54 protein-coding genes (1 of these 54 only partly in view) are annotated in these 56,899 nt (G+C 61.9%); 22 read left to right on the forward strand and 32 right to left on the reverse strand.

Annotation, left to right across the window (positions count from 1 at the left end; all coding sequences use genetic code 11):
* Positions 1 to 131: 131 nt before the first annotated feature.
* The 8 genes from HX792_RS04230 to HX792_RS04265 all read right to left on the reverse strand — a co-directional run bounded on the left by HX792_RS04230 (position 132) and on the right by HX792_RS04265 (position 8,083).
* The gene (locus HX792_RS04230) at positions 132 to 1,307 is read right to left on the reverse strand and encodes a PotD/PotF family extracellular solute-binding protein (protein ID WP_176994913.1); all 1,176 of its coding nucleotides are present in this window, start codon (positions 1,305 to 1,307) and stop codon (positions 132 to 134) included.
* A complete protein-coding gene (locus tag HX792_RS04235) occupies positions 1,304 to 2,278 on the reverse strand; it encodes a GTP-binding protein (protein ID WP_176994914.1) in 975 nt (324 codons plus the stop codon). Before HX792_RS04235 ends, HX792_RS04230 begins: the two co-directional genes overlap by 4 nt.
* A 110-nt stretch (positions 2,279 to 2,388) precedes the next feature.
* A complete protein-coding gene (locus HX792_RS04240) occupies positions 2,389 to 2,697 on the reverse strand; it encodes a hypothetical protein (RefSeq protein WP_176994915.1) in 309 nt (102 codons plus the stop codon).
* 13 nt (positions 2,698 to 2,710) lie between these two features.
* Entirely contained in the window at positions 2,711 to 3,460 is a 750-nt protein-coding gene (locus tag HX792_RS04245) for an SDR family NAD(P)-dependent oxidoreductase (protein ID WP_176994916.1), read from the reverse strand.
* A 142-nt stretch (positions 3,461 to 3,602) separates the two neighbouring features.
* Positions 3,603 to 4,364, reverse strand: coding sequence for an SDR family NAD(P)-dependent oxidoreductase (locus HX792_RS04250; protein ID WP_176994917.1), 762 nt, complete (start codon positions 4,362 to 4,364; stop codon positions 3,603 to 3,605).
* A 10-nt stretch (positions 4,365 to 4,374) separates the two neighbouring features.
* Positions 4,375 to 5,715, reverse strand: coding sequence for an MFS transporter (locus HX792_RS04255; RefSeq protein WP_176994918.1), 1,341 nt, complete (start codon positions 5,713 to 5,715; stop codon positions 4,375 to 4,377).
* Positions 5,716 to 5,861: 146 nt separating this feature from the next.
* Positions 5,862 to 6,740, reverse strand: coding sequence for a polysaccharide deacetylase (locus tag HX792_RS04260; RefSeq protein ID WP_010212857.1), 879 nt, complete (start codon positions 6,738 to 6,740; stop codon positions 5,862 to 5,864).
* 11 nt (positions 6,741 to 6,751) lie between these two features.
* Positions 6,752 to 8,083: an amidase gene (locus HX792_RS04265; protein ID WP_176994919.1), complete on the reverse strand. Its 1,332-nt coding sequence runs from the start codon at positions 8,081 to 8,083 to the stop codon at positions 6,752 to 6,754.
* A gap of 337 nt (positions 8,084 to 8,420) precedes the next feature.
* On the opposite strand from HX792_RS04265, the gene HX792_RS04270 reads away from it, so the two are divergent.
* From HX792_RS04270 to cmoB, 6 genes are all read left to right on the forward strand, one after another.
* Complete coding sequence (locus tag HX792_RS04270) at positions 8,421 to 9,410, forward strand: GntR family transcriptional regulator (protein ID WP_176994920.1); 990 nt, start codon at positions 8,421 to 8,423, stop codon at positions 9,408 to 9,410.
* A 220-nt stretch (positions 9,411 to 9,630) separates the two neighbouring features.
* Complete coding sequence (gene lon / locus HX792_RS04275; RefSeq protein WP_176994921.1) at positions 9,631 to 12,051, forward strand: endopeptidase La; 2,421 nt, start codon at positions 9,631 to 9,633, stop codon at positions 12,049 to 12,051.
* Positions 12,052 to 12,251: 200 nt separating this feature from the next.
* On the forward strand, positions 12,252 to 12,641 hold the full coding sequence (locus HX792_RS04280; RefSeq protein WP_176994922.1) for a protease inhibitor I42 family protein: 390 nt from the start codon (positions 12,252 to 12,254) through the stop codon (positions 12,639 to 12,641).
* Between the two features lies 1 nt (position 12,642).
* Positions 12,643 to 13,299 carry a lysoplasmalogenase gene (locus HX792_RS04285; protein WP_176994923.1) on the forward strand — a complete coding sequence of 219 codons (657 nt, stop codon included), beginning with the start codon at positions 12,643 to 12,645 and terminating at the stop codon, positions 13,297 to 13,299.
* 35 nt (positions 13,300 to 13,334) lie between these two features.
* Positions 13,335 to 14,078, forward strand: coding sequence for a carboxy-S-adenosyl-L-methionine synthase CmoA (gene cmoA, locus HX792_RS04290; protein ID WP_176994924.1), 744 nt, complete (start codon positions 13,335 to 13,337; stop codon positions 14,076 to 14,078).
* Positions 14,075 to 15,031, forward strand: coding sequence for a tRNA 5-methoxyuridine(34)/uridine 5-oxyacetic acid(34) synthase CmoB (gene cmoB / locus HX792_RS04295; protein WP_176994925.1), 957 nt, complete (start codon positions 14,075 to 14,077; stop codon positions 15,029 to 15,031). Before cmoA ends, cmoB begins: the two co-directional genes overlap by 4 nt.
* A gap of 128 nt (positions 15,032 to 15,159) precedes the next feature.
* Here the strand turns inward: cmoB and tadA are convergent, their stop codons facing one another.
* The 10 genes from tadA to lptF all read right to left on the reverse strand — a co-directional run bounded on the left by tadA (position 15,160) and on the right by lptF (position 25,641).
* On the reverse strand, positions 15,160 to 15,651 hold the full coding sequence (gene tadA, locus HX792_RS04300; protein WP_176994926.1) for a tRNA adenosine(34) deaminase TadA: 492 nt from the start codon (positions 15,649 to 15,651) through the stop codon (positions 15,160 to 15,162).
* Entirely contained in the window at positions 15,651 to 17,033 is a 1,383-nt protein-coding gene (locus HX792_RS04305) for a multicopper oxidase family protein (protein ID WP_176994927.1), read from the reverse strand. Before HX792_RS04305 ends, tadA begins: the two co-directional genes overlap by 1 nt.
* 223 nt (positions 17,034 to 17,256) lie before the next feature.
* Positions 17,257 to 18,003: a pyridoxine 5'-phosphate synthase gene (gene pdxJ, locus HX792_RS04310; protein WP_176994928.1), complete on the reverse strand. Its 747-nt coding sequence runs from the start codon at positions 18,001 to 18,003 to the stop codon at positions 17,257 to 17,259.
* A gap of 51 nt (positions 18,004 to 18,054) precedes the next feature.
* Complete coding sequence (recO, locus tag HX792_RS04315) at positions 18,055 to 18,744, reverse strand: DNA repair protein RecO (protein ID WP_176994929.1); 690 nt, start codon at positions 18,742 to 18,744, stop codon at positions 18,055 to 18,057.
* A gap of 158 nt (positions 18,745 to 18,902) precedes the next feature.
* Positions 18,903 to 19,805 carry a GTPase Era gene (gene era, locus HX792_RS04320; RefSeq protein WP_016978271.1) on the reverse strand — a complete coding sequence of 301 codons (903 nt, stop codon included), beginning with the start codon at positions 19,803 to 19,805 and terminating at the stop codon, positions 18,903 to 18,905.
* Complete coding sequence (gene rnc / locus HX792_RS04325; protein ID WP_033902449.1) at positions 19,798 to 20,487, reverse strand: ribonuclease III; 690 nt, start codon at positions 20,485 to 20,487, stop codon at positions 19,798 to 19,800. The genes era and rnc overlap by 8 nt, the downstream gene beginning before the upstream one ends.
* Before the next feature lie 152 nt (positions 20,488 to 20,639).
* Positions 20,640 to 21,494: a signal peptidase I gene (lepB, locus tag HX792_RS04330; RefSeq protein ID WP_176994930.1), complete on the reverse strand. Its 855-nt coding sequence runs from the start codon at positions 21,492 to 21,494 to the stop codon at positions 20,640 to 20,642.
* Between the two features lie 5 nt (positions 21,495 to 21,499).
* Complete coding sequence (lepA, locus tag HX792_RS04335; RefSeq protein WP_176994931.1) at positions 21,500 to 23,299, reverse strand: translation elongation factor 4; 1,800 nt, start codon at positions 23,297 to 23,299, stop codon at positions 21,500 to 21,502.
* A gap of 151 nt (positions 23,300 to 23,450) precedes the next feature.
* Entirely contained in the window at positions 23,451 to 24,530 is a 1,080-nt protein-coding gene (lptG, locus tag HX792_RS04340; protein ID WP_176994932.1) for an LPS export ABC transporter permease LptG, read from the reverse strand.
* On the reverse strand, positions 24,523 to 25,641 hold the full coding sequence (lptF, locus tag HX792_RS04345; protein ID WP_176994933.1) for an LPS export ABC transporter permease LptF: 1,119 nt from the start codon (positions 25,639 to 25,641) through the stop codon (positions 24,523 to 24,525). The genes lptG and lptF overlap by 8 nt, the downstream gene beginning before the upstream one ends.
* Positions 25,642 to 25,923: 282 nt before the next feature.
* Between lptF and HX792_RS04350 the strand changes: the two genes are divergently transcribed.
* The 5 genes from HX792_RS04350 to rlmF all read left to right on the forward strand — a co-directional run bounded on the left by HX792_RS04350 (position 25,924) and on the right by rlmF (position 32,677).
* Positions 25,924 to 27,414, forward strand: coding sequence for a leucyl aminopeptidase (locus HX792_RS04350; RefSeq protein WP_176994934.1), 1,491 nt, complete (start codon positions 25,924 to 25,926; stop codon positions 27,412 to 27,414).
* Between the two features lie 124 nt (positions 27,415 to 27,538).
* A complete protein-coding gene (locus tag HX792_RS04355; protein ID WP_176994935.1) occupies positions 27,539 to 27,967 on the forward strand; it encodes a DNA polymerase III subunit chi in 429 nt (142 codons plus the stop codon).
* Positions 27,968 to 27,974: 7 nt separating this feature from the next.
* A complete protein-coding gene (locus HX792_RS04360; RefSeq protein WP_176994936.1) occupies positions 27,975 to 28,364 on the forward strand; it encodes a DNA polymerase III subunit chi in 390 nt (129 codons plus the stop codon).
* Positions 28,365 to 28,575: 211 nt separating this feature from the next.
* Positions 28,576 to 31,422: a valine--tRNA ligase gene (locus HX792_RS04365; protein ID WP_176994937.1), complete on the forward strand. Its 2,847-nt coding sequence runs from the start codon at positions 28,576 to 28,578 to the stop codon at positions 31,420 to 31,422.
* A gap of 238 nt (positions 31,423 to 31,660) precedes the next feature.
* Positions 31,661 to 32,677 (forward strand): 23S rRNA (adenine(1618)-N(6))-methyltransferase RlmF, encoded by a 1,017-nt coding sequence (gene rlmF, locus HX792_RS04370; RefSeq protein WP_176994938.1) that lies wholly within the window; start codon positions 31,661 to 31,663, stop codon positions 32,675 to 32,677.
* A 66-nt stretch (positions 32,678 to 32,743) separates the two neighbouring features.
* On the opposite strand, the gene HX792_RS04375 is transcribed toward rlmF, so the two are convergent.
* Positions 32,744 to 33,025, reverse strand: a complete 282-nt coding sequence (locus tag HX792_RS04375) for an HU family DNA-binding protein (protein ID WP_003188840.1) — start codon at positions 33,023 to 33,025, stop codon at positions 32,744 to 32,746.
* Between the two features lie 396 nt (positions 33,026 to 33,421).
* On the opposite strand from HX792_RS04375, the gene yejK reads away from it, so the two are divergent.
* A complete protein-coding gene (gene yejK, locus HX792_RS04380; RefSeq protein ID WP_176994939.1) occupies positions 33,422 to 34,426 on the forward strand; it encodes a nucleoid-associated protein YejK in 1,005 nt (334 codons plus the stop codon).
* On the forward strand, positions 34,426 to 34,776 hold the full coding sequence (locus HX792_RS04385) for a glutaredoxin family protein (RefSeq protein ID WP_176994940.1): 351 nt from the start codon (positions 34,426 to 34,428) through the stop codon (positions 34,774 to 34,776). The genes yejK and HX792_RS04385 overlap by 1 nt, the downstream gene beginning before the upstream one ends.
* A gap of 164 nt (positions 34,777 to 34,940) precedes the next feature.
* Here HX792_RS04385 and HX792_RS04390 read toward each other — a convergent pair whose 3' ends face one another.
* From HX792_RS04390 to HX792_RS04410, 5 genes are read right to left on the reverse strand one after another with little or no spacing between them, the layout of a single operon-like run.
* Positions 34,941 to 35,918, reverse strand: coding sequence for a FecR family protein (locus HX792_RS04390; RefSeq protein ID WP_176994941.1), 978 nt, complete (start codon positions 35,916 to 35,918; stop codon positions 34,941 to 34,943).
* Positions 35,915 to 36,493, reverse strand: coding sequence for an RNA polymerase sigma factor (locus tag HX792_RS04395; protein ID WP_176994942.1), 579 nt, complete (start codon positions 36,491 to 36,493; stop codon positions 35,915 to 35,917). The genes HX792_RS04390 and HX792_RS04395 overlap by 4 nt, the downstream gene beginning before the upstream one ends.
* 7 nt (positions 36,494 to 36,500) lie before the next feature.
* On the reverse strand, positions 36,501 to 36,827 hold the full coding sequence (locus tag HX792_RS04400; protein ID WP_176994943.1) for a DUF3325 domain-containing protein: 327 nt from the start codon (positions 36,825 to 36,827) through the stop codon (positions 36,501 to 36,503).
* A complete protein-coding gene (locus HX792_RS04405; RefSeq protein WP_176994944.1) occupies positions 36,828 to 38,402 on the reverse strand; it encodes a PepSY domain-containing protein in 1,575 nt (524 codons plus the stop codon). It lies immediately after the preceding gene.
* Positions 38,399 to 38,701 (reverse strand): DUF3649 domain-containing protein, encoded by a 303-nt coding sequence (locus tag HX792_RS04410; RefSeq protein WP_176994945.1) that lies wholly within the window; start codon positions 38,699 to 38,701, stop codon positions 38,399 to 38,401. Before HX792_RS04410 ends, HX792_RS04405 begins: the two co-directional genes overlap by 4 nt.
* A gap of 170 nt (positions 38,702 to 38,871) precedes the next feature.
* On the opposite strand from HX792_RS04410, the gene HX792_RS04415 reads away from it, so the two are divergent.
* The 3 genes from HX792_RS04415 to fecA all read left to right on the forward strand — a co-directional run bounded on the left by HX792_RS04415 (position 38,872) and on the right by fecA (position 42,726).
* On the forward strand, positions 38,872 to 39,360 hold the full coding sequence (locus HX792_RS04415) for a sigma-70 family RNA polymerase sigma factor (RefSeq protein ID WP_176994946.1): 489 nt from the start codon (positions 38,872 to 38,874) through the stop codon (positions 39,358 to 39,360).
* A complete protein-coding gene (locus HX792_RS04420) occupies positions 39,357 to 40,298 on the forward strand; it encodes a FecR domain-containing protein (protein WP_176994947.1) in 942 nt (313 codons plus the stop codon). The genes HX792_RS04415 and HX792_RS04420 overlap by 4 nt, the downstream gene beginning before the upstream one ends.
* Before the next feature lie 91 nt (positions 40,299 to 40,389).
* Positions 40,390 to 42,726 carry a TonB-dependent Fe(3+) dicitrate receptor FecA gene (gene fecA / locus HX792_RS04425; RefSeq protein WP_176994948.1) on the forward strand — a complete coding sequence of 779 codons (2,337 nt, stop codon included), beginning with the start codon at positions 40,390 to 40,392 and terminating at the stop codon, positions 42,724 to 42,726.
* A gap of 250 nt (positions 42,727 to 42,976) precedes the next feature.
* Here fecA and HX792_RS04430 read toward each other — a convergent pair whose 3' ends face one another.
* Positions 42,977 to 43,849: a LysR family transcriptional regulator gene (locus tag HX792_RS04430; RefSeq protein WP_176994949.1), complete on the reverse strand. Its 873-nt coding sequence runs from the start codon at positions 43,847 to 43,849 to the stop codon at positions 42,977 to 42,979.
* A 105-nt stretch (positions 43,850 to 43,954) separates the two neighbouring features.
* Between HX792_RS04430 and HX792_RS04435 the strand changes: the two genes are divergently transcribed.
* A complete protein-coding gene (locus tag HX792_RS04435; protein ID WP_176994950.1) occupies positions 43,955 to 45,475 on the forward strand; it encodes an MFS transporter in 1,521 nt (506 codons plus the stop codon).
* Between the two features lie 234 nt (positions 45,476 to 45,709).
* On the opposite strand, the gene HX792_RS04440 is transcribed toward HX792_RS04435, so the two are convergent.
* Together HX792_RS04440 and HX792_RS04445 are read right to left on the reverse strand one after the other, a co-directional pair.
* Positions 45,710 to 46,120, reverse strand: a complete 411-nt coding sequence (locus tag HX792_RS04440) for an HPF/RaiA family ribosome-associated protein (protein ID WP_176994951.1) — start codon at positions 46,118 to 46,120, stop codon at positions 45,710 to 45,712.
* Between the two features lie 212 nt (positions 46,121 to 46,332).
* On the reverse strand, positions 46,333 to 47,280 hold the full coding sequence (locus HX792_RS04445) for a LysR substrate-binding domain-containing protein (protein WP_176994952.1): 948 nt from the start codon (positions 47,278 to 47,280) through the stop codon (positions 46,333 to 46,335).
* Positions 47,281 to 47,417: 137 nt separating this feature from the next.
* On the opposite strand from HX792_RS04445, the gene HX792_RS04450 reads away from it, so the two are divergent.
* From HX792_RS04450 to HX792_RS04460, 3 genes are all read left to right on the forward strand, one after another.
* On the forward strand, positions 47,418 to 48,794 hold the full coding sequence (locus HX792_RS04450) for an L-serine ammonia-lyase (protein ID WP_176994953.1): 1,377 nt from the start codon (positions 47,418 to 47,420) through the stop codon (positions 48,792 to 48,794).
* Between the two features lie 60 nt (positions 48,795 to 48,854).
* Positions 48,855 to 50,156, forward strand: a complete 1,302-nt coding sequence (locus HX792_RS04455; RefSeq protein WP_176994954.1) for a serine/threonine transporter — start codon at positions 48,855 to 48,857, stop codon at positions 50,154 to 50,156.
* A 287-nt stretch (positions 50,157 to 50,443) separates the two neighbouring features.
* A complete protein-coding gene (locus tag HX792_RS04460; protein ID WP_176994955.1) occupies positions 50,444 to 50,758 on the forward strand; it encodes a DUF3509 domain-containing protein in 315 nt (104 codons plus the stop codon).
* Here the strand turns inward: HX792_RS04460 and HX792_RS04465 are convergent.
* Positions 50,755 to 51,243, reverse strand: a complete 489-nt coding sequence (locus tag HX792_RS04465) for a phosphate-starvation-inducible protein PsiE (protein WP_176994956.1) — start codon at positions 51,241 to 51,243, stop codon at positions 50,755 to 50,757. The two genes, HX792_RS04460 and HX792_RS04465, sit on opposite strands and share 4 nt — an antisense overlap.
* Before the next feature lie 248 nt (positions 51,244 to 51,491).
* Between HX792_RS04465 and HX792_RS04470 the strand changes: the two genes are divergently transcribed.
* Complete coding sequence (locus HX792_RS04470) at positions 51,492 to 51,752, forward strand: YebG family protein (protein ID WP_012722374.1); 261 nt, start codon at positions 51,492 to 51,494, stop codon at positions 51,750 to 51,752.
* A gap of 55 nt (positions 51,753 to 51,807) precedes the next feature.
* Here HX792_RS04470 and HX792_RS04475 read toward each other — a convergent pair whose 3' ends face one another.
* Entirely contained in the window at positions 51,808 to 52,827 is a 1,020-nt protein-coding gene (locus tag HX792_RS04475; RefSeq protein ID WP_176994957.1) for a Glu/Leu/Phe/Val dehydrogenase, read from the reverse strand.
* Positions 52,828 to 53,015: 188 nt separating this feature from the next.
* On the opposite strand from HX792_RS04475, the gene HX792_RS04480 reads away from it, so the two are divergent.
* Positions 53,016 to 53,819, forward strand: a complete 804-nt coding sequence (locus HX792_RS04480; RefSeq protein WP_176994958.1) for a SirB1 family protein — start codon at positions 53,016 to 53,018, stop codon at positions 53,817 to 53,819.
* Positions 53,820 to 53,934: 115 nt separating this feature from the next.
* Here HX792_RS04480 and HX792_RS04485 read toward each other — a convergent pair whose 3' ends face one another.
* From HX792_RS04485 to fahA, 3 genes are all read right to left on the reverse strand, one after another.
* On the reverse strand, positions 53,935 to 55,305 hold the full coding sequence (locus HX792_RS04485; RefSeq protein WP_176994959.1) for an aromatic acid/H+ symport family MFS transporter: 1,371 nt from the start codon (positions 55,303 to 55,305) through the stop codon (positions 53,935 to 53,937).
* A 117-nt stretch (positions 55,306 to 55,422) separates the two neighbouring features.
* The gene (gene maiA, locus HX792_RS04490; protein WP_176994960.1) at positions 55,423 to 56,058 is read right to left on the reverse strand and encodes a maleylacetoacetate isomerase; all 636 of its coding nucleotides are present in this window, start codon (positions 56,056 to 56,058) and stop codon (positions 55,423 to 55,425) included.
* A gap of 12 nt (positions 56,059 to 56,070) precedes the next feature.
* On the reverse strand, positions 56,071 to 56,899 hold the 3' portion of the coding sequence (gene fahA / locus HX792_RS04495) for a fumarylacetoacetase (RefSeq protein WP_176994961.1). The gene runs 458 nt beyond the window's last position; the window shows 829 of its 1,287 coding nt (coding positions 459-1,287); its start codon lies off the right edge, out of view; it ends in the stop codon at positions 56,071 to 56,073.

A 56,899-nucleotide genomic window follows, 5' to 3' on the forward strand; every position in this document is an offset into this window, starting at 1 on the left:
CCGAGTGTTGGGGCAAGAGCCCTTTTGGTTACTTTTGGCTGGGCCGGCATTCCGGGCTCTTTTCCAAAAGTGACCCGCCGTAAGGGCGGAACCATAAGCCGCCGTTACCCAAAAAACGGATATGTACTCAATCAAAAACAGCGTGCCCGCATAAAATCCCCCCACCGTCGCACCAGGTAGTTGTGCTCATCCATCACCGAATTCCACACCGCAATATGCCCCATGCGCTGCTCATAAGAACCCCCATCACGCACGTCGCCAATGTCGATCAACGGCAATCCATCGCTACCCAACAACTCCTCCCGCGCAGGCAATCCGGCATACCAGTAATCCCATTCGGCACTGCTGAGGTGGTCACGGCTGCGCGCCGGGTTACCGATGTAATACCCCTGGCGCGCCATCACCGCACCCGGCCAACCCGACAGCCACCAATTGAGGTAGGCATACGCCGCATCCAACACCGCCCCCTGCGCATGGCGTGACAACGACAACCCGCCGAACCACGCGCGATAACCTTCACGCGGCACCGCCAAGCGATACTTCACCCCCGCGCGATGCAGGCGCATCAAGGTCGGCGACCACAGGCTCTGAATATCGATGGTCGGGCTGAGCATCAATTGCGCCGCCTCTTCGTCATCCGACCAGAACGCCGCAAAGTGCCCTTCCCTCTGCTTGCGCACCAGTATGTCGGCGAGCACGTCGATCTCTTCGATGCTCATGTTGCCGATGTCCTTGAACTGCGCCAGCCCCGCGCCCTGTACCGCCAGCGCCGCGTCCAGGGCACCGATGGCCGCGTCGCTTTGCAATGCGGTACGCGCGCTCCAGGCCGGGTCCAGCAACCACCCCCAACTTTCGTTGCCATGGCAAAAACCCTCGGGCAAGCGCTCGGGGCGGTAGGCGAAACTGTCGGCGTTGTGAGTCAGGGGCAACATGCTGATGCGCTCGGTCACCGTGCTGCCAAGGCTGCCGTCGTGCTGCACGAACAGGCGCTCGCTCGGGACGCTGCCACTGCCCAGGCGATCATCGGCCGACAGCCGCCCGCGCTTGGGCAGGTCGTTGATCTCATGCCACAGCGCGATACGCCGCGTGTCGATCGGCTGGATCGCCCGCGCCGGCCACACGAAGTCGACGTTGTGAAACCACTGATCGTAAAGGTCGTAGCTGTCGGGTTGCATCACCGCGATGCGCTGGGCCTGTTCCACATCGTGCACCTGATACACCAGGCGAATGCCCAGGTCTTGTTCGGCCCGCACGCGCAGGCATTCGAGCAGGGTCACCGAGGTGCCGAGGACGCGTAAGGTGATCATGCTGCAAACCGCCGCGAGAACACCTCGAAGGAGCGGCGCAACAGCGCCGGGTCCAGGCCGCGCAGGATAAACACCAGGCGCGACTGGCGGTCGCTGCCCGGCCACGCGGGCAGGTGGACCGGGGCATGCAGGCAGTGCTGCACGCCATGAATGACGATGGGGGCCGAGCTTGCGTTCACGTTGAGCAGTCCTTTGACGCGAAGGATTCGTTCGCCATGGCATCTTAACAGCATCGACAGCCACACCCCGAAGCCGACCCAGTCCAGTGGCTGATCGAAGGTCAGACAGCACACTTGTGCTGCGCCGTGGGTGGCAGTGGTGGGTTGATGCAGTTGCCAGCGGCCAACCTCGACGGCCGGCTCGGCGCTTCGCAAGCCTTCGCCGAGCAGCAGTTGATCGCCGCTGTGGATAGCGTGGGTATCGAGGATCGGCGTACCCGCGTTGAGTGCCTGCAGATGCGCACGCAACGGGGCGCAGTCGCCGGCCACATCAGTCTTGCTCAGCAACAGGCGATCGGCGGCGGCGACCTGGGCCAGCCACTCCGGGTGCAGGCGCTCTTGCAAGGTGGCGTGGCTGGCGTCGACCAGTGTGATCACCAGGCCGATGTGGAAACGCCCGCGCAACTGCACATCGTTGTTCAGGGTGGCAAGGATCGGCGCCGGGTCGGCCAGGCCGGTGGTCTCCAGGATCACCCGCTTGAACGCCGGGATTTCACCGCGCTCACGCCGTTGCAACAGGCCGAGCAGTGCGTCTTTCAACTCGCCACGGATTGAACAGCATACGCAGCCGCTGGGCAGCAGCACGGTGTCCGGCGCCACCTCTTCCACCAGCAGGTGATCGATGCCGACGTCGCCGAATTCGTTGATCAGCAGCGCGGTGTCGCCCAGGCTCTCGCCTTGCAGCAGGCGCTTGAGCAAGGTGGTCTTGCCGCTGCCGAGGAAACCGGTGATTACATTCAGAGCAATGCTCATATTCCAACCTCATGACGCGTCCCCTTGTAGGAGCCCGGCTTGTCGAATCGTCGCACCGCGGCGATGGCGTATTCAGAATCGCCATCGCCGGCAAGCCGGGCTCCTACAGGTCAGGGTGTTTCAGCAAGCACGTTTAGGTGATCGAGCAGTTTGGGATCAAGGGGATCCAGCGGCCGCCCAAGCATGACCTCGGCCGCCTGCCAGAGTTGATCCAAACCGCTGGCCAATGCCTGTTTGCCGGTGGCACCCAACAACAGGTAGGAGGCGCCCTGGAAGTCCTCGACCTTGAGCCGGAACACCGCCAGCACTTGGTTGATCGCCGCGATCCGGCGCAGGCGCTCGCGGCGCCTTGGCAGTTCATCGCCCAGGGGGTCGCTCCAGTGCAGGTCTTCGCCGAGCAATCCGCAGAGTCCGCACATGGCTAAACCTCGCTCATGGCATGACGTCGCCGGAGTTCGGGCCCAGGGTCTGGCCGACGAACAGATTGCCGCCGGGCTCGCTGGCGAGCAGCACGGCGGTGGGCGCCACTTCATCAGCCAGACCGAAGCGGCCCAGGGGCAGTTCCTTGGCCTTGGCGCGCTTCCAATCGTCGCTGATCCCGCCCACCAGCGGCGTTTCAATCGGGCCAGGGGCGATGGCATTGACCAGCACGTTGTCCTTGGCCACTTCCAGGGCCAGGGATTTGGTGAAGCCAATCACGCCCGCCTTGGCCGCCGCGTAATGGGTAAGTTCGGCACCGCCCTTGATGCCCAGTTGCGACGCCACGTTGATGATGCGTCCCCAGCGCTGCGCCAGCATGTGCGGCAAGGCGCGCTGGCTGGCGACGAACACACTGGTGAGGTCGACGCGCAGCATGTCGTTCCACATCTCGATGGACAGGTCGACACAGCGCGCCTGAGTGAGCATGCCCGCGTTGTTGACCAGAATGTCGATGCCACCGAAGTGTTCGACGCAGCGGTCCACACTGGCCTGGGCGCCTTCGACGGTGCCGACGTCTGCCAGGCACTCGACCACCTCGGCGCCGAGGTTGCGGCAAGTGATCGCGGTTTCGGCGAGGCTCGCGGCATTGCGGTCGGCCAGCAGCAGGCGTGCGCCTTCGGCGGCATAGGCACGGGCGATGGCGGCACCGATGCCGCTGGCGGCGCCGGTGATCACAGCGCGTCGGTTAATGAGTTGGTTCATACAAAAATCTCCTCAGACAAAACACCGATCCATTGTGGGAGCTGGCTTGCCTGCGATGGCGGTGGGTCAGCAGCACATGTATTCACTGAACCACCGCCATCGCAGGCAAGCCAGCTCCCACATTTGGATCTATGTACATCCGTTAGTCTGGCCAGCGCACTGTGAGACCACCGTCGATCACGATGCTCTGGCCCGTGAGGTAGCTCGACGCTTCACTGGTCAAGAACTGCACCAGCGACGCCACTTCATCCGCCCGCCCGACCCGGCCCAGGGGAATCGCCCGCGCAGCCTTGGCCAGCCCTTCCGGCCCCAGCGAGTTCTGCGCATCCAGCGACTGCGGCGTCTCGATCAACCCGGGAATCACCGCGTTGCAGCGAATCCCCAGCGGCGCCAACTCCACCGCCAGCGAACGGCACAACCCCGGCACACCGGCCTTGGCCGCCGCGTAGTGGCTGTGCTCCTGCCAGCCGTACACGCCGCCGGCAATCGACGAGATCGCCACCAGCGCGCCGCCCTCACGCATATGCCGCGTCGCCGTGCGGAAGGTGCGCATCACCCCCGTCAGGTCGACATTGAGCATCTCGTCCCACAGTGCATCGCTCATCTCCAGCAACGGTGCGCGGCGCAACAAACCAGCGTTGGCCACCGCGTAATCCAGGCGGCCGAAATGCTGCACGGCTTGCTCGGCCAGCGCATCCACCGAGGCGCTGTTGCCCACGTCCAGGGGCAGCATCAGGCACTCACCGCCCACCGCTTCTACCAGGCCCACGGTGGTGTGCGGGTCGTGAGGGTCGGCCGGGTAATACCCGCCGACCACCGCTACGCCCTTTTGCGCATAGGCAACGGCGAGGGCTTGGCCAATGCCGCTGGCGGCACCGGTAATCAAGGCAACTTTACGACTCATCATTCACTCCTTACTGAACGGTTTCCGGACGCACATGGCGAGCGGCGAACATCAAGGCGCCGGACAGGAAGCACGGCAGTGCACCGAACCACAACGCGGCGGTCTGCCAGTCGCTGCCGGCCGACAGCACCTGGGTGGCGCCAAAGCCTGCGACCACCGCGCCGATCGGGCCCATGGCATGGATGATCGCGCCACCGGTGGCGCGGATGCTGGTGGGGAAACTTTCACTGATGAAGAACAGCGCCGCCGAATACGGACCGATCAGGAAGAACAGGCCCAGGCTGTACAGCCCGACCACCATCGCCATGTTGCTCGGGCCGAACAGCATGCCGGCGAACGACAGCCCGCCGAGCATCCAGCCCAGGCCGATCACGTTGCGACGGCCGATCTTGTCGCCCATCCAGCCATGACTGAGGTAACCGCAGTAACCCACCAGGTTCGACAGCACGAGGATGATCAGTGAGTTCTCGAACGAGATGTGGTGAACGCTGACGATCACCGAGGTGCCCAGCACGCTGAACACCTGAATCGCCGCCCAGTTGAGCAGCAGCGCTGCGCCGATCACCAGCGTGGCGCGACGGGCCGGTCCACGGAACGCAGCCTTGAGACCGGCCTTGCTGTGTTCGTCATAGTCGACGCCGTAGGTCACCGCGACGTTTTGCGCTTCTTTCACCGCGCCGCTTTTACGCAGCTCGCTGATGCGCTGGTGGATCTGGAACTGCGGGCTCTCCTTGAGCTTGCGCGCCATGATCGCAATCACGATGGCGGGGATCGCGGCGAAGATGAAGCAGCCCTGCCAGCCGATGATCGGCAGCAACAACGCAGTCAAACCGGCAGCGATCAACGCCCCTACCGGCCAGCCGCCCTGCACCAGGCTGTAGATAAAGCCACGGCGCTTGGTCAGGCGCGGGTCTTCCGAGGCGCCATACAACTCACTCAAATACGTGGCGTTGACGGTTTCCTCGGCATAACCCAGGCCACCCAACGAACGGATCAGAATCAGCGGTGACTTGCCCCACGCGCCGCCAATCGCCGTCAGCGCAGAGCACAGCGCAGAACCGGCCACGGTGAAGATGATGCCTTTGCGCCGGCCCAACTTATCCACAACCGGGCCAATGGCAAAGGCGACCACCGCCGTGCCCACGGCGACCCAGGTCGCGATTTGCGCTTGCTCCACTTCACCCCAGCCAAAGTGGCGGCCGATCTCCGGCAGCAGGGTGCCAAACAGGATGAAGTCATACACCGCAAACACCCAGGCGAAGAACGCGATCCAGGTGGCGAAGCGCACTTCCTGGGACGTCAGTTGCCGGGGTTTCCAGCCGGTCAGGTCAAGCTTGTTGTAGATAGACATGGGTTGCGCCTCAGGGATGGGAGCATTGGGGGCCAATTACGCAAACCACCTGTAGGAGCCGGCTTGCCGGCGATGGCGCCCTTGAAATTCACGCAGGTCTCAAGGGCCTCATCGCCGGCAAGCCGGCTCCTACAAGGTGGGCGACATCAGGTACGGGGTTGGCGGCGGATAAAGTCGTCGGCGATTTCGTCGAAGGTGACGAAGCGCACGCCGGCATGGCTCTGGATGTGTTCGATCAGTCGCTCCAGCATCAGCAGCACTTGCGGGCGGCCGGACACGTCCGGGTGAATGGTCATGGTGAACACCGCGTGTTCATGCTCGCGGTAAACCCAGTCGAACTGGTCGCGCCACATTTCTTCGAGGTGACGCGGGTTGACGAAGCCGTGACTGTTGGGGGCTTTCTTGATGAACATCATTGGCGGCAGGTCATCGAGGTACCAGTTGGCCGGGATCTCCACCAGGTCGGTTTCTTCGCCACGCACCAGGGGTTTCATCCAGGTGTCGGGGTGCTGGCTGTAGTCGATCTTGGTCCAGCTGTCGCCCTTGCGCACGTAGTAGGGATGGAAGTCGTTGTGCATCAGGCTGTGGTCGTACTTGATGCCTTTTTTCAGCAGCAGCTCGTTGGTGACCTTGCTGAATTCCCACCACGGCGCCACGTAACCGGTGGGGCGTTTGCCAGTGACCTGGGTGATCAGCTCGATGGATTTATCCAGGACGATCTCTTCCTGTTCGGCCGTCATGGCGATGGGGTTTTCGTGGCTGTAGCCATGCACACCAATTTCGTGGCCGGCGTCGGCCACGGCCTTCATCTGCTCGGGGAAGGTTTCCATCGAGTGGCCGGGGATAAACCAGGTGGTGCGCAGGCCGTAGCGTTCGAACAATTTGAGCAGGCGTGGCGCGCCGACTTCACCGGCGAACAGGCCGCGGGAGATGTCGTCCGGCGAGTCTTCGCCGCCGTAGGAACCGAGCCAGCCGGCGACGGCGTCAACGTCGACGCCGAATGCACAGAGAATGTCTTTAGCCATGGTGTGTCTCCTTAAACGTTGAGTACGGATTCGACGGACAACGCAGCGCGCAACAGGCGAGCGTCCTCCCCCGTCGGGGCACTGAGCAGCAGCCCGGTGGGCAGGCCCCCGGCATCGCGGCCGCTGGGCAAGGTCACGCCGGGCATGTCGAGCAAACTGCCCGGCATGGTCAGGCGCAGGGTGGCGAGGTTGGTGGTGACGAAGAGGTCGTCGTCGGCTTCCAGCGGCGCGAGGGGCGGCGCCACGTGGGCGACGGTTGGGGTGATGAGCACGGCGCCGTCGAGGTCATCGATCAGTTGTTGTTGCAGGCGCTGGCGCGCGTCCATCAGGTGCAGCAGTTGGCTGGCGGGCAGCGCACGCGCGGCTTCGAGGCGACGGCGCACGCGAGGGTCGAGCTGTTCGGCGTCGGCGCTGTCGAGCAAGGCTTCATGCAGGGCAAAGGCTTCGAAGGAACCTAGCCAGCCTTGGTTTTTGATCAGCGCCAGGGTGGCCTGGAAGGTGGCCGACGGGCGCACTTCTACCAGGGCGCCGTGGGCTCGCAATTGATCAATGGCACGCAGCAGGTTGTTGCGCACGGCCGGCTCGATGTCTTCCAGGGCGCCTTGTTCAAGCACAAAACGCTGGCCCTTGAGGCTGCGCGCGCTGTGGGTGTGGGCACGGCCGTGAAGCAGGTCGTCGATGGCCAAGGCATCGCGCACGCTACGGGTCAGCGGGCCGAGGCTGTCGAGGGTGTGGGCCAGGGGAAACACGCCGTCGCGGCTGTAACGTCTACTGCTGCTGCGATAGCCGACCAGGCCATTGAGCGCGGCGGGAATGCGGATTGAGCCTGCCGTGTCGGTGCCCATGGCGATCGGTACGATCCCGGCTGCCACGGCAACCGCCGATCCCGAGGAAGAGCCACCGGGAATACGCGGTTGGTCGTTCCCGTGGGGATTGTGTGGCGTGCCGAAATGCGGGTTCAGGCCCAGGCCGGAATACGCCAGTTCGCTGAGGTTGGTCTTGCCCACGCTGACCATCCCGGCGCGGCACAACAGGCCCACCGTGGGCGCATCCAGCAAGGCCTGGGGCGCATGCCGACGGTAGGCGGCGCCGGCCGTGGTGACGCTGCCGGCCATGTCGAACAGATCTTTCCAGGCCAGCGGCACACCGTCGAACACACTCAACGGCTGGCCGGCACGCCAGCGGGCGGCGGCGGCCTCGGCTTCACGGCGGGCGCGCTCGGCGGTCAGGGAAATAAACACGCCTGGGCAGCGGCTCGCTTGATCGAGCGCCTGTTCGAGGGCCTGCACCGGGTCGCTGCGACCGCTGGCAAAAGCCTCGGCCATGGAAGTGGCGTCTGACATCAAGATGACCCTCACAAAACGTACATATTAATAAAATGTACATTTTACAAAGGCAGCTTTCGTGCCAGTCTCTGTTGAGTAGTTTTTGCGCAGCGCTGGTTTTTCACCCATAGCTACGGGATAGAAGGCTTCAGGCCTGACAAAAAAATCTTGCCTAAACGCCGCGAAGCGCTCTCAATGAAATAATGTATCTTTTATTAATAAGTACATTTTGGTGCAGAAAAGTAACATCCCCCTCGGCAAGGCCCCAAATAGGTGCCACTGACGTGGCGCAGAGTGACAGGCACGACTTATGAGAGAATCCCCGGCCACCGTCCTACATGCCCCAGAGAAACCGATGAAAGCAGTGTCCACCTCGGCCTCCCGTTACGCGATGATTCACCAGGTTCTGCGTGACGCGATCGTCAATGGCACTGCCCGCCACGGCCTGGTGTTGCTGGAAGCGCCCCTGGCCGAGCTGTTCGGCACCAGCCGCGTGCCGGTGCGCAGGGCCCTGGATTTGCTGCATGACGAAGGCCTGATCTGCCGTTTCAATGGCCGGGGTTATCTGATCAACCCAGAAGGCCTGGCCATGGAGCCGCTGCGCCTGCCATTGAGCCATGCCCACCTGGGCCTGGATGGCGAGCAGGACTTGGTGGACACGCGGCCACTGGGCGAGCGCATCGTCGAGGAGATCGGCGCGGCGCTGTCCACCTGCATCGCCTTCGGGCATTACCGCCTGGATGAACAAGCCGCCGCCGACCACTACGGGGTCAGCCGCGCGGTGGTGCGTGAGGCGTTGATGCGTTTGCGCGACCGCGGCCTGGTAGAGAAAGAGCCCTACTCCCAATGGCTGGCCGGGCCGTTGACCGCGCGGGAAGTCACCGAAGACTACGAACTGCGCGCCTGCCTGGAACCCGAAGCGTTGCGCCAGAGCGCCCCAAACCTCGAGCGCGAACTGCTCGAAGCCATGTTGCAGCGCGTGCTCGACGCCCAGGACAGCCCCCACTGCAGCCTGGAAGCCATCGAGCAGATCGAAGAAGACCTGCACCAACGCTGCCTGGCCGGCCTGCAAAACCGCAAGATTGCCGCGCTGATCCGCCAGGGCCAGAGCCCGATGATCATCAGCCGGATTTTCTACCGTTTGCTGGGGATCGGCGCCGATCCGGCGATGTTGGCCGAACATCGCTTGATTCTGGAGTTGCTGCTGCATGGGGCATTTGATGCGGCGGCGTTGAACCTGCGTGAGCATTTGCAGCGGGCCAGGCAGCGGATGTTGCAGCGGTTGAAGGTGTTGTCGGTGTTGCCCGAGCAGCCGCTCCCCAGCTACCTGCACAAAATCAGCTGACCCCACACCGTTGCCAATGTGGGAGCTGGCTTGCCTGCGATAGCGGTTCACCCGTTACATCCTCAGCAACTGACACAACGCAATCGCGGGCAAGCCAGCTCCCACAGGGGCCGCGGTGCGTTGGTCAATATCATGCAATTTGTTGCTAACTGCTCAACGCCATTGAAACCACCGCTGCGCCGCCCCATCTAACCTCCATACTTCCTTATGCAGGTGCCCCATGAGCGACCAGCAAGCCTTCCCTGATTACGACCTGAACGACTACGCCGACCCCGAAAACGCTGAAACCCCTTCGTCGAACACCGGCCTGGCGCTGCCTGGGCAGAACCTGCCCGACAAGGTCTACATCATCCCGATCCACAATCGTCCGTTCTTCCCGGCCCAAGTGCTGCCGGTGATCGTCAATGAAGAGCCGTGGGCCGAAACCCTGGAGCTGGTGAGCAAGTCCGACCACCATTCCCTGGCCCTGTTCTTCATGGAGACGCCGCCAGAAGACCCGCGCCATTTCGACACCTCCGCCCTGCCGCTGTACGGCACGCTGGTGAAGGTGCATCACGCCAGCCGCGAGAACGGCAAGCTGCAATTCGTCGCCCAGGGCCTGACCCGGGTGCGCATCAAGACCTGGCTCAAGCACCACCGCCCGCCGTACCTGGTGGAAGTCGAATACCCGCACCAGCCCTCCGAGCCGACCGATGAGGTCAAGGCCTACGGCATGGCGCTGATCAATGCGATCAAGGAACTGCTGCCCCTCAACCCGCTGTACAGCGAAGAGTTGAAGAACTACCTCAACCGCTTCAGCCCCAACGACCCGTCGCCACTCACCGATTTCGCCGCCGCGCTGACCTCGGCCACCGGTAACGAGTTGCAGGAAGTGCTGGACTGCGTGCCCATGCTCAAGCGCATGGAAAAAGTGCTGCCGATGCTGCGCAAGGAAGTCGAGGTTGCGCGCCTGCAAAAAGAAATCTCCGCCGAGGTGAACCGCAAGATCGGCGAACACCAGCGCGAGTTCTTCCTCAAGGAACAGCTCAAGGTCATCCAGCAGGAGCTGGGCCTGACCAAGGACGACCGCAGCGCAGACGTCGAGCAGTTCGAGCAGCGCCTGGTGGGCAAAGTGCTGCCGACCCAGGCGCAAAAGCGCATCAACGAAGAGATGAACAAGCTGTCGATCCTGGAAACGGGCTCGCCGGAATACGCCGTGACGCGCAATTACCTGGACTGGGCGACCTCGGTGCCGTGGGGCGTGTATGGCGAGGACAAGCTCGACCTGAAACACGCGCGCAAGGTGCTGGATAAACACCACGCGGGCCTGGACGACATCAAGAGTCGCATCCTCGAATTCCTTGCGGTGGGCGCCTACAAAGGTGAGGTCGCCGGTTCCATCGTGCTGCTGGTCGGCCCGCCCGGTGTGGGCAAAACCAGCGTGGGCAAGTCCATCGCCGAATCCCTGGGGCGGCCGTTCTATCGCTTCAGTGTCGGTGGCATGCGCGACGAGGCCGAGATCAAGGGCCATCGCCGCACCTACATCGGCGCCCTGCCGGGCAAGCTGGTGCAGGCGCTGAAGGATGTGGAGGTGATGAACCCGGTGATCATGCTCGACGAGATCGACAAGATGGGCCAGAGCTTCCAGGGCGACCCGGCGTCGGCACTGCTGGAAACCCTGGATCCGGAGCAGAACGTCGAATTCCTCGACCACTACCTGGACCTGCGCCTGGACCTGTCCAAGGTGCTGTTCGTGTGCACCGCCAACACCCTGGACTCCATCCCCGGCCCGTTGCTGGACCGTATGGAAGTGATTCGCCTGTCGGGCTATATCACTGAAGAAAAAGTCGCCATCGCCAAGCGTCACCTGTGGCCAAAACAGCTGGAAAAAGCCGGTGTGGCAAAGAACAGCCTGACCATCAGCGACGGCGCCCTGCGCGCATTGATCGACGGTTATGCACGGGAAGCCGGGGTGCGGCAGCTGGAGAAACAGCTGGGCAAGCTGGTGCGCAAGGCGGTAGTCAAGCTGCTGGATGAGCCGGACTCGGTGATCAAGATCGGCAACAAGGACCTGGAAAGCTCACTGGGCATGCCGGTGTTCCGCAATGAGCAGGTCTTGTCTGGCACCGGCGTGATCACCGGGCTGGCCTGGACCAGCATGGGCGGCGCCACCCTGCCGATCGAGGCCACGCGTATTCACACACTCAACCGGGGCTTCAAGCTCACCGGGCAATTGGGTGAAGTTATGAAGGAGTCCGCCGAGATTGCCTACAGCTACATCAGCTCGAACCTGAAGTCGTTTGGCGGTGATCCGAAGTTTTTCGACGAAGCCTTTGTGCACCTGCACGTGCCGGAAGGTGCCACGCCCAAAGACGGCCCGAGCGCGGGCGTGACCATGGCCAGTGCGCTGCTGTCGCTGGCGCGCAACCAGCCGCCGAAAAAAGGCGTGGCCATGACCGGTGAGCTGACATTGACCGGGCATGTGCTGCCGATTGGTGGGGTGCGTGAGAAGGTGATTGCGGCGCGGCGTCAGAAGATTCATGAGCTGATCTTGCCGGAGCCGAACCGTGGCAGCTTTGAAGAGTTGCCGGAGTACTTGAAAGAAGGCATGACGGTGCACTTTGCCAAGCGGTTTGCGGATGTGGCGAAGGTGCTCTTCTGATAGTTATGTAGTGCCTGGTCTGGCCTCATCGCGGGCAAGCCCGGCTCCCACAGAGATCGGTGTTGTTGATGACAAATCGGTCAAATGTCGGAGCGGGCTTGCCCGCGATGGCGTTCGTCGCCACAACACAAATCCCTCTTGTCACACCTTGTCTCATCTTCGGTTATGCTCGCCGTTCGTCGTGAATGAACGGAGCCCCCATGACCGCTGCCCGCCTGCTTCTCCCCCTGAGCCTTGCCCTGCTGGCTGCGTGCGCCAGTGCGCCGAAACATAACGTCACAGTGGAAGGCCAGAGCGCCTGCCCCTTGCAGCTTAAAAACGGGCAAAACCTGATCCTCACCCTGCCCAGCAACCCCACCACCGGCTACCGCTGGGCCATCCAGGACTCCGCCGGCGGCGTGCTGCGCGCCCTTAGCCCCGAGGTCTACAGCAGCTCGGAATCCGGCGTGGTCGGCGGTGGCGGGCAATCCACCTGGCGCTTCCAGGCGTTTGCCACCGGCCAGGGCCGTTTGCGCCTGACCTCCCAACAACCTTGGGAGCCGGAAGCCGAACCTGCCGAAACCTTTGACTGCGCCATCACGGTGAACTGATATGCCTTGGTTGATTCTTGCGTTGATGGGCGCCGGTACGTTTATCTACGGCCTGACCACCCATGCGACCTTGCTGTGCCTGCTGGTCAAACCGCTGCCGGTACTGGCACTGCTCGGTTGGCTGCACGACGCACCGCCCACTGACTATCGACGCTGGATCAGCCTCGGGCTGATTTTTTCCCTGGTGGGCGATGTATTGCTCGCTTGGCCGGGCGACCTGTTTATCTTTGGCCTGGGTGCCTTCCTGTTCGCGCATTTAGCGTACCTCAAGGCCTATTTCAGTGATTGCCGCCGCCTGGCGCTGCTGCCGCTGGTACTGGCGCTGGTTGTAGGGGCTGTGCTGTTGAGCATTCTGGTTTCCCACGGCCTGGGTGATTTGCTGATCCCTGTGGTGGTTTACGCCACCGTGATCACCGCCATGCTCTGGCGTGCGCTGGCTCGGTTGGGCAGCGCTGTGCCAAAGCGCTCGGCGGCCTTGGCGGCAGCGGGCGCGGCGTCGTTTGTGTTTTCGGACACGCTGATTGGGATCAACCGGTTTGTGGTGGCGTTCGAGGCGGCGCCGTATTTGCTGATCATCACTTACTGGCTCGGCCAGTGGGGTATCACGGCCTCTGCTTTCCATCAGACAACCCGCGCACACGAGGGCCAAGTTGGCTAAAATGCCGGCCTTTCCCCATCAATGCCGGAACAACCGTGAGCAAAGAACCCGATCGCCTATTCGCCCAGCCCCTGCCCCAGGTGCCGGACTTCGCCTTTAACGAGGACGTGGTGCGGGTGTTCCCGGACATGATCAAGCGCTCGGTGCCGGGTTACCCGACCATCGTCGAAAACCTGGGTGTACTCGCGGCGCAATTTGCCCAACCCAACAGCGTGCTGTACGACTTGGGTTCGTCCTTGGGCGCGGTAACCCAGGCGCTGCGCCGTCATGTGCGCACAGACGGCTGCCGGGTAATCGCGGTGGATAACTCGGCGGCGATGGTCGAGCGTTGCCGCGAATACCTCAATGGCCAGGACTCGATGTTCCAGGAGCTGTTGCCGGTCGAGGTGATCGAGGGCGATATCCTCGCGCTGCAGTTCCAACCAGCCTCGGTGGTGGCGCTGAACTTCACCCTGCAATTCATTGCCCCCGATGCGCGCCTGGCGTTGCTCTCGCGCATTCGTCAGTCGCTGTTGCCGGGCGGTGCGCTGATTCTGTCGGAGAAGCTGCGCTTCAACGACGCCGATGAGCACGCCTTGCTCACCGACCTGCATATCGCGTTCAAACGCGCCAACGGCTACAGCGAACTGGAAATCGCCCAGAAGCGCAGCGCCATCGAAAATGTCATGAAGCCCGACAGCCTCGAAGAACACCGCGAACGCCTGCTGGCGGCCGGGTTCTCGAAAGTCGTGCCGTGGTTCCAGTGTCTTAACTTTGCCTCGTTGATTGCCTTGCCATGATTGATCTGTCCCCCCTCGCCCGCCATTTGGTCGGCACTCCCCTGGCCGTGTGGGCCCAGGGCCTGCAAGCGCAACTCGATAGCAAGATGGAGAAGGGTCATGGCGACCTGGAGCGCTGGCAGAGTGCGCTGGATGCGTTGCCGAACATCCAGCCCAGCGAGGTGGATTTGCTGGGTGGCCTGACCCTCGACACCGACTGCGACGACGATACCCGTGCACAAATGCGCACCGCATTGATGGGCCTGAGCCCGTGGCGCAAGGGCCCGTTCAACCTGTTCGGCGTGCACGTGGACACCGAATGGCGCTCGGACTGGAAGTGGTCGCGGGTGGCGCCGCACTTGAACCTCAAGGGCAAGCGCATCCTCGATGTGGGCTGCGGCAACGGTTACTACATGTGGCGCATGCTCGGTGCCGGCGCCGATAGCGTGATTGGTGTGGATCCCAACTGGCTGTTCTTCTGCCAGTTCCAGGCGGTGCAGCGTTACCTGTCGCAACCCAAGGCCTGGCACCTGCCGTTCCCGTTTGAAGACTTGCCAGCCAACCTGGAAGGCTTCGACACGGTATTTTCCATGGGCGTGTTCTACCACCGCCGTTCGCCCATCGAGCATTTGCTGGCGCTGAAGGACACCCTGGTCAAGGGCGGCGAACTGGTGCTGGAAACCCTGGTGGTGGAAGGCGATCAGCAGCAGGTGCTGGTGCCGGAAGACCGTTATGCGCAGATGCGCAACGTGTGGTTCCTGCCGTCGGTGCCGGCGCTGATGCTGTGGCTGCGCCGTGCGGGCTTCAGTGATGTGCGTTGCGTGGATGTGAGCGTCACCACCGTCGAGGAACAGCGCGGGACGGAGTGGATGAAGTACCAGTCGCTGAGTGACTTCCTCGATCCGGAGGATCACAGCAAAACCATCGAAGGGCTGCCGGCGCCGATGCGGGCGGTGGTCATCGCCAGGAAATAACCCCACTCCATCTGAATAAATGGAGATCACCTGTGAGAGCTGGCTTGCCTGCGATGGCATCACCTGGGTTTGCCTGACCTACCGAGGTGCCTGCATCGCCGGCAAGCCGGGCTCCTACAGGGGACGTGTCAGCCTTTTGTGCGGCGAGCCTTGAAGAACTCGCTCAGCACGGTCCCGCACTCTTCGGCCAACACCCCACCCTCAAACAGCACCTTATGATTGAGAAAGCCCTGGGTAAAAAACTGCCCCTGGCTCTGCACAATCCCCGCCTTGGGTTCCAGCGCGCCGTACACCACTCGCGCAATCCGCGAATGCACGATCAGGCCGGCGCACATGCTGCATGGCTCCAGCGTCACATACAGCGTGCTGCCCACCAGCCGGTAATTGCTGATGGCTTGCGCGGCGGCGCGGATGGCGACCATCTCGGCATGGGCGCTGGGGTCGTTGCCGCTGATGGGGCAATTGAAGCCACGGCCGATGATTTCACCGTCCTGCACCAGCACCGCGCCCACCGGCACTTCGCCCAGCGCGGCGCCTTGGGTGGCAAGGGCCAGGGCTTCGCGCATAAAGTCCTGGTCGCGGCTGCGGTCGATGATGGCGGCGGGGCGAAACTGGCGCATCACGCCACCTCGATGGCGGCCATCAGGCCGGTTTCCATGTGGTCGATCACGTGGCAGTGGAACATCCACACCCCCGGGTTATCCGCCACCAACGCCACGCGGGCACGCTCGTTCTTGCCCAGCAGGTAGGTGTCAGTGAAATACGGGATCACCTTGTGGCGGTTCGAGGCGATCACCTTGAAGCTCATGCCGTGCAAGTGGATCGGGTGCTGGTACTGGGTCATGTTCTTCAATTCGAAAATGTAGCTCTTGCCCTTCTCCAGCTTGGCAATCGGGCGGTCGGCGCAGGTCTTGTCGGTGATGTCCCAGGCCTTGCCGTTGATTTGCCACAGGCTCGGCGGCTTGCCATTGTCGGTATCGACCGACACAGAACCGACCCATTCGAAATTGAAGTTGAGTTTCTCGGCATTGGCCAGGTCGGGCTCGGCAATCGGATTGGCGGGCAACGCGGGTGGCCATTCGGTGGGCGCATCGGCGTTGGCCACCGAGCGGAAGGTGCCCAGGCGCACCGGGCCGTTGCGAATCGACAGTTCTTCGCCGGCCGCTGGCGCCTTGATCGCCAGGCAGATGCGCATGCCGGGGCCGAGCCAGTATTCCTTGCCCAGCGGGCGCGGCTCCACGGGGTTGCCGTCCAGCGCGTAGATCTGCGCTTCGGCGTCGGGAATATTGATGCGATAGGTCAGGGTGTTGTCGAGGTTGAGCAGGCGCACGCGGGTGATTTGCCCGGCCGGCAGGTCGATGACCGCCTGGGACACCCCGTTGATGGTCGACAGGCGCCCCGCCGTGCCGCCGCGTGCTGCCTCGCGAGGTACGCTGAACGCGACAAAGGCGCCCTCCTCGTCCACGTGCCAGCTTTTCAGGCTCAGGGTGCGTTCGTGCTTGAAGCCGGTGGGCTCGCGCTCTTCGATGATCAGCGGGCCGACCAGGCCACGGCCGAGTTCTTCGCTGCTGTTCACGTGGGGGTGATACCAGTAGCTGCCGGCGTCGGGCACTCGGAACTTGTAGTCGAAATATTCGCCGGGCAGTACCGGCAGCTGTGAGACGTAGGGCACGCCGTCCATTTCCAGCGGCAGGCGGATGCCGTGCCAGTGGATGGTGGTCGCGACCGGCAGGTGGTTGATGAAACGCACCCGCAGCCATTCGCCCTGGCGCACACGCAACTCGGTGCCCGGCGCCGATGGGCCGAACGCCCAGGCCTGGGTCTTGTGCCCTGGCACCAGTTCCACGTCCAGGGGCGCGGCGATCAGTTCGTAATCGTGGCCCGCCTCGGACTCGGCGACTTTCCCCAGCCAGTAGCGGTAGGCGCCACCGGCACCGACGCCCACGACGGCGAGGCCTGCAAGGCCACCCAGGATTTGTCGACGGGAAAAGGATCGGGACACAACAACCTCACGTATCTGCCGCAGGCCAGGGCCTGCAAAGGGCAGATACGATACACCGGCATCGGCTAAACAGTAAGGCTTCGCATTGCCGCACGGCCAAAACCAACGACCCTCCCCTGTAGGAGCCGGCTTGCCGGCGATGGCGCAGGGTCAGTCAATGGGGTGTTGACTGACACTCCGCTATCGCTGGCAAGCCAGCTCCTACAGGGGATTGCGGTGTTATTTAGTGCTTGGCAGCGGCGCCCAGGATCAGCGCTTTCATCTCGGCCACGGCGCCTTTGAAACCGACGAACAGGGCGTGTGCCACCAAGGCATGGCCAATGTTCAGCTCGTTGATGCCTTTGATCGCCGCCACCGCCTCAACGTTGTGGTAATGCAGGCCGTGGCCGGCATTGACGATCAGGCCTTCCTTGAGGCCGCAGCTCACGCCGTCGATGATGCGTTGCAGCTCGTCCGCCACTTCGGTGGGCGTGGTGGCATCGGCGTAACGGCCGGTGTGCAGTTCGATGGCCGGCGCGCCGACACGGCGGGAGGCTTCGATCTGGCGCTCGTCGGCGTCGATGAACAGCGAGACTTCACTGCCGAGCTTCGACAGGCGCTCAACTGCGGCCTTAATGCGCGCCTCTTGGCCGGCCACGTCGAGGCCACCTTCGGTGGTCAGTTCCTGGCGGGTTTCGGGCACCAGGCAGATGTGCGCCGGGCGGATGCGTTCGGCGAACTGCATCATCTCTTCGGTGACGCCCATCTCGAAATTCATGCGGGTTTGCAGCACATCCTTGAGCACCAGCACATCGCGCTCCTGGATGTGGCGGCGGTCTTCGCGCAGGTGCACGGTGATGCCGTCGGCGCCCGCTTCTTCGGCGTCCAGCGCGGCCTTGACCGGGTCAGGGTAACGGGTGCCCCGGGCCTGGCGCAGGGTGGCGACGTGGTCGATGTTGACGCCAAGAAGAATGCGATTGCTGGTGGTCACGGAAGCGCTCCTGAAAAGGGAAAGAAACGCCGCACAGCATACACGGGGTTGTCAGGGCTTTCGAAACAACTCGCGACTGACCAGCGGCCGTCCGCCCAAGTGCACGGCCAGGGCCTGGCGCATCAGGCGCTTGGCGGCGGACAAGGCACCGGGGGCGGTCCAGTCGGCTTCGCTCATAGCCAACAGCTCGGTGCCCTGGAACAGGCCGGGTTGCAGCAGGTATACGCGCTCCAGGCCCGCGTCGACTTGCAGGCGATACATGCCGTCGGCGGCGATGGGCTCGCCGTGCAGGTCGTTGGCCAACTCGAAACCGTAGCCCAGGTCGTCGAGCAGGCGCCATTCGAAAGCGCGCAGCAGCGGCTCCAATGGGCGGCCTTCGGCCAGGGCCAGCAAGGTGGCGGCATAGTGATCGAACACGGCGGGGTGCGGGTCTTCGGCTGGCAGCAGGCGAATCAGCAGTTCGTTGAGGTACAGGCCGCTGAACAGCGCCTCGCCATTGAGCCAGGCGGAGGTGCCGACACTTTCCATGCGGCCGACGTTTTTCAACTCGCCCTTGCCACGAAACTCCACGTCCAGCGCCACGAAAGGTCGTGCCAGGGTGCCCGCCTTGCCCCGTGCGCTGCGCAAGACGGCGCGCAGGCGGCCTTGGGGCGTGAGGAAATCCACCAGGGCGCTGGTCTCGCGGTAGGCGCGGCTGTGCAGGACGTAGGCGGGCTGGCTGGGGGGTGGGGATTGGGACATGGCAGTCTCTTCGCGGAACTTAAGAACAGCGATAAACCAATGTGGGAGCGGGCTTGCCCGCGATGCAGGCAACCCGGTTGTTCAGTTACACCGTGCTGATGCTATCGCAGGCAAGCCAGCTCCCACACAAGCCGGCTCCTACAGGGGGGGACGGTGTGTTAGAGGTCGCCGTAGCCCAGGGAGCGCAGTGCGCGTTCGTCGTCGGACCAGCCGCCTTTCACCTTCACCCACAGGTTGAGCATGATCTTGGAGTCGAACAGCAGCTCCATGTCCTTGCGCGCTTCGGTGCCGATGCGCTTGATGCGCTCGCCCTTGTCGCCAATGATGATTTTCTTCTGGCCGTCACGTTCGACGAGGATCAGCGCATGGATGTGCAAGGTCTTGCCCTGCTGCTTGAACTCTTCGATCTCGACGGTGATCTGGTACGGCAGCTCGGCACCCATCTGGCGCATGATTTTCTCGCGTACCAGTTCGGCGGCGAGGAAACGGCTGCTGCGGTCGGTGATCTGGTCTTCCGGGAAGAAGTGCTCGTTCTCCGGCAGGTGCTCGGCGATCACGCGCTCCAGTGCATCAAGGTTGTGGCCGTGCTGGGCCGAGATCGGGATGATCTGGGCGTTCGGCAGTTGTTCCTGAAGCCAGCTCAGGTGCGGCATCAGTTCGGCTTTGTCTTCGATGCGGTCGGTCTTGTTCAGCGCGACGATCAACGGGCCGGTGACGTACTGCACGCGCTCCAGGACCATCTGGTCTTCGTCGGTCCACTTGGTGCGGTCGACCACGAAGATCACCACGTCGACGTCTTTCAACGCCGCCGAAGCGGTCTTGTTCATGTAGCGGTTGAGGGCTTTCTCGCCGCCTTTGTGCATACCCGGGGTGTCGACGTAGACCGCTTGCACATTGCCTTCGGTCTTGATGCCCAGCATGTTGTGGCGGGTGGTCTGCGGCTTGCGCGAAGTGATCGCGAGCTTCTGGCCGAGGATGTGGTTGAGCAACGTGGACTTGCCCACGTTCGGGCGGCCGACGATGGCAACATAGCCACAGCGTGTTGCGGTTGAATCAGTCATGGCCATTCTCCACGCCCAGGGCAATCAGTGCTGCTGCGGCCGCTACCTGTTCGGCAATACGACGGCTCACACCCTGACCTCGGCTTTTTTCGTTCAGTAAGGTGATTTCACATTCCACGAAGAACACGCGGCAATGGGGTTCACCCTGGATATCCACCACTTCGTAGCGTGGCAGTTCGCAACCGCGGGACTGCAGGAATTCCTGCAGGCGGGTCTTGGGGTCTTTGTTGGTGTCGACCAGCGTGAGGCTTTCGATCTCGGAGGTCAGCCAGGCGGTGACGCGCTCCTTGGCCGCTTCCATGCCTGCGTCCAGATAGATCGCACCGATCAGCGCTTCGAGGGCGTCGGCCAGGATCGACTCGCGACGGAAACCGCCGCTCTTAAGCTCGCCGGAGCCCAGGCGCAGGTACTCGCCCAGGCCGAAACCACGGGCCAGCACGGCCAGGGTCTCGCCCTTCACCAGGCGCGCACGCAGGCGCGACAGCTGGCCTTCACGGGCTTGGGGGAAACGCTCGAACAGCGCTTCACCGGCGACGAAATTGAGGATGGCATCACCGAGGAATTCCAGGCGCTCGTTGTTACGCCCGGCAAAACTGCGGTGTGTGAGGGCAAGGACCATCAATTCCTGGTCCTTGAAGGTGTAGCCGAGCTGGCGCTCGAGACGACTTAGAGAAACGGTCACGGTTTATCCATATCTAGTTGGTGGCACCGGCGGCCATCGACGATTGACGCAGTGTTCAAATTCAAATCCTGGTTGGTGCTGCTTGGGGCCGGCAACAACATTGTCCCGGCCCCAGAAAAGCATTCGGCGCTGTGTTCACAGCGCCGCTTGTATTACTTGATCAGCCCGACCCGCGAGAAGTTCGGCAGGTGGCTGAGCTTGGGTTCCGGCCAGCTCATCCAGACCGCAAAGGCCTTGCCGACGATGTTCTCGTCGGGGACCATGCCCAGCAGGTCCTTGGGAATGTTGGGGTCATCCCAGTACCGGCTGTCGTTGGAGTTGTCGCGGTTGTCGCCCATCATGAAGTAGTGCCCGGCTGGCACTTTCCACTCGCCATCGGGCATCGCGCGGTAGCGGCTCATTTCCTTGCGGATTTCGTGCTCCACCGCACCGAGTTTTTCCAGGTACAGCTCGGCGCTGCCCAGGGTGTTCGGCTCGGCGCCGATCAGTTTCTCGGCAACCGACTCACCATTGACGAACAAACGCTTGTCGCTGGTGTAGCGGATCACGTCACCCGGCAGGCCCACCACACGCTTGATGTAGTTGACGTTCGGGTCGCTTGGGTAGCGGAACACCATCACATCGCCACGCTGCGGGTCACCCACCTGGATGACCTTCTTGTCGATCACCGGCAGGCGAATCCCGTAGGAGAACTTGTTCACCAGGATGAAGTCGCCCACGTCCAGGGTCGGTTTCATCGACCCCGAAGGGATCTGGAACGGCTCCACCAGGAACGAACGCAACACCAGCACGATGAACAGCACCGGGAAGAACGACTTGCCGTATTCAACCAGCAGGGGCTCTTTGTTCAGTTTTTCGATCACCACGGCATCGGGCTGGCCGACGCTGCCCTGATAGGACGCGATAGCCGCCCGCCGACGCGGGGCGAAGAACACCAGATCGAGCAACGCCAGGAGACCGCAAACGGCAACGGCGATGACCAGCAACAGCGGGAAATTTAGTGACATAGGACCTAACTATCCAACCTGAGCACCGCAAGGAAGGCTTCTTGTGGAACTTCCACGTTGCCTACTTGCTTCATGCGTTTTTTACCGGCCTTTTGCTTCTCAAGCAGCTTGCGCTTACGGCTTACGTCACCGCCGTAGCATTTGGCCAGTACGTTCTTTCTGAGTGCCTTGACGGAGGTCCGTGCAATGATCTGCCCGCCAATGGCGGCCTGGATCGCGACGTCGAACATCTGGCGCGGAATCAGTTCTTTCATCTTCTCGGTCAACTGGCGACCTTTGTAGTGCGCGTTGTCCTTGTGCACGATCAGCGCCAGGGCATCAACCTTGTCGCCGTTGATCAGCACGTCCAGCTTCACCAGATTAGCCGATTGGTAACGGTCGAAATGGTAATCCAGCGAAGCATAGCCGCGGCTGGTGGACTTGAGGCGGTCGAAGAAGTCCAGGACCACTTCGTTCATCGGCATGTCGTAGGTCACTTGCACCTGGGTACCGAGGAACAGCATGTCGCGTTGTACGCCACGCTTTTCGATACACAGGGTGATGACGTTGCCCAGGTGCTCCTGCGGAACCAGGATATTGGCCCGCACGATAGGCTCGCGCATGTCTTCGATGGCCGAGAGATCCGGGAGCTTGGACGGGTTGTCGACGTAAATCGTTTCACCGGTTTTCAGCAACAGCTCAAAAATAACCGTTGGCGCGGTGGTGATCAGGTCCAGGTCGTATTCGCGCTCGAGGCGCTCCTGGATGATTTCCATGTGCAGCATGCCCAGGAAGCCGCAGCGGAAGCCGAAGCCCAGGGCGTCGGAGCTTTCCGGGGTGTACTGCAACGACGAGTCGTTGAGGGTCAGCTTTTGCAGGGCTTCGCGGAAGTCTTCGAAGTCATCGGAGCTGACCGGGAACAAGCCGGCGTAGACCTGTGGCTGGATGCGCTTGAAGCCTGGCAGCACGTCGACGTCGGGCGTGGAGCTCAAGGTCAGGGTGTCACCCACCGGCGCACCGTGAATGTCCTTGATGCCGGCGATGATGAAGCCTACTTCACCAGCTTTCAGATCAACGGTAGCGGTGTGCTTGGGGTTGAACACACCGACGCTGTCCACCAGGTGGATCTTGCCGGTGGATTTGACCAGGATCTTGTCACCCTTCTTCACACGGCCGTGGCGCACGCGTACCAGGGAGACAACGCCCAGGTAGTTGTCGAACCAGGAGTCGATGATCAACGCTTGCAGCGGATCGTCGTAGTTGCCGGTCGGTGCCGGGATGGTCTGGACCAGGCGTTCGAGCACTTCGTCGACACCCAGGCCGGTCTTGGCGCTGCAGGTGACGGCGTCGGTGGCGTCGATGCCGATGATCTTCTCGATCTCTTCCTTGACGCGCTCGGGCTCGGCCTGTGGCAGGTCGATCTTGTTCAGCACGGGCATGACTTCCAGGCCCTGCTCGATCGCGGTGTAGCAGTTGGCAACCGATTGCGCTTCAACGCCCTGGCCGGCGTCAACCACCAGCAAGGCACCTTCACAGGCCGCCAGGGAACGGCTGACTTCGTAGGTGAAGTCGACGTGGCCCGGGGTGTCAATGAAGTTCAGCTGGTAGGTGATGCCGTCTTTGGCTTTGTAGTACAGCGTAACGCTGTGGGCCTTGATGGTGATCCCGCGCTCGCGTTCGAGGTCCATGGAATCCAGTACCTGGGCTTCCATTTCACGCTCGGCAAGGCCGCCGCACATCTGGATAAATCGATCGGCCAGCGTCGACTTGCCATGGTCAATGTGGGCGATGATGGAGAAATTGCGGATATGACTCAAATCACTCACGGATCAACACTCAAAAAGGCTGCAGGCAGATTGCCCGCTGAAAAATAGCCGGGAATTGTACCTGATGCTCTGGCCAGACGTCATCTTTGCTGACCAGAACAAAAATGCCCCGATCTCTCGAACGGGGCATTTTTTGAACATAAGCGCGGTATCAACCGGCCCGGCGCAACAGCCAGAACCCGGCCAGGGCGCAAATGGTGGTGGGCACCAGCACCGCAAACAGCGGCGAGAAACCGAACACCAGGCTCGAGGGGCCGAGCAGGTCCTGGGCAATGCGGAAGGTAAAACCTACCAGCACGCCGGTGAACACACGCTGGCCCAGGGTCACGGAGCGCAACGGCCCGAAGATGAAGGAGATAGCCATCAACACCAGCGCGGCGGTCACCACCGGCTGCAACACTTTGACCCAGAATGCCAGCCAGTAGCGGCCGTTGTTCAGGCCCTGGTCCTTCAGGTAGTGGATATAACCCCAAAGCCCGGAGATCGGCAGGCTTTCGGGGATCATCACCACCGTATTCAGAAGTTCGGGCTTGAGCGCAATATCCCACGCCTCGCTCGGCACGTTGATGACCTCAGTGCTGGCCTTGGTGCCTTGACCGATACTGCGGAAATAAGTGGTGGTGACGTCGGTCAGTTCCCACTTCTGATCACTGTACTGCGCACGTTTGGCAAAGCTGGACGACAGCATGTGACGCTCTTTGTCGAACGTGTAGCGCGTCACACCGATCAACAGGCCGCCCGGTTGCACGGCGTTGATGTGGATGAATTCATCGCCCTGGCGGTGCCACAGGCCGTGCTTGGAGCTTTGCGCATCGCCCGAACCCTGGGCCAGGGCGCGGTTGGCCTGGGCTGCTGCTTCGGAAGGCGGTGCCACGTATTCGCCGATCAGCACGCTGCACGCCATCAGCAGCAGCATGGGCTTCATCACCGCCCAGACGATGCGGCCGATGGAAACACCGGCTGCGCGCATGATGGTCAGTTCGCTGCTGCTGGCCAGGCTGCCCAGGCCGATCAGGCAACCGATCAACGCGGCCATCGGCATCATGTCGTAGAGGCGACGCGGCGCGGTGAGCGCCACGAAGCCCAGCACGTCCATGACCGTATAGGTATTGGTGACGTTGCCGACTTCATCAATGAAGGCGAACAACGAAGCCAGGCCGAGGATGATACCCAGTACCGCCAGGATGGCGATCAGTACGCTGCTACCAATGTAGCGATCTAGCTTAGCCACGAGCCAGCTCCTTCAGGCCACGACGGCTCTTCATTTTCAAACGAATAGGTTCCCAGTAGAGCAACCCCAGGCCGATCGCCAGGAAAATCCCGTGCACCCACCACAGGCCCAGGACCGGCGACAACTTGCCTTTCTCCAGGGAACCACGGGCGGAAATCAGGATGGTGAGGTAGGCCATGTACAGCAGGATCGCCGGCAACAGCTTGAGGAACCGGCCCTGGCGCGGATTGACACGCGACAGCGGCACGGCCATCAGCGTGACGATGAACACCAGCAACGGCAGGGAAATACGCCATTGCAGTTCGGCGATGGAGCGCAGTTCCTGGCTACCGAACAGCGACGAAGTCGGCAAGGCATCGCGGTCGGTTACTTCGTCACTGACGTCGGGTTTGGCAAGCATCACGCCATAGGTGTCGTACTTGATTGCACGATAGTCCGCCAGGCCAGGGCTGCCGTCGTAGCGGTAGCCATTTTCGAGGATCAGGTAACGGCTGCCGTCAGGGCGCACTTCCTGGCGGCCGGTGTCGGCCACCAGAATGGAAATGCCGCGGTCTTTCTGGTTCTGCCCCTGGTTCTTCTGGGAGATGAACACGCCGCCGAGGTTGGCGCGATCTTCCGTCATGGTTTCGGTGTAGGTCACCCGCGTGCCGTCATTGAGCGCCTGGAAACGCCCTGGTTCGAGGGTGTCGAACTCGGTCATGGCGTCCTGCTTGTTCAGCAGCAACTGGAACTGCATGGCCCCTTGTGGCGCCAGGCTCATGCTCAACCAGGCCACCACCAGCGCAACGCCGGCCGCCGGCACCATGGTCATGGCCAGCAAACGCTGCTGGCTCATCCCGGTGGCAGACAGCACGGTCATCTCGCTCTCAAGGTACAACCGGCCGTAAGCCAGCAAGATGCCGAGGAACAGGCCAAGTGGCAGGATAAGCTGCAGGAAGCCCGGCAGGCGGAAGCCCATGATCAGGAACAACGAGCCCGGATCCAGGGCGCCCGAGGCGGCCTGGGCAAGGAACTTGACGAAACGACCACTCATGGTGATGACCAGCAATACCGCACTCACGGCACTCAGGGTCAACAGGACTTCGCGGGACAGATAACGGAAGACGATCAAACCAGACACTCCAGGGTTGTCAGGCTAAGGCGGCCAAACAAGCAAGCATACCAGTCAGCCCATTCACACGGGCCGGCTAAAAAGATGGCGCATTATCCTGTGATTGGCCGCGCCTGTCACTGCGCAACCTCATGCGCGTACACAAAGCTGCCGGCAAGGGTTGTCAGGCTCCGCTGGCGAGGTTCAAACTGCGGCCTTTGTCGCTGGCGGTTTACACAGCTGCCATGCTTTAAAGCCTGCGTACAAACGCCAGGCTCTCAGACCTTTATAAGGGACCCGAAAATGGAATTGGTTGTAAAAAGCGTTAGCCCCGAAACGTTGAAAACCGCCACCCTCGTGGTCGCTGTCGGCGAAGGCCGCAAACTCGGCGTCGCCGCCAAGCAACTGGATGAACTGAGCGGCGGCGCCATCAGCGCGGTCCTCAAGCGCGGCGACCTGGCCGGCAAAGTGGGCCAGAGCCTGCTGTTGCAAAGCCTGCCCAACCTCAAGGCCGACCGCGTATTGCTGGTGGGCGTGGGCAAAGATGCAGAGCTGGGCGACCGCCCTTTCCGCAAAATCGTCAGCGGCATTCTCAACACCCTCAAAGGCCTGGGCGGCACCGATGCGGCCCTGGCGCTGGATGAAGTGGTGGTCAAAGGCCGTGACAGCTACGGCAAGACCCGCCTGCTGGCCGAAAGCCTGGTGGACGGTGGCTATATCTTCGACCAATTCAAGAGCACCAAGGCCGAACCTCGCGCCCTGAAAAAAATCACCCTGCTGACCATCAAGGCTGCCCAGGCTGAAGTCGAGCGCGCCGTGACCCACGCCACCGCCATCGCCAAGGGTATGTCGTTCACCCGTGACCTGGGTAACCTGCCGCCGAACATCTGCCACCCCACCTTCCTCGGCGAACAGGCCAAGGCACTGGGCAAAGAGTTCAAGGGCCTGAAGGTCGAAGTGCTGGACGAGAAGAAGATCAAGGAACTGGGCATGGGCTCGTTCTACGCCGTGGGCCAGGGCAGCGACCAGCCGCCACGCTTGATCGTGATGCAATACAACGGCGGCAAGAAGTCCGAGAAGCCTTACGCCCTGGTCGGCAAAGGCATCACCTTCGACACCGGCGGCATCAGCCTCAAGCCGGGCCTGGGCATGGACGAAATGAAGTACGACATGGGCGGCGCCGCCAGCGTATTCGGCACCCTGCGTGCCGTGCTGGAACTCAAGCTGCCGATCAACCTGGTGTGCATCCTGGCCTGTGCCGAGAACATGCCGAGCGGCGGCGCGACCCGTCCGGGCGACATCGTCACCACCCTGAGCGGCCAGACCGTCGAAATCCTCAACACCGACGCCGAAGGCCGTTTGGTGCTGTGCGACGCCCTGACCTACGCCGAGCGCTTCAAGCCGCAGGCCGTGATCGACATCGCCACCCTGACCGGTGCCTGCATCGTGGCCCTGGGCTCTCACACTTCGGGCCTGCTGGGTAACAGCGACGAGCTGATCGAGCAACTGCTCAGCGCCGGTAAAGCCGCCGACGACCGCGCCTGGCAGCTGCCGCTGTTCGATGAGTACCAGGAACAGCTGGACAGTCCGTTCGCCGACATCGCCAACATCGGCGGCCCGAAAGCCGGCACCATCACCGCGGCCTGCTTCCTGTCGCGCTTTGCCAAGAACTTCAACTGGGCGCACCTGGACATCGCCGGCACGGCCTGGACCAGCGGCGGCAAGGACAAGGGCGCCACTGGCCGTCCGGTTCCCCTGCTGACCCAGTACCTGCTGGATCGCGCCAAGGCCTAAGGCAAACCCTGTGTAGGAGCCGGCTTGCCGGCGATGAGGTCTTAGAGCCTTGCGGCGCTCTGAAGGACGCCATCGCCGGCAAGCCGGCTCCTACAGGGGGTTATGCGTAAGCCCAGGAAATGTAATGACCCAAGTCGACTTCTATATATTGCCCAGCGCCGACCCACTCGCGCGCCTGGACTTTGCCTGCAAACTCACCGAAAAAGCCTGGCGCATGGGCCACCGCATCTACCTGCATTGCAGCGATGCCACCCAGCGCGACGAACTGGACGCCCGCCTGTGGCGTTTCAAGGGCGAAAGTTTCGTGCCCCACGGCCCCGCCGAGTCCGAACCCGACGGCCTAGTTGTCCTGGGTTTGGGGGACAGTTGCGGCGATCACCATGACCTGTTGGTCAACCTGGACCTGAAAGTGCCGCCTTTTGCCAAGGCTTTTGCCCGTGTGGCGGAAGTGGTGGTGGAAGACCCGGCTATTCGTCAGGCCGCACGGGAGAGTTTCCGTTTCTACCGTGAACAGGGCTATCCTCTTCAAGATCACCGGCTACAACGACTTTGAGTAAACGATGGACACTCCCAACCCTATAAAAAAAGACGACCACCTGCTGGACGACCTGGAGTCGATCCGCCAGTTGCTCGGTGATGATGACTTGCAACCGCCGCTGTTGACCGAATCGGTCGAGGGCGAGGTACAGATTCCGCTGCTGTTCGACATGGTCGGCGGCAAGCCCGTGACACCCGAGCCGGTTGCTGAGGCTCCCGCTGCCGAACCTGCGCCTGCCGCGGCTGAAAAAGCGCCGGACGCCTTGCTGCTGCACTTGGACAACGAACTGCGCGCCGCCGCCCAATTGATCATGCAAGACGTGATCGACGATTTTGCCCCGCATATCGAGGCGGAGATCAAACGTCGGATGGATGCGCGGATGGAGCGGCTGCTCAGCCAATACCAGTCCTGAGATGGACATATATCTCCTGTGGGAGCTGGCTTGCCTGCGATAGCGGTGTATCAGTCACTGATGAGTTGACTGACAGATAGCTATCGTAGGCAAGCCAGCTCCCACATTGGTTTGCATCGACCTTTAGGCCGTCTTCAACTCGCCCTCCACGCCCTGCCCCGTTATACTTGCCGGCTTTCCTGAATAAATGCCAACTAGGGTCCCGCCGCGCATGGATAAGACCTACCAGCCGCACGCCATCGAAACTTCCTGGTACAACACCTGGGAATCCGAGAATTATTTCGCCCCGCAAGGCGCGGGCGATTCCTACACCATCATGATTCCGCCACCGAACGTCACTGGCAGCCTGCACATGGGCCATGGCTTCAACAATGCGATCATGGATGCGTTGATCCGTTTCCGCCGCATGCAGGGCCGCAACACCCTGTGGCAGCCGGGCACCGACCACGCCGGTATCGCCACCCAGATGCTGGTGGAACGCCAACTCGAAGCCACTGGCCAGAACCGCCACGACCTGGGCCGCGAGAAATTCCTGGAAAAAGTCTGGGAATGGAAAGACCAGTCCGGCGGCAACATCAGCCGTCAGATCCGTCGCCTGGGTTCGTCCGTCGACTGGAGCCGCGAGCGCTTCACCATGGACGACGGCCTGTCGGAAGCCGTTAAAGAAGCCTTCGTGCGCCTGCACGAAGACGGCCTGATCTACCGCGGCAAGCGCCTGGTCAACTGGGACACCAAGTTGCACACGGCAATCTCCGACCTCGAAGTTGAAAACCACGACGAGAAGGGTTTCCTGTGGAACCTCAAGTACCCGCTGGCCGACGGCGCCAAGACCGCTGAAGGCAATGATTACCTGATCGTCGCCACCACCCGTCCGGAAACCATGCTCGGCGACGCCGCCGTCGCGGTTAACCCGAACGACGAGCGCTACCAGGCGCTGATCGGCAAGTTCGTCGAACTGCCCTTGGTTGGCCGTCGAATCCCGATCATCGCGGACGACTACTGCGACCCTGAATTCGGCACCGGCTGCGTGAAAATCACCCCGGCCCACGATTTCAACGACTACGAAGTCGGCAAGCGCCACAACCTGCCACTGCTGAACATCTTCGATAAAAACGCCGCCGTATTGCCGGCCTGCCAGGTGTTCAACCTGGACGGCACGCTGAACGAAAGCATCGACGGCAAGATCCCGTCCGAATACGCCGGCCTCGACCGCTTCGAAGCGCGCAAGCAGATCGTCGCCGCCTTCGACGCTGCCGGCCTGCTGGTGAGCGTTGACGACCACGGCCTGAAAGTGCCGAAGGGCGACCGTTCCGGCACCGTGATCGAGCCGTGGCTGACCGACCAGTGGTACGTGTCCACCAAGCCGTTGGCAGAACCTGCCATCGCCGCCGTGGAAGACGGCCGTATCCAATTCGTGCCCAAGCAGTACGAAAACATGTACTTCTCGTGGATGCGTGACATCCAGGATTGGTGCATCAGCCGTCAACTGTGGTGGGGCCACCGTATTCCGGCCTGGTACGACGAGTCGGGCAAGGTCTATGTCGGCCGCGACGAAGCCGAAGTGCGTGCCAAGCACAACCTCGGTGCCGACGTAGCGCTGCAGCAGGACAATGACGTACTGGACACCTGGTTCAGCTCGGGCCTGTGGACCTTCTCCACCTTGGGCTGGCCGCAGCAGACCGAATTCCTCAAGAAATTCCACTCCACCGACGTGCTGGTCACCGGCTTCGACATCATTTTCTTCTGGGTTGCCCGGATGATCATGCTGACCATGCACCTGGTGAAGAACGAGGATGGCACCCCGCAGGTTCCGTTCAAGACCGTGTACGTGCACGGCCTGGTGCGTGATGGCCAGGGCCAGAAGATGTCCAAGTCCAAGGGCAACGTGCTGGACCCGCTGGACATCATCGACGGCATCGACCTGGAAACCCTGGTGCAAAAACGCACCTCGGGCCTGATGCAGCCGAAGCTGGCCAAGAAGATCGAGAAGCAGACCCGCGACGAGTTCGCCGACGGCATCGCCAGCTACGGCACCGACGCCCTGCGTTTCACCTTCTGCTCGCTGGCGTCCACCGGTCGCGACATCAAGTTCGACATGGGCCGCGTCGAAGGCTATCGCAACTTCTGCAACAAGATCTGGAACGCGGCGCGCTACGTGCTGGACAAAGGCGAAGACTGCGGCCAGAACGGCGAAGCCGTCGAACTGAGCCTGGCCGACCGCTGGATCATTTCGCAGCTGCAACGCACCGAAGCCGAAGTGACCCGCCAACTCGACCAGTTCCGTTTCGACCTGGCTGCACAGGCCCTGTACGAGTTCATCTGGAACCAGTATTGCGACTGGTACCTGGAACTGTCCAAGCCTGTGTTGTGGGACGAGAACGCACCGATCGAACGCCAGCGCGGCACTCGCCGCACCCTGGTGCGCGTATTGGAAGTGGCGCTGCGCCTGGCGCACCCGTTCATGCCATTCATCACCGAAGAAATCTGGCAGCGCCTGGCGCCGCTGGCCGGTATCGAAGGCAAGACCATCATGCTGCAGCCTTGGCCTGTGGCCAATGAAGCGCGCATTGATGCGGCGGCCGAAAGCGATATCGAATGGCTCAAGACCCTGATGATGGGTACGCGCAACATCCGCGCAGAGATGAACATCGGCCCGGGCAAGCCATTGGCGGTGTTCGTGAAGAACGCCAGCGCCGAGGATCAGCGTCGTCTCACCGAGAATGATGCACTGCTCAAGAAGCTGGCAAAGCTGGAGTCGATCACTGTATTGGCGGCCGATGCCGAAGCACCGCTGTCTGCCACCGCACTGGTTGGCGAGATGGAAGTGCTGGTGCCGATGGCCGGCCTGATCGACAAGGGCGCGGAACTGGCCCGTCTCGACAAGGAAATTGCACGCCTGCAAGGCGAAGTGCAACGGGTGGGCGGCAAGCTGTCCAACGCGGCATTTGTCGACAAGGCACCGGCAGAAGTGATCGAGAAGGAACGCGCCAAGCTGGCCGAGGCTGAACAGGCCCTGGGCAAGCTGGCGGAGCAACATGCGCGGATTTCCAGCCTCTAAGCTGAAATCTGTGTAAAAAAGAGACCTTCGGGTCTCTTTTTTTATGCCTTGAGAACACCCATCTCCATCTGAACACCCCCGACCAATGTGGGAGCTGGCTTGCCTGCGAAGGCATCGACGCGGTCAGGTTGATTAACCGAGTCGCCTGCATCGCCGGCAAGCCGGCTCCTACAGTTGAACGGGTTAGGCTCAGGATGTGTGACAATGCCCGCCACTTTGAGCCAACACCAGAATCATCATGACCGCCCCCAGCACGCCCAAGCCTCCACGCAAGAAGCCTAAAACCGCCGCCACGGCCAAGCCCGTCGCGCCACGCAAAGAGGCCACCCTGCACCCGCGCAACCGCCACACGGGCCGTTACGACTTCCCGGCGCTGATCAAGACCACGCCGGAACTGGCGAAATTCGTGATCATCAACCCGTATGGCAAAGAGAGCATCGACTTCGCAAGCCCCGATGCAGTGCGCGTGTTCAACCGGGCGCTGCTCAAGTCCTTCTACGGGATCCAGCACTGGGACATCCCGGCCGACTACCTGTGCCCACCGGTGCCGGGGCGTGCAGACTACGTGCATTTCCTCGCCGACCTGTTGGCCAGCAACAACGACGGCAAGATCCCGCGTGGCTCTATCGTCAAGGTGCTGGACATCGGCATGGGCGCCAACTGTGTCTACCCGCTGATTGGCTACATGGAGTACCGCTGGAACTTCCTCGGCTCGGAGGTCGACCCTATCGCAGTGGCCGCCGCCAAAGCCATCGTGCAGTCCAACGACCTGAGCAAGGTCATCCAGTTGCGTCAGCAGACCAATCCCAAGCAGATCCTGCTGGGTTTGCTGGAAACTGGCGAGGCGTTTGACCTGACCATGTGCAACCCGCCCTTCCATGCGTCCATGGAAGAGGCCACCAAGGGCAGCGAGCGTAAATGGCGCGCCCTGGGCAAGGCCGATCCCAAGCGTAAATTGCCGGTGTTGAACTTTGGTGGCCAATCGGCCGAGCTGTGGTGTGAAGGTGGCGAAGCGCGGTTTGTGACCCAGTTGATCGCTGAAAGCGCAAAAGTCGCCCATCGGGTACTGTGGTTCAGCACACTGGTCTCGAAAGCCTCCAACCTGCCCGCCATTGAAACCGCGCTGAAAAAGGCCGGTGCACTGGAAAGCCAGGTGGTGGAAATGTCCCAGGGCCAGAAACAAAGCCGTTTCGTCGCCTGGACCTTCCAGACCAAGAACGAACAGTTGATCTGGCGCCAGCGCTGGGTGCGATAAACCAAATCGCAGGCAACAAAAAACCGTGCCCGGATCGCTCCGGTGCACGGTTTTTTTTGCTGCGTCTTACTTGTTAACAGCGTCGGTCAGGCCTTTGGCCACAACCAGCTTGATAACTTTCTTGGCAGCGATTTCGATGGCAGCGCCAGTCGAAGGGTTACGGCCAGTACGGGCAGGACGCTCGGTCACTTTCAGTTTGCCAACGCCTGGCAGAGTGATTTCGCCGCCGTTTTCCAGCTGATCAGCAACAACTTGACTCAGTTGGTCCAGCAGAGCACGCACGGTAGTTTTCGGTGCGTCTACTGCTTCAGCCAGGTCAGCGATCAGTTGGTCTTTAGTAATAGCCATTGTGGTGTTCCTTCCCTATCAAATTCATATGGATTGCAGAGTGCAGTGTCAGCCGTCGAGCCTGGCCGTCGTGGCCTGGCACCCCCGGCTATAACCACGGAGATCGGGGTTATAGATGCTTGAAACGGGGATTGGTTCGACCTGACAGATGCTGAATGCACGCTTAACGCCGAGACTTGGCGTAAGACGGGGCAAAACTAGCACAGAGACGGGGAAATATCCGCTTCTACCTACCCATTTGGTCAGCTTTATCGCTCTAAACCGTGAAAAAAAGGAATATGCCCCGTCGGAGAGCGGCCAAAACGTCCTTCAACGCGTGTCTTGACCAATGGGTGCGGTACACTGGGCGACTTTTCGGGGAGGCCACCTGCTCCCCTTCAACCAGCCGAGAAGCCTATGCCGATCCGTCATTGCATCGTCCACCTGATCGACAAAAAACCCGACGGCACACCCGCAGTTCTCCATGCCCGCGACTCAGAGCTGTCTGAGTCCGCCGCCATCGAGAACATGCTTGCCGACCTCAACGAGAGCTACAACGCCAAACAAGGCAAGGCCTGGGGCTTTTTCCATGCCGAGTCCGGCGCGCACCCGTTCAGCGGCTGGTTGAAGGAGTATTTCGACGGCGGCCAGGATTTCACCACCTTCAGCCGCACGGCCGTCGAGCACCTGCAAAAGCTGATGGAGGAGTCCAACCTCTCCACCGGCGGCCACGTATTGTTCGCCCACTACCAGCAAGGCATGACCGACTACCTGGCCATCGCCCTGCTGCACCACAGCGAAGGCGTGGCGGTGACCGATGAACTGGACGTGACCCCGTCGCGCCACCTGGACCTGGGCCAACTGCACCTGGCGGCACGGATCAACGTGTCCGAGTGGCAGAACAACAAGCAGTCCAAGCAGTACATCTCGTTCATCAAGGGCAAGAACGGCAAGAAAGTCTCGGAGTACTTCCGCGACTTCATCGGCTGCCAGGAAGGCGTCGACGGCCCGGGCGAGACCCGTACCCTGCTCAAGGCCTTCAGCGACTTCGTTGAAAGCGAAGACCTGCCGGACGAATCCGCCCGCGAAAAAACCAAGGCCCTGGTGGATTACGCCAGCAGCCAGGCCAAGCTCGGCGAGCCTATGGGCCTGGAAGAACTGTCGGGTTTGATCGATGAAGATCGACCTAAGGCGTTCTATGACCATATCCGCAACAAGGACTATGGCCTGTCGCCGGAGATTCCCGCCGATAAGCGCACGCTCAACCAGTTCCGCCGCTTCACCGGCCGCGCCGAGGGGCTGTCCATCAGTTTTGAAGCACACCTGCTGGGCGACAAGATCGAGTACGACGAAGCCGCTGGCACCTTGATCATCAAGGGCCTGCCGACTCAGCTGACCGACCAGCTCAAGCGCCGTAACTGATGCTGGGCGGGGTCTTCAAGAAAGTCCTGCTGGTATTGCTCGTGGTGGTGGTGTTCGAGAACTGGGGCAAGATCGAGCGGGTGTTCAACCCGTCGCAGGTGGTTTCAGAGCCCGTGCGCGCTTCGGCGCGCGTGACACTCTATGCCACCGAGTGGTGTGGCTACTGCAAGCAGATCCGCCGCTTTCTGGACCAGAAAGGCATTCCGTACCAGGCGTTCGATATCGAGAAGGACGCCCAGGCGCGCCAGGCGTATGAGGCGCTGGGCGGCGGCGGGATTCCGTTTGTGAATGTGAACGGCACACTGATTCGCGACTACAACCCTGACGCGATCATGGCAGCACTGAAGTAACCCACACCGTATGGGAGCTGGCTTGTGTGAATGCTGGTTTGCCTGGAATCTGGCTTGTGTGGGAGCTGGCTTTTGTGGGAGCTGGCTTGCCTGCGATGCAGACACCACGGTCTGTCAGGCACACCGCGGTGACGCTATCGCCGGCAAGCCAGTTACTACAGCCTCTAACGCAGCACGATCATCCGCCCCAGCACATGGTGTTGTTCAAACCCCAATACCGCCTGCAAGGCATTCAACACCGCCTGCGGGTCTTTGCTGGGGAAGCTGCCGCTCACGCGCTTGGCGCCCATGTCGTCGTTCAGCAACAGGATGCGGCCCGGGTAATAACGGCCCAAATCCTTGACCACATCCGCCAGCGGCGCCTTGTAGTAGTTGAGCCAACCGTCGCGCCAGGCCAGGCGTGATTCGCTGTCGACCCCGTGCAGGGGTTCGGCAATGCCATCGGCGTAGGTCACTTGCTGGCCGGCCGTGAGGATTTGCTGCTGACCCGTCTTGGATGGCGTCACTCCCACCCGTCCGGACAATACCGTCACCTCGGCCCCTGCCGGCTGCAGGCGCACTTCGAACTGTGTGCCCAACACCCGCGCTTCGCCACTGCCCGCCCCCACCACAAATGACTGGCCAGTATGGGTCACACTGAAAAAGCCCGCGCCGCGACGCAGCTGGATATGCCGCTCGCCATGGCTGAAATCCACGGCAATGGCACTGTCAGCATCAAGGGTCACCTGGGATTGGTCGGCCAGGGTGACGGTTTTGATTTCGCCCGGCGCCGTTACGTAGTCCGCGCCGAAGTCATCGACCCAGCGCGACGGCTGCCAGCCGGCGCCCATGGACACCATCAACAGGAGGCAGGCGGCCATCGCCAAAGCGCCGGACCAACGTATCGCCCGCGAGCGCTTCGAGGTGTTCATCGCATTGAGGTAACCCTGCAACGCCAGCGCATCCTCATCGGCAAGCGCACGCGCCGGCACTTCACTCAACTCCCACAACACCTGCGCCTGGGAATACGCCTGCACATGCGCAGGGTCGGCACGCAGCCAGCGACTGAACGTGGCCTGGTCGCCGCTGCTGGGCTGGTCATGCAGCAGGCTCAGCCAAGCCAGTGCGGCTTGTTCCTGGGCGGGCGTGGGGGTGACGTTCACGGTGCTTTCCCTGGCGTGCGTGGGGGCGATGGTTCGCGAAGGCTGGCTTTGCAGGCTTCGAGGGCACGCATCATATGTTTTTCCACGGCACTTTGGGACACCCCCATGGCCTTGGCGATTTCGGCGTATTTGCGCCCGTGAATACGGTTGAGCAGGAAGATCTGCCGGGTGCGCTCGGGCAAGCTGCGCAGGGCGGCCTCGACATGGCGCAAGTCATTGCCGGCTTCGAGGGCGGCCTGGGGCTCCGAGCCTTGGTTGTCCTGTTGTTCCGGGAGCCAACCTTCGCTGCTGCGTACGCGGGCGCCTTCGCTACGCAAGTGGTCGATGGCGATGTTGCCCGCGCAGCGCAGCAAGTAAGTGCTGAGTTCTTCGACCTGTACCAGCGGCCGGCGCCAGAAACGCAGGAACAGGTCCTGCACCAGGTCAGCCGCCGTGGCGCGGCAACCCACACGTCGACTTACCAGCGCTTCCATCTGTGAACGCTGGGACAAAAACACCTGCAAAAAATGCGCACGTCCACCGGCCGCATCCGTGTGCGGGCTGTCTTGGGATTCCGGTGGTGTGCTGATCATCATGGAAGGCTCAGAGTAAGGCGAAGGCCGCGACCGGGCTGGCCAGCAAGCCAACCCCCGCCAGGATCAAGGCCAGCCTTGGCCGATACGGCAACAGCAACACCAACAACAGTGCGCTGAGCATCAACACCGCGCACCACTCCACCAGGCCCTGGCTCCAGCCGGTGGCGGCAACGGCCGGCCAGATGGCCACGATTAACAACAACCACCCCGCCCCACGCAAACCCAAGCGCCGGAGCGGGGACGGTTTGCTGTGCAGCAGTTCGCCATGGTGGCGGTCGGTGGCCAGGCATAGCGCGGTAAACCCGGCGTAGCACAGCAGGAGTGCGAGCAGCATTCAGTTCGCCTCCTGCTTGAGCGTCAACGAACCCGTGCGCACTGCCTTTGGCTGCGGCGCCGTGCGGTGCTGCATCTTCCAGGCGGCCCAGGTAAGGAAAAGCCCGCTGGCCAGGCACGTCAGGTCGAACCCGGCCATGGCCCAGTCGCCCTTGGCCAATGACACGCCCAGGTGTTGCGAGGTGGTCAGTGCGTTGAGCAGCGGAATCGACACGAACAACAGCGCACCGACGCTCAGTTGCTCAACCCAACCCTGGCGCCCCCGGCGCAACACGGCGTGCAGCAAGCTCAAACCCCAGGCGATGAAAAAGCTCTGAACTTCCCAATCGGAGCGTTCGGAGAGGCCGACCGGCAGCAATCGGTTAGCCCAGAAAAACGCCGCGATGGCGATCATCAGCCCCGACATGCTGGCGATGTTCAGGACTTCCACCAACCGCAACTCGAATGGCATCACACCGGTCTTGACGTGCTTGAGCTGACGTTTTCCGAGCCAGATCACCAGCCCGGTGCCGATCATCGCCGTGCCCGCCAGGCCACAGATAAAGTACAACCAGCGCAACACCGGGCCGGCGAAATGGCCCATGTGCAGGCCGTAGAAACTGCCGCTGATCGCGGCCGGCAGCGACTGCTCGCCACTGACCCGCAACAGCTCGCCGGTGGTGCCGTTGAACGACACGGTGCTGCCGAAGTCATGCACCACACGGTCGGAGCCGGCGCGGAACACATTCACCGAGGCGTTCACATCGCTCGGGTTGTTGATCGTCAACCGGCCCACATGCCCGCCCGCCCACTGCGCCCGAGCCTGTTGGTACATCGGCCCCAAGGGCAGCAATTTGCCCGGCTGGCCAAGTGCCGGTGCGTTGTTGGTGGCCGGGAATACATCATTGAAAAAAGCGCGGGTGTCGTTGCCGTAGGAGGCGGCAATGGGCGCCGGCATCACCAGGCTCATGAAAATCACCAGGCTGCTGTAGGTGATCATCAAATGAAACGGCAGCACCAGCACGCCCACCGCGTTATGCCCGTCGAGCCAGGAACGCTGGCCCTTGCGGGGGCGGAAGGTGAAGAAGTCCTTGAAGATTTTCTTGTGGGTGATGATGCCGGTGATCAAAGCGACAAACATCACCATCGCGGCAATGGTCGACAACCAGCGACCCCAGGGGTGAGGCATTTGCAGCTGGAAGTGGAAGCGGTAGAAGAACTCGCCGCCCATGCTTTCCCGCGCCTGGACCGCTTGACCGGTGACGGGGTCGAGGGTTTTCTGGATGAAGTTGCCGCGTTTGCCTGGGTCGATCTTGTCTTGCCACATCACCGACAGGCCGGGGTCACGGCTGTCTGGCAAGGTGATGAACCAGCGTGCGGCATTCGGTGCCTGTTGTTGCAGGTAGGCTTGGGCGGCGGCGAGGCTGCGCGCATCGTCCAGCGGGTGGGCCTGCACTTCGGGCTGCATCCAGTGGCTGATCTCGTCCTTGAAATAGGACAGGGTGCCGGTCAGGAAAATCGCGAACAGCAGCCAGCCGAAGATCAAGCCGGCCCAGGTGTGCAACCAGGCCATTGCCTGGCGAAAGCCCTCTTTCATGTGCGTGCCATCCAGAAACCCACGCCGGCCAGGGTCGCGAACAACGCACTCGGCACCATCACCCCCGCCCATGCACGCCACGCGGTACGGCAGGCGAAACACCAGAGCACGGCCAGCAGGTAGAACACAAATGAACTCATCATCCCGGTGATCACCGCGTCGGCGCGGGACGTTGGCAGCCAGAGCGCCAGGCAGATGCTGGCCAGGGATGCCATCAGGTAGCCGCCCACCACAGCCGCCAACACGCGCGAGGTGACGGCGAGGCGATAGGTAGCGGGCAATGAGGTTTTGCTTTTCATGCGGGAAGCGCCAGATTCATCAGCGCGCAATATTAATGATAAATATTCTCATAAGCAAAACAGAACGGATGAATCACCAGTCGCCACGGATTGCCGAACCGTATCGCGCGCCCTACAATGCGAACAATTCTTGTTCTCTAAAGCATGCCGATGCTTGTGGAGTGATTGCGTTGCAGCCGTCCAACACCGTCGAAGTCCTCTACCACGACCATCACCACTGGCTCACCGGCTGGTTGCGACGCAAGCTCGGCTGCCCGGAAAGCGCGGCCGACCTGGCCCAGGACACCTTCATCCGCGTGCTCACCGCACGGGAAACGCCGACGCTGATCGAGCCGCGCGCCTTCCTCACCACCGTCGCCAAGCGCGTGCTGTTCAACTTCTATCGCCGCCAGGACCTGGAACGCGCCTACCTCGACGCTCTGGCGCAGATGCCCGAACAGGTCGCCCCTTCAGAAGAAGACCGCGCGATCATCCTGCAAACATTGCTGGAACTGGACCAACTGCTCGATGGCCTGCCCGTGCAGGTCAAACGCGCGTTCCTGCTGGCCCAGCTCGACGGCCTGACCTACGCACAAATCGGCGCGGAACTGGGTATTTCCATTGCCACGGTCAAACGCCACCTGAATAAAGCGGCCATGCGCTGCTACTTTGCCCTATGAATTTCTCGACCCAAGTCGCCGAGCAAGCCGTGCACTGGCTGATGGAAATGCAGCAGGGCACGCTCAACTCGCGCCAGCAGGCCGCCTGGCAACAATGGCTGGACGCCCACAGCGAACACCAGCGCGCCTGGGACCACATCCAGCGCGTCAACCAGCGCCTGCGTGGCATGCCCTCGCCCCTCGCCCACGCCGCCTTGAACGCGCCGAAGTCCAGCAGCCGACGCCAGGCCCTTAAGCTGCTCTTGATCCTCGGCGCCGGTTCGGCTGCGGCCTGGAGCCTGCGCCAGCAACATATCCTGCCGCCGCTCACCGCCGACTACCGCAGCCCCGTCGGCCAGCGACGCAAGGTGCAGCTGGCGGATGGCAGCCAATTGCAACTCAACACCGGCAGCGCCGTGGATGTGCATTTCGATGGTCAGCAACGCTTGATCCGCCTGTTGGAAGGCGAAATCCTGTTGACCGCCAACACCGGCAATACGCCGCTGCGCGTGCTGACCGGCCAGGGCCTGCTCAGCAGCCAGGCCGCACGCTGGAACGTGCGCCAGCTCAACGACCACACCCAACTGGCCGTGCTCGACGGTCATGTCGACGTGATGCCCAATAGCTACAGCGGCCTGCCGCTGACAGTCGAGGCGTCCCGCCAGGTCAATTTCACCCGCAAGGGTTGGGACACCCCACGCCCCACCGACGCCAACAGCGGCGCCTGGGCCGACGGCATGTTGATGGCCGCCCATATGCGCCTGGAAGACTTCCTCACCGAACTGGGCCGCTATCGCCGTGGCCAGCTCAACTGTGACCCGCAGGTGGCCAACTTGCTGCTGTCCGGCAGCTATCCGCTGGACGACAGTGAACGCATCCTCGACCTGTTGGAAGTCAGCCTGCCCGTCAAAGTGCGGCGCTTCACCCGCTACTGGGTAACAGTGCAGGCACGGGCCTGAAATTATTTTGCAGCACCGTGAGCCGTTTTCCACACCTCGCGTGACAGAGAAGGAAAGCCACCTTGATTCTTCCTTCTCAGGACCGCACTTCATGCCCCAGCAGCCGACGCTTCTCGCCCGCACCTTGCGCCAACTCCTACTGGGCGCCAGCCTCAGTCTCACAGTGATTCCTCAGGTGATGGCGGCCGAGGCCAAGCCCTATCACATTGCGCCGGCGTCGTTGGAAGCGGCACTCAATCAATTCGGGCGTGAAGCCGGCGTACTGATTTCGTTCGGCTCCGACGTGACGGCCGGCCTGCAAAGCCGCGGGCTGTCCGGCAATTACAACGCCGCCGAAGGCCTGCAGAAACTGCTGGAAGGCACCGGCCTGCAAGCCCGCGCCGAGGGCGACAACGCCTACAGCCTGCAACCGGCAAGCGCCCCCGCCACGCTGGAACTGCAAACCTCCAACGTGGTGGGCGACTGGCTCGGCGATGCGCAGCAGACCAACGTATTTGAACACCCCGGCGCCCGTGACGTGATCCGCCGCGAAGAGTTCGAACGCCAGGGCGCCACCCAGGCCCGCGATGTGCTCAACCGCATTCCCGGCGTCAATGCCCCGGAAAACAACGGCACCGGCAGCCACGACATGGCGCTGAACTTCGGCATTCGCGGCCTCAACCCACGCCTGGCGTCGCGTTCCACGGTATTGATGGACGGTATCCCGGTGCCTTTCGCGCCGTACGGCCAGCCGCAACTTTCGTTCGCGCCGATCAGCATGGGCAACATGGACGCGGTCGACGTCGTACGCGGCGGCGGTGCCGTCCGCTATGGCCCGCAGAACGTCGGTGGCATCGTCAACTTCGTGACCCGCGCCATTCCCGATGCGCCGACCGTCAAAGGCGGCTTGCAGACTGAAACCAGCCCGTCTTCCAGCCACGACGGCTTCAAGACCACTGGCAACCTGCTCGCCGGCGGCACTGCTGATAACGGCCTGGGTGGCGCGATCCTTTACTCGGGCACCCGTGGCGGCGACTGGCGTGAAAACAGCAACACGCGCATCGATGACCTGATCCTCAAGGGCAAATACCAGCTCGACGACGCCAACAGCTTCAACGCCATGGCTCAGTACTACGAAGGCCAGGCCGATATGCCCGGCGGTTTGAACGTCAAGGACTACAAGGCCGATCCGTATCAGTCCACCCGCCCCTACGACAAATTCTGGGGCCGTCGCACCATGTTCAACGCCGGCTACCGCTACCAGGAAGACCGTCGCGAATTCACCGCCAACACCTTCTTCACCACCACACTGCGCAATGGCTACCTGGACCAGGGCACCTTCCTGTCGCTTTCGCCTCGCGAGTACTGGGTACGCGGCCTTGAAACCCGCTTTGCCCAAGGCTTTGATCTCGGCCCGAGCAGCCATGAAGTCGGCGTGGGCTACCGCTACATCAACGAAGCCGGCCATGAATTGCGCTACCGCACGCCGATCAGCGCCAACCAGCAACTGCCCAACACCAACAGCCGCAACGACCGCGACACCCGTGGCGCCACTGAAGCCAATGCGTTCTTCGTCGATGACCGCATCGACATCGGCAAGTGGACCATCACCCCGGGCGTGCGCTACGAGATGATCGAGTCCCAGCAGACCAACAACCTGACAAATGTCAAATACAAGGGCGACTACAACACCGCGCTGCCGGCGCTGAACGTGCTCTACCACCTCACCGACGACTGGAACCTCTACGCCAACACCGAAGGCTCGTTCGGCAGCGTGCAGTACAGCCAGATGCCCAACCGCGTGACCAGTGGCGAAGTGAAGCCGGAAAAAGCCCGCACCTGGGAGCTCGGCACGCGCTATGACAACGGCACCTTGCGTGCGGAAATCGGCGCGTTCCTGATCAACTTCGACAACCAGTACGACAGCAACCAGACCAACGATTCGGTGATTGCCCGCGGCGAAACCCGTCACCAGGGCATCGAGTCGAGCGTCAACTACGCCCTCGACGGGTTGAGCCCGGCGCTGGCAGGTTTTGATGTGTATGCCACCTACGCCTATGTCGATGCGACCATCCGCGAAGACGGCCCGAACAAAGGCAACCGCGTGCCCTTCTCGTCCAAGCACAAAGGCACCCTCGGCGTGGGCTACACCGAAGGCCGCTGGAAGCTCAACCTGGACAGCAGTTACCAGAGCAGCCAGTTCGCCGACAACGCCAACACCGTGGCCGAAAGTGCCGACGGCAGCACCGGGCGCATCCCGGGCTACATGCTGTTCAGCAGCCGCGCGGCGTACGACTTCGGCCCGCAGCTGTCGGATTTGAACGTGGCGGTCGGCGTGAAAAACATCTTCAACAAGCAGTACTACACCCGCTCGTTCGACGATAACAACAAGGGCAAATACGTGGGCGAACCGCGCACGGTGTACGTGCAAACCTCCATCGCGTTTTAACCACGACACCCCTACCCTGTAGGCGCTGGCTTACCAGCGATGGCGGCGCATCAATCGATAGATTTGTTGGCTGACATACCGCTATCGCAGGCAAGCCAGCTCCCACAGGGGCTTGTGCAGCGACGAAAATCCACTGTGGGAGCTGGCTTGCCTGCGATAGCGGTGTATCAGCAGCCGCTGTATCAACTGGCTCACCGACATCGCTGCGGTGCGACGATTCGACAAGCCAGCTCCTGTTGTCGGAAAGGGTTTAACTGCCCGCCAGGCAGCTTGGCGTGCCCGCCACCAGCGCATCGATTGCGCAGCGCGTCTTGGCCGGCATGTGCGGTGCCGTCGGCCAGATCACATGGATCGGTGAAGGCTGCTCCCGGTAGCCCGGCAAGACCGGCTCCAACTGCCCGCGCAAGACGTAATGCGCAATCAGCCAACTCGGCAACCAGGCCAGACCAACGCCCGCAATCGCGGCATCGGCCACGGCCTGGAGGTCGTCCAACACCAAGGGGGACGCCACACGCGAGCGATACGCCGTATTGCTGCGGTAAGCGATACCCCGATGGCCTGCGAGGTCATCAATCCCTTCAATACGTCCCTTGCGCTGCAGATACGCCGGTGACGCCGCCAGGCCCACAGCCTGTTCGCCCAGGCGGCGAGCGCTCAACCGATCCGTATCCGGCAATGGGCCGATGCGCACGGCAATGTCGAAGCCCTCCTGCGCCAAGTCGATCATACGGTCCGAGAAGCAAATCTCGACCTCCAGCTCCGGGTATCGATCCATCAACCCCCACAGCGCCGGCGCCGCATAGTGATGACCGAAGGCCAGCGGCACACTCGCCCGCAAGCGCCCGCGTGGCTGCTGCCGACCACTCTCCAACACCGACTCGGCCGCCTCCAACTCAGCCAGTGCGCGCAAACAATGTTCGTAGTACGCCTGCCCGTCTTCTGTCAGGCGTTGGCGCCGTGTCGAGCGTTGCAACAGACAGGTGCCCAAGCGTGCCTCCAGCCGCGCCAGGCCCTTGCCCACCGCAGAGCGCGTGAGGTTCAGGCGTTCGGCGGCTTGCGTCAGGTTGCCGCTTTCCACGATCTGCAAAAAGAGTTCGACGCCATCGAAACGCGGAGTGGTCATGGTGCAATTGTCGCCTTCAGATCCCTTATCAACAGAAAACTTATCACGAATAAAGAACCAAATTCCCCTGAAAATAACCGGGTCCCCCATCTTTAGGAGAATCCCATGCCACCCGCCGCCACGTTATCGGCCGTCAGCACACCCCATGCGGCCAGGAACGCGCTCGCCCTCACCGCCGTTTGCCTTGTCGCCCTGATGTTCGGCCTGGAAATTTCCAGCGTGCCCGTCATCCTGCCCACCCTGGAACAGCAACTGGGCACAGGTTTTCAGGACGCCCAATGGATCATGAACGCCTACACGTTGGCCTGTACCAGCGTACTGATGGCCGCCGGCACCCTGGCCGACCGCTTTGGCCGCCGGCGCATGCTGGTGCTGTGCTTGTGGGTGTTTGGTCTGGCCTCGTTGGCCTGCGGCCTGGCCGACAGCACACCCACATTGATCACTGCGCGTTTCGTGCAGGGTGTAGGGGCTGGCGCGATGATGATCTGCCAGTTCGCGATTCTTTCGCACCTGTTCCGCGAGCCTGGGGCGCGAGCCCGGGCCTTCGCGATATGGGGCGTGATCGCAGGCATCGGCCTGGGTTTCGGGCCGATGGTGGGTGCGTTGATCCTGGCCGTGGCCGACTGGCGCTGGGTGTTCCTGGTGCATGTGCCACTGACCTTGCTCACCCTGGTGCTGCTGCGCATCAGCGTGCAGGAATCCCGCGACCCGGCCGGCCATCGCCTCGACATCGCCGGCATGCTCACCTTGACGTTGTCGGTGTTCGCGCTGGTGTACTTCATCACCCAAGGCACCGAACACGGCTTTGCCACCCCGACCATGCTCGGCTGGGCCAGCCTGTCGTTGGTCGGACTGTTGCTGTTCCTCATCATTGAACGACGCAGCGCGCACCCGATGTTCGATTTTTCGGTGTTTCGTATCCAGCGTTTCAACGGCGCACTGATGGGCTCGATCGGCATGAACTTCAGTTTCTGGCCGTTCATGATCTACCTGCCGCTCTACTTCCAGGCCGGCCTGGGCTACGACACCATGACCACTGGCGGCGCCCTGCTCGCCTACACCCTGCCGACCTTGTTGGTGCCGCCGCTGGCCGAACGCCTGGCCTTGCGCCATGGCGCCGAACGTATCATCCCGCTGGGCCTTGGCCTGATGGGCGCGGGGTTCATCGCCATGGCCGTGATCAACCGTGCAGAGCAGCCGAGTACCGCACTGGTGCTGTGCAGTTGCGTACTCGCCGGCATCGGTTTGGCGCTGACCAACTCACCGACCACCAACACCACCACCGGCTCGGTTTCGGCTGACCGTGCGGGCATGGCGTCGGGCATCGACCTCAGTGCGCGGCTGATCACGCTGGCACTGAACATCGCATTGATGGGCCTGGTGTTGCTGCTCGGGATCAGCCATCAACTGGCCAGCTTGCTCCCCTCAACCACGGCCATGGACTGGCCTGCCATCAGCCAGCACATTGCCGCTGGCAAGCTGGACGTGCCGGGGCTGACGACCACAGATGCCCAGGCAGCCCTGCGCCACGGCGCCGGTTGGGCCATGCTCTTTGCGGGCATTGGCGCGGGCGTGCTGGCGCTGTTGAGTCGCTCTTTTTTCCGTAGCCGCGCACAGCCTTATTGAGATGTCGCCCGTGCCGCCGCCTTCGCAGCCTCGCTAAAGCTCGACAACTCCTACAGGAGATGTGTGCAGCGACGAAGATCCCCTGTAGGAGCTGGCTTGCCAGCGATGGCGGCGGCACAGTCGATTGATATGTCGCCTGTACCGCCGCTTTCGCAGCTTCGCTAGGCTCTCAAAACGAAAACGGGCCTGCAAATGCAGGCCCGTCTTTAGTGGCGATGAAGGAACTGTCAGTGATCAGCCGTTGAACACGGCACGTTCTTTTTCCAGAAACTCCTGTTCAAGCTCGTCTTCATTCACTTTGGTGGTAGGCTGGCTTTTCCCGGCAGCGCGTGGCTTGCCTTGCAGTTTGCCGAACAGATGTTCCAACGCATGCTCCAGCTTGATGGCGGCACCGTCGATGGCCTGTTCCAGCGTGTCGGCCTTGTCGCAGACCGAGACCGGTTGATGGCCCTTTGGCCGTGCTTCCAGTCGGCAACTCAAATCATGGGGGCCTGGCTTGTCGCCGTTCTCATCGCGCAGGTAAACCTCAACGCGGGTCAGGTGTTCTTCATAACGTTCGAGCGTGCTCTCAATGGTAGTACGTACCCACTCCTCCAGTCGGATGCTGCTTTCAATATGGTTATCGCTATTGACTTGGATTTGCATAGTTCTTCCCTTATTTCAGCTAGCTCGCGGGAGGTCACAACTGCAACACCGGTGTGGTGTAACCATGACCTCTTGATTACACAATTGAGCAGTCAGAGAACTAATTCAACCCCTTTGCAAAGATAAATCCCACATTACAAATTAAGTCTGACGACGAGCAAAAACGCTGTTAGGGTGGGGAGTTGGTTACATCTTCTTACGCCTGAACAACCTCACAATTGCCCCTCACCCAAGGGGTGCAATCCGCGAAAAATCCCCGCTTCTTCCACCAGCCAATCATGCACCGCCCGTACGCCCGGGTGGCTTAGTGCGCCTGGCGCATACAGCAGTACATAACGTTTGTGATTGGGCACCGCCAATCCGAAGGGCACGATCAAGGTGCCACGCTCCAGCTCATCATTGAGCAAGGTACGCCGCGCAATGGCTACGCCCATGCCGGCGATGGCAGCCTCGATCGTCAGGTGGTTGCGGTTGAAGGTATGCCCGCGTCGAACATCGGCTTCGTGATAGCCGATGGCATTCAGGTAAAACTCCCACTCCGCGTACTCATAACTCCCACGCCACGCGGTGATGTCGTGCAACAACGGGAAATGCACCAGATCAGCCGGGCCGTGCAACGGCGGACGTCCACGCAACAGGCTCGGGGCGCACACCGGAAAAATCTGCTCGTCCAACAGGGCTGTGGATAACAGGCCGGGGTAGCTGCCGTCGTTCAAGTCAATCGCCAAATCGAAGTCACCTTCGTGCAGGGCGATGCTGCTGTCTTCCGCGACCATGCGCAGTTGGATGTCCGGGAAACGCTGCTGAAGCCGTGGCAGACGCGGGGTCAGCCATTTACCGAGAAACGACGGAATCGAGCGCAAGCGCAAGGTGCCGCTGATCATCCCCGCGTCCAGCCGCTGCAACTCCGCATCGATGCTGCCGTAGGCCTCCCCCACCGTCGTCGCGAGCCGCTGCCCCTCGGCGCTCAGCTCCACACCACGCGCCCGCCGATGAAACAGACGAAACCCCAGGCGCTCCTCCAACTGGCGAATTTGTTGGCTCACCGCCCCCGGCGTGATGTGCAGTTCTTCGGCGCAACGGGTGAACGACAAATGCCGCGCTGCGCAGGAAAACACGTGCAACCAGACGTAGGTCTGACCATGTAGGGGGCGAGTCATAGAGTTTAGTCCTGCTAAAGGGTGTCTTAGGATAATTCGTTGGTCAGTGCCGATCCAGAGGCTCAGTATCGCGCCAATTCCGCTCGTCCTACAAAACATGGCAGCGATTCCTACTCCATTGCTTGTAAGGCTTTAGCATGGCTATCAGTGTTTTCGATCTATTCAAGGTGGGCATCGGCCCGTCCAGCTCCCATACCGTCGGCCCCATGCGGGCGGCCGCGACCTTTGCCCAAGCCCTGAAAGACCAACACTTGCTGAGCGACACGCGGCGTGTCGAAGTACGCCTGTACGGCTCGTTGTCGGCCACCGGTGTCGGCCACGCTACCGACCGCGCCTGCGTGATGGGGCTGATGGGCGAATGGCCAGACACGGTTGACCCAACCTCCATCAACGCGCGCATCCAGCAATTGCGCGAGTCCGGCCGCCTGCTACTCGCTGGCACCCAGGACATTGCCTTCAACTGGCAACACGACCTCCTGCTGCTCGACGAAAGCCTGCCCTACCACCCCAACGCCATGTCCCTGCACGCCTATGGCGACAACGGCGTGTTGAGCGAACAAACCTACTACTCGGTGGGCGGTGGTTTCATCATCGAAGCTGCCGAGGCAGAGTCGGGTGTTGCGCCGACCAGCGAAGTGGAATTGCCCTACGACTTCTCCAGCGCCGTTGAACTGCTGGCCTTGTGCAACACGCACGGCCTGCGGGTTTCCGAGCTGATGATGGCCAACGAACGTGCCTGGCGCAGCGACGAGGAAATCCGCAGCGGCCTGCTGCATATCTGGTCGGTGATGCGCGAATGCGTGGAACAGGGTCTGCGCGATGAAGGCATCTTGCCGGGCGGCCTGGACGTGCCCCGTCGTGCCGCGAAATTGCACCGCAACCTGTTGGAAATCGGCAAGCCGAATGTCATCACGTCGACCTTGTCGGCGATGGAGTGGGTCAACCTGTTTGCCCTGGCCGTCAACGAAGAAAACGCGGCGGGTGGGCGTATGGTCACGGCACCGACCAACGGCGCGGCGGGCATCATCCCCGCCGTCCTGCACTACTACATGAAGTTCAACCCCGAAGCCTGCGACGACGACGTGGTCAATTTCTTCCTGGCCGCTGCCGCCGTCGGCATTCTCTGCAAGAAAAACGCCTCGATCTCCGGCGCCGAAGTCGGCTGCCAGGGCGAAGTCGGTTCGGCTTGCGCCATGGCCGCTGCTGGCCTGGCCGATGTGCTCGGTGCGACGCCCGAGCAACTGGAAAACGCCGCCGAAATCGGCCTGGAACACAACCTCGGCCTGACCTGCGATCCGGTCGGTGGCCTGGTGCAAGTGCCGTGCATCGAGCGCAATGCCATCGCCGCCGTCAAGGCGATCAACGCGACGCAAATGGCCCTGCGCGGTGATGGCAAACACTTCATTTCCCTCGACCGGGTGATCCGCACCATGCGCGATACCGGCGCCGACATGCATGACAAATACAAAGAAACTTCACGGGGCGGCCTGGCCGTGAACTGGGTGGAATGCTGAGGAGCATTTCCTGACCGTCCCAACGTGAGCCCGCGCAAAAATAATAACGAGGCAATAACGATGACCGATGTACGTACACCTGCTGGCGCTACACCTTCAAAAGCAAGTCCCGCTCTAGAAAACACCGTGACCACCGGCTGGACCAAACACGACACCACCTGGATGCTCGGCCTGTATGGCACCGCCATCGGCGCGGGCACCTTGTTCCTGCCGATCAATGCCGGCGTCGGTGGCTTCTGGCCGCTAATCGTACTGGCACTGCTGGCCTTCCCGATGACCTTCTTCGCCCACCGTGGGCTGACGCGCTTTGTGTTGTCGGGCAAATCCGGCGACATCACCGAAGTGGTGGAGGAACACTTCGGCGTGGGCGCAGGCAAGTTGATCACCCTGCTGTATTTCTTCGCGATTTTCCCGATCCTGCTGGTGTACAGCGTCGCGCTGACCAACACCCTCGGCAGCTTCATGGAACACCAACTGCACATGGCTCCGCCGCCACGGGCGATCCTGTCGCTGGTGCTGATCCTCGGCCTGATGGCGATTGTGCGTTGCGGCCAGGGCGTGATCGTCAAGGCCATGAGCGTGCTGGTGTACCCGTTCGTCGCCGCCCTGCTGTTGTTGGCATTCAGCCTGATCCCCAACTGGAACGGCGCGTTCTTCGCCTCTGCCGGTGATGGCATGCCGATGCCGCTGTTCCTCAAGACCCTGTGGCTGGCGATCCCGGTGATGGTGTTTTCCTTCAACCATTCGCCGATCATCTCGGCCTTCGCCGTCGACCAGAAACGCGTGTACGGCGCGCAGGCCGAGCGCAAGAGCAGCGGCATCCTGGCCACGGCCCACGGCATGATGGTGTTGACCGTGATGTTCTTCTGCTTCAGCTGCGTGCTGGCGCTGTCGCCCGCCGACCTGGCAGCGGCCAAGGCCCAGAACATTTCGATCCTGTCGTACTTGGCCAACCACTTCCAGACCCCAGTGATCGCCTACGCCGCACCGCTGATCGCGCTGGTGGCCATTACCAAATCCTTCCTCGGCCACTACATCGGCGCCAGCGAAGGCTTCCAGGGCTTGATCGTCAAATCCCTGCGCAGCCGTAACCGTTCGCTGTCGGCCAAATGGCTGGAACGCAGCACCGCCCTGTTCATGGTGCTGACCTGCTGGGCTGTGGCGACTTTCAACCCGAGCATCCTGGGCATGATCGAAACCATGGGTGGGCCGATCATCGCGTGCCTGCTGTTCCTGATGCCGATGTACGCGATCCGTCGCGTGCCATCTCTGCGCCAGTACTCGGGCCAGGTGTCGAATGTGTTTGTGGTGGTGATCGGCTTGATTGCGCTGTCTGCGATCGTTTTCTCGGTACTGCCCTGAAATAGCCCATAACGCAGCTCCCCTGTAGGAGCTGGCTTGCCAGCGATAGCGATCGTTCATCGAAACAATTGTTGACTGATTCGCCGCCATCGCGGGCAAGCCCGCTCCCACAAGGGGTATTCATTGCCTGACAGGGTGCTGTACGGCACGGCCTTTGCTGTACAGCTCTTGAGGACAACGGACCTTGTGGAAACCTCAGCGACGGAGTGGCCAGTGGTCAGGAAACGCGAACTAATCCCGACACCGGTCGTCAATGACTGCATGTTCTTATCAGGCGGTAACGCACCATGGACAATCCTTTTCAGATCATCACAGACACCTTCACCCCCAACTACCGTGTCAACCTGAGTATCCAACGGCTGGATGGCAGCATCATGCTCACCCTCTCGAACGAGTCGGGCGTGGTGGCCAAGCGCATGATCAGCGCCGAACAACGCAACGACCCGCAACGGCTCAAACGCCTGGTGCAAAGCATTCAATTCGGCATCGCCATCGAGCAGGGCCACAGTGCCATGGAGATCCTGGCGGTGATGACTGACGGCGATCACCAGCGCTTGCAGCGACCGCCTACGAACACCCTGCCCTTCAGCGTCGGGCTTTAAAGCTCGCCCTTCTCGGTTTCCAGGCTCGCCTCGCCCTTGCGGCGCGGGCCTTCGACCTTCACCGACGGGAACGCCGACGAGGCGTAGCGCACCACCAGGATCGAGAACGCCAACAGCAGAATCCCGCCGCACAGGTAGATGATGCCAATGTCTGGCGGGTTGTGGTGGGACACGTTGGAGATCAGCAGGCGCGTCAGCGCGGTGATCGCCACGTAGATCAGAAAGCGCACCGGCATGTGGTTGGTCTTGAAGTAAATCCCGACCATTGCGCCCAGTTCCAGGTAGATGAACAGCAACAAGATGTCATCGATCTTGATGTGCCCGTTCTCCAGCATCCCCAAAAACTCCATCACCGCCGCCCAGGCCGTCACCGCACCAATGGCGAACAGCGCCAGGTAATGGAACGACTCGACAAACAGATTGCCCAGGGACTCGGCCAGTTCATGCACGTTCTGGCGCAGCTTTTCGGCCCAGTTGATTTTCACGATGATGCTTCCTTAGGTCGACTCGACCGGATAATGCGGGTTGGACGTGACGGTTGTTCTGCATGCAGAAAAAAGGCCAGAGGCCGATATAAGATGGTGGCGGGGTGACATGAGGCACGGCAAACCTGTATTTACGGGCTACATTAAAAAACTGCTACCCAAACCCCACGGTTTGGCTTACCCTTTTCACTGTATATGAATACAGTAGTCGCAAAAGACAACTATCGTGAAGGCATGTGAGGTGGTGAATGGCCGTCGAAGTGGTATACCGCAGCAGCCGAGATCTGGAGCGTTTGTTCATGGATAAAGCCGAAGCTGACCGTCATGACAAGATGCTTGAACTCGCTGAGTTGCTGGCAGAAGTGTTGCAAAAAGCCGTGCCGTCCCTGAGCGAGCAGCAGGTAGAAGAAGCCGGGATCTACATGGCGAAGAACCGCGATGTCTTTGCCAAGGCGTTCAAGAGCCAGCCGGACGCGTTGTCCGAGTTGCTGAACGCACCGGCAGAATAAAGCCCGAATTGAACAGGCCCTGAGTCACTGACTCAGGGCCTTTTTAATGCCTGGCTTATTTGTACAGCAGGCGCTCGGCCAATTCGTCCGCCACCCGTGCGGGGGAGCGCTTTTCGGCTTGGGCGTGGGCAAAGATCTCGGTCAGGCGTGCGCCGATGTTCGAGAGGTGTGCGGTGATATCCGCCAGCTCTGCGCCACCGTGCTTGAGCGCGACGTAGATCAGCCCACCCGAGTTGATCACATAGTCGGGGGCGTAGAGGATGCCGCGCCCTTCCAACTGGTCGGCGATGTCGAGGTTGGTCAACTGCGCACTGGCGGAACCGGCCACGGCGGCACAACGCAACTGGCCGACGCTGTGGCGATTGAACACCGCACCAACGCCGCAGGGCGCGAGGATGTCGCAGGGCGTGCTGAGCAAGGCGTCGTTGGCGATGGGGTGGGCGCCGAGTTGCTCCATGGCCAGTTGCACCTTGCCATGGTCGATGTCGCTGACCAGCAATTCAGCGCCGGCCGCATGCAGCTGTTCGGCCAGGGCGAACCCGACATTGCCCAGGCCCTGGACCGCCACGCGCAAGCCTTCCAGGTTGTCGCTGCCCAGGCGGGCCATGGCGGTGGTGCGGATGCCGGTGAACACGCCCATGGCGGCATGGGGCGATGGGTCGCCGGCGGCGGTGGTGCTGGTGACGAAACGGGTGTGCTGGGCGATGCAGTCCATGTCGGCCACCGAGGTACCGCTGTCGATGGCCGTGATGAAGCGGCCGTCGAGTTTTTCGATGCAGCGGCCGAAGGCTTCGAACAAGGCCGCGCGGCTTTCCACATGCACGGGGCGGATGATCACCGCCGTGCCACCGCCCACCGGCAAACCGGCCAGGGCGGCTTTGTAGCTCATGCCTTGGGCCAGGCGCGCAGCATCGGCCACGGCACTTTGATCGTCGGGGTAAGCAAGGTAGCGACAACCGCCCAACGCTGGGCCCAGGCGGCTGTTGTGGATGGCTATGACCGCCTTCAGCCCGGTGACCGGGTCGACACTCAGGTGCAGCGATTCAAGGCGGGTGCTGTGCATGAGCGCAAACATCAATGAGCTCCCGAATCACTTCTGGTAGAGGCCCAAGTATAGGCTTACGGTAAAAAACTGCCGAAGTGCGCTGGAATAAGCCGCCCGGTTTTGCAGGCCTTGTGACATAAGACCGTGGGATATTTCCCCAATGTGCTGGACGAAAATTCTCAGCAAGGCTAAAACGGGGGCATCTGCCGGAGAACGCAATGAATCCCCGCACAGCCTTTTTTGCCTGTCTGGAACGTTCACCCCCTGCGCTGTTCGAAGCTGCGCTGTGGATTGCGGCCGAGCACGATCCGGCGGTGCAGCCGCAGGTGATCCTGCAAGACTTCACCCTGTTGCAACAACAGGTCAGCGTCGGCTTGCCCATGCTGCCCGCCGACGAACTGGGCCAGCCACTGCTGCGGCGCATGAATGACCTGGGGTTTGCCCAGGACGACTTCACCCCCTTGCGCCCCGCCGCCGCCTTGCTGGACAAGGTGCTGCAGCGCAAACGCGGGCAGCCGCTGGCCATGGGGTTGATCGCGATGGAATTGGCGCGACGCCTGAACATTCCGATGGTCGGGGTGAATTTTCCCGGCCACTTCCTGCTGCGGGTGCCGGGCGCCGACCACTTGCTGGACCCCTGTGGCGGCCGGCGCTTGTACCCCAACGATTGCCGCGAGCTGCTGCACCGCCAGTACGGGCCGAACCTCAAGTTGCAGTCCGAGCACCTGCACACCGCCGAACCCCGTTCGATCCTGCAACGGCTGTCCCGCAACCTGCGCCAGTTGCACCTTTCCAATGATGAGCCGCTGGACGCCCTGATCGACGCCGAACGCGTGCTGGAACTCGGCAACGCCAGCGCCGCCGACTACCTGGCCCGCGCCAGCCTGTACCAGCGCCTGGATTGCCCGAGTGCCGAGCGCTTTGATCTGGAGCATGCGTTGCTGCTCAGCGAAGACCCGATCCAGCGCCTGCGCCTGACCGAACGGCTGGGTCACTTGCCACCCAACGCCGTGGTGCATTAGCACCCGGCCTTGTAGGAACTGGCTTGCCGGCGATGGCGGTGGGACAGTCGGAAAAGCCGTTACTGACAGTCCGCTATCGCCGGCAAGCCGGCTCCTACAAATGAGCGGTGGTGAATCAGTGATTGGTCGGGGATTTGAGAATATCGCTGTGTAGCGGGCTAGTAGGCACAGCCGCCACAGGCGAACGCACCTGGATGATCAACAGCGCCGCAATCACTGCCGGAATAGCGCAGAAGAAGAAAATCTGCTCCACCGGAATGTGCATCGCCAGCAACAAGCTGCCAAACAACGGCCCCAGGATCGAACCAAACCGCCCTACCCCCAGTGCCCAACCCGTGCCCGTTGCGCGAACATGCGCCGGGTAGAAGTTACTGGCGAAGGCATTCAAAGTCAGTTGCCCACCGATGATGCAGAACCCGGCGGCGAACACGCAGGCCACCAGATAACGCGGGTTATCGTGGTTAAGGCCCAGCAAAACCGTGCACACCGCGGCTGCCGCCAAAACACCGGACAGCAGGCGCACCTTGCTTTTCAAGCGGTCGGCGAACCAGGCCATGCCGATGGCGCCCAAGGTGCCGGCAAACAGGAACATCGACGTCACCAGGTTGGCTTCCTTCAACGCCAAGCCGCTTTCCAGCAACAGCGACGGCAGCCAACTGATCATGAAATACAGCAGGATCAGGCTGACAAAAAACGTCGCCCAGATCAGCACGGTCGGGCGCGCATAACCGTGGCGGAACAGCTCCACGACCGTCAGCTTGCTGACTTGTTCTTGCAGGTTATCGGCAGCACTCGCCAGCGGCGGCTGCCAGCCCGGCAACAGGCGCGCCGTGACCTTTTGCAGGCGCGCATAAGGCGGCGCGTCACGCAGCAAACGTGGCAAGGATTCGGGCAACAGCCACACCAGGAAAGGGAACAGCAACAACGGCGTCACGCCACCCGCCAGGAACACCGCCTGCCACCCGTAGCCTTCGATAAACCCGGCCGCCACGAACCCACCCGCCGCGCCACCAAACGAAAAGCCGCACGCTGCCAACGTCACCATCAGGGTGCGCAGGCGCGGCGGGGAATATTCCGACATCAACGCCATGGCGCTGGGCATCGCGCCGCCCATGCCAATGCCGCAGATAAACCGCGCCACCATCAGGGTGGTCAGTGAGTTGGCGAACACCATCAACACCGTGAGGGTGGCGTAGATCATCACGCAGCCCAGCAGGATGCGCCGCACGCCAAACCGGTCGGCCAGGGGCGTCACCAGCAATGAGCCCAAGGTGAGCCCCAACAGGTTGGCGCTGAACACCGGGCCGAACGCAGCTTTTTCCAGGCCCCAATCCTTGGCCAGCGCAGGCACCACATAACCCAGCACCTGGGCATCGTAGCCATCGGTCACCAGCAGCAAGGCCAGCAACAAGAGAATCAACCACTGGTAGCGCGACACCGGACGGGCGTCGAGTGCCGCACGAAAGCTGGCAATCTGAGAGTGCATCGCAAGGTACCTATTATTTTATTTTTATGGCCACGCGCAACCTTGTAGGAGCCGGCTTGCCGGCGATAGCGGTCGACCTGACACACCGCCATCGCCAGCCAACCGGGCCCCACAGGGTCAGGGGGTATCAGGCTGGTTGGCGGGGTGCGCCTGGATAAAGGCCGGATGCTGCGCCGCCAACGCCGCCACGCGACCGATGCGTGGGTACGCCGTCAACGGCACCTTGAAGCGTTCAGCCGCGTACAGCTGGGGAATCAGAAACGCGTCAGCCATCCCCGGCTGTTCCCCGAAGCAAAAGCCTCGGTCGCCAATCAATTGCTCCACCGCGCCCAGCCCCTGGCTGATCCAATGGCCGATCCATTCCAGCAACTGCGCTTCGTCATGCCCCCACTGGCGTAGCAGGTTCTGGGTGCTGGAGTTGTGCAGCGGGTGGATATCACAGCCGATGATCGACGCCACCGCACGCTCATGGGCGCGGGTCGCCAGGTCCTCTGACAGCAGCGGCGCCTGTGGATAACGTTCGTCCAGGTATTCGATGATCGCGGGCGACTGAATCAACAGTTCGCCCTCGTCGGTGCGCAAGGCCGGCACACGGCCTTGGGGGTTAATCGCCAGGTACTCCGGCTGGCGGTTGGCGCCACCCGGTGGCACCAGCAGGTTGACCGGTATCGCGGTGAAATCCAGGCCCTTGAGGGCCAGCGCGATGCGCACCCGGTACGACGAGGTGGAACGGTAGTAGGTGTAGAGTTCCATCGCCCTGCCCTCTTAGCGCGCTGCGATCACGGTGCCCCGGCATTCGCCGAAGCCGATGGAGGCAAACCCTTCGCGGCGGCAACGGGCGCGCAGGATGATTTCGTCGCCGTCCTCAAGGAACTTGCGCACTTCGCCGGACGGCAGCTCGACGGCTTTCTTGCCGCCTTCGGTCATCTCCAACAGGCTGCCGAACTGGCCCGCTTCCGGCCCGGACAAGGTGCCCGAACCAAACAGGTCGCCGGCCTGCAACTGGCAACCGTTGACGCTGTGGTGGGCCACCAACTGCGCGACGGTCCAGTACATATGCAGGCTGTTGCTCAGGGCCAGGCGATGCTCGGGCAGGTTCTGCTCGCGCATGGCGGCGGTGGTCAGCAGCACTTCGAGTTCGATGTCCAGTGCGCCCGCGGCCTGGTCACGCTTGTCCAGCAAGTACGACAGTGGTTGTGGGTCGCCTTCAGGGCGCGCCGGTTGTGCTTTGCGGAACGGTTCCAGGGCTTCGGCGGTGACGACCCATGGGGAAATCGTGGTGATAAAGCTCTTCGACAGGAACGGCCCCAGCGGTTGGTATTCCCAGGCCTGGATGTCCCGCGCCGACCAGTCATTGAGCAGGCAGAAACCGGCGATGTGCTCGGCGGCATCGCCAATGGCAATCGAATCGCCCATGTCGTTGCCCTGGCCGATCCAGATGCCCAGTTCCAACTCGTAGTCCAGGCGTGCACACGGGCCAAAGGTCGGCTCGGCCTGACCGGCCGGCAAGGTCTGGCCTTTGGGACGGCGCACGTCGACACCCGAAGGGCGGATGGTCGAGGCACGGCCGTGGTAGCCAATCGGAACGTATTTG

Origin of the sequence: Pseudomonas sp. B6002 (assembly GCF_013385985.1) — a bacterium.
In the GTDB taxonomy this organism is placed as follows: Bacteria; Pseudomonadota; Gammaproteobacteria; order Pseudomonadales; family Pseudomonadaceae; genus Aquipseudomonas.

Excerpts from the sequence above, each read along its gene's own strand:
- fecA (WP_176994948.1), top strand. The coding sequence starts at position 40,390 with ATGCCCCAGCAGCCGACGCTTCTCGCCCGCACCTTGCGCCAACTCCTA.
- era (WP_016978271.1), bottom strand. The coding sequence starts at position 19,805 with ATGACTGATTCAACCGCAACACGCTGTGGCTATGTTGCCATCGTCGGC.
- HX792_RS04435 (WP_176994950.1), top strand. The coding sequence starts at position 43,955 with ATGCCACCCGCCGCCACGTTATCGGCCGTCAGCACACCCCATGCGGCC.
- yejK (WP_176994939.1), top strand. The coding sequence starts at position 33,422 with ATGCCGATCCGTCATTGCATCGTCCACCTGATCGACAAAAAACCCGAC.
- maiA (WP_176994960.1), bottom strand. The coding sequence starts at position 56,058 with ATGGAACTCTACACCTACTACCGTTCCACCTCGTCGTACCGGGTGCGC.
- HX792_RS04475 (WP_176994957.1), bottom strand. The coding sequence starts at position 52,827 with ATGTTTGCGCTCATGCACAGCACCCGCCTTGAATCGCTGCACCTGAGT.
- HX792_RS04360 (WP_176994936.1), top strand. The coding sequence starts at position 27,975 with ATGGACACTCCCAACCCTATAAAAAAAGACGACCACCTGCTGGACGAC.
- HX792_RS04255 (WP_176994918.1), bottom strand. The coding sequence starts at position 5,715 with ATGTCTATCTACAACAAGCTTGACCTGACCGGCTGGAAACCCCGGCAA.
- HX792_RS04420 (WP_176994947.1), top strand. The coding sequence starts at position 39,357 with ATGAATTTCTCGACCCAAGTCGCCGAGCAAGCCGTGCACTGGCTGATG.
- HX792_RS04235 (WP_176994914.1), bottom strand. The coding sequence starts at position 2,278 with ATGAGCATTGCTCTGAATGTAATCACCGGTTTCCTCGGCAGCGGCAAG.
- lon (WP_176994921.1), top strand. The coding sequence starts at position 9,631 with ATGAGCGACCAGCAAGCCTTCCCTGATTACGACCTGAACGACTACGCC.
- HX792_RS04440 (WP_176994951.1), bottom strand. The coding sequence starts at position 46,120 with ATGCAAATCCAAGTCAATAGCGATAACCATATTGAAAGCAGCATCCGA.
- HX792_RS04485 (WP_176994959.1), bottom strand. The coding sequence starts at position 55,305 with ATGCACTCTCAGATTGCCAGCTTTCGTGCGGCACTCGACGCCCGTCCG.
- HX792_RS04410 (WP_176994945.1), bottom strand. The coding sequence starts at position 38,701 with ATGAAAAGCAAAACCTCATTGCCCGCTACCTATCGCCTCGCCGTCACC.
- HX792_RS04230 (WP_176994913.1), bottom strand. The coding sequence starts at position 1,307 with ATGATCACCTTACGCGTCCTCGGCACCTCGGTGACCCTGCTCGAATGC.
- HX792_RS04265 (WP_176994919.1), bottom strand. The coding sequence starts at position 8,083 with ATGTCAGACGCCACTTCCATGGCCGAGGCTTTTGCCAGCGGTCGCAGC.
- HX792_RS04240 (WP_176994915.1), bottom strand. The coding sequence starts at position 2,697 with ATGTGCGGACTCTGCGGATTGCTCGGCGAAGACCTGCACTGGAGCGAC.
- HX792_RS04250 (WP_176994917.1), bottom strand. The coding sequence starts at position 4,364 with ATGAGTCGTAAAGTTGCCTTGATTACCGGTGCCGCCAGCGGCATTGGC.
- tadA (WP_176994926.1), bottom strand. The coding sequence starts at position 15,651 with ATGCGCCAGTTTCGCCCCGCCGCCATCATCGACCGCAGCCGCGACCAG.
- HX792_RS04445 (WP_176994952.1), bottom strand. The coding sequence starts at position 47,280 with ATGACTCGCCCCCTACATGGTCAGACCTACGTCTGGTTGCACGTGTTT.
- HX792_RS04430 (WP_176994949.1), bottom strand. The coding sequence starts at position 43,849 with ATGACCACTCCGCGTTTCGATGGCGTCGAACTCTTTTTGCAGATCGTG.
- HX792_RS04280 (WP_176994922.1), top strand. The coding sequence starts at position 12,252 with ATGACCGCTGCCCGCCTGCTTCTCCCCCTGAGCCTTGCCCTGCTGGCT.
- cmoB (WP_176994925.1), top strand. The coding sequence starts at position 14,075 with ATGATTGATCTGTCCCCCCTCGCCCGCCATTTGGTCGGCACTCCCCTG.
- HX792_RS04270 (WP_176994920.1), top strand. The coding sequence starts at position 8,421 with ATGAAAGCAGTGTCCACCTCGGCCTCCCGTTACGCGATGATTCACCAG.
- HX792_RS04350 (WP_176994934.1), top strand. The coding sequence starts at position 25,924 with ATGGAATTGGTTGTAAAAAGCGTTAGCCCCGAAACGTTGAAAACCGCC.
- HX792_RS04460 (WP_176994955.1), top strand. The coding sequence starts at position 50,444 with ATGGACAATCCTTTTCAGATCATCACAGACACCTTCACCCCCAACTAC.
- HX792_RS04385 (WP_176994940.1), top strand. The coding sequence starts at position 34,426 with ATGCTGGGCGGGGTCTTCAAGAAAGTCCTGCTGGTATTGCTCGTGGTG.
- HX792_RS04375 (WP_003188840.1), bottom strand. The coding sequence starts at position 33,025 with ATGGCTATTACTAAAGACCAACTGATCGCTGACCTGGCTGAAGCAGTA.
- lepB (WP_176994930.1), bottom strand. The coding sequence starts at position 21,494 with ATGTCACTAAATTTCCCGCTGTTGCTGGTCATCGCCGTTGCCGTTTGC.
- HX792_RS04480 (WP_176994958.1), top strand. The coding sequence starts at position 53,016 with ATGAATCCCCGCACAGCCTTTTTTGCCTGTCTGGAACGTTCACCCCCT.
- HX792_RS04365 (WP_176994937.1), top strand. The coding sequence starts at position 28,576 with ATGGATAAGACCTACCAGCCGCACGCCATCGAAACTTCCTGGTACAAC.
- rlmF (WP_176994938.1), top strand. The coding sequence starts at position 31,661 with ATGACCGCCCCCAGCACGCCCAAGCCTCCACGCAAGAAGCCTAAAACC.
- HX792_RS04470 (WP_012722374.1), top strand. The coding sequence starts at position 51,492 with ATGGCCGTCGAAGTGGTATACCGCAGCAGCCGAGATCTGGAGCGTTTG.
- HX792_RS04400 (WP_176994943.1), bottom strand. The coding sequence starts at position 36,827 with ATGCTGCTCGCACTCCTGCTGTGCTACGCCGGGTTTACCGCGCTATGC.
- HX792_RS04245 (WP_176994916.1), bottom strand. The coding sequence starts at position 3,460 with ATGAACCAACTCATTAACCGACGCGCTGTGATCACCGGCGCCGCCAGC.
- HX792_RS04285 (WP_176994923.1), top strand. The coding sequence starts at position 12,643 with ATGCCTTGGTTGATTCTTGCGTTGATGGGCGCCGGTACGTTTATCTAC.
- recO (WP_176994929.1), bottom strand. The coding sequence starts at position 18,744 with ATGTCCCAATCCCCACCCCCCAGCCAGCCCGCCTACGTCCTGCACAGC.
- HX792_RS04260 (WP_010212857.1), bottom strand. The coding sequence starts at position 6,740 with ATGGCTAAAGACATTCTCTGTGCATTCGGCGTCGACGTTGACGCCGTC.
- HX792_RS04405 (WP_176994944.1), bottom strand. The coding sequence starts at position 38,402 with ATGAAAGAGGGCTTTCGCCAGGCAATGGCCTGGTTGCACACCTGGGCC.
- HX792_RS04355 (WP_176994935.1), top strand. The coding sequence starts at position 27,539 with ATGACCCAAGTCGACTTCTATATATTGCCCAGCGCCGACCCACTCGCG.
- HX792_RS04455 (WP_176994954.1), top strand. The coding sequence starts at position 48,855 with ATGACCGATGTACGTACACCTGCTGGCGCTACACCTTCAAAAGCAAGT.
- HX792_RS04395 (WP_176994942.1), bottom strand. The coding sequence starts at position 36,493 with ATGATGATCAGCACACCACCGGAATCCCAAGACAGCCCGCACACGGAT.
- HX792_RS04450 (WP_176994953.1), top strand. The coding sequence starts at position 47,418 with ATGGCTATCAGTGTTTTCGATCTATTCAAGGTGGGCATCGGCCCGTCC.